This is a genomic window from Nocardia glycosmidis, from assembly GCF_052545115.1.
In genome coordinates this window covers 173,015-229,625 of the sequence record NZ_JBQWRH010000006.1, presented here as the reverse complement: position 1 = coordinate 229,625, position 56,611 = coordinate 173,015, and the positions used below count along the sequence as shown (strand labels likewise).

Genomic DNA, 56,611 nt, shown 5'->3' with positions numbered 1-56,611 from the left:
GTTCACCTCCGCGCCCATGTCGGACCTGTTCCTGACCTTGGCGCAGGCGCCGAGCGGCCTGTCCTGTTTCCTGCTGCCCCGGGTGCTGCCGGACGGCACCCGCAACCCGATCCGCCTCCAGCGGCTCAAGGACAAACTGGGCAACAAGTCCAACGCCTCTTGCGAGATCGAGTACGAAAACGCGAGCGGCTGGCTGGTCGGCGCGGAAGGCGCGGGCGTCAAAACCATCATCGAGATGGTGAACATGACCAGGCTGGACTGCGTCATCGGCTCGGCGACGGGCATGCGCGCGGGTACGGTCTACGCGGTGCACCACGCCCGCCACCGGGCGGCGTTCGGCGCCGACCTGATCGACCAGCCCGCCATGCGCAATGTGCTGGCCGATCTGGTGATCGAGTCCGACGCCGCGACCACGGTGATGCTGCGGTTGGCCGGGGCCACCGATCGGGCCACGCGGGACCCGGCCGAGGCGGCGCTGCGGCGCATCGCGTTGGCCATCACCAAATACTGGGTGTGCAAGCGGGCGCCGTCGCACGCGGCGGAGGCACTGGAATGCCTGGGCGGCAATGGATATACCGAGGAATCCGGCATGCCGCGGCTGTATCGCGAGGCGCCGCTGATGTCGATCTGGGAGGGCTCGGGCAACGTCGCGGCGCTGGATGCGCTGCGCGCCATGGGCCGTCAGCCGGAGACCGTCGAGGCGTACGTCAACGAGGTGTCGCTGGCGAAGGGCGCGCACCCCCGGCTGGACGACGCGATCGCCCGCGTCGGCAAGGAACTGTCGGACTTCGACGACATCGAATACCGCGCGCGCCGCGTCGTGGAGTTGATGGCGCTGGTGCTGCAAGGGGCGCAACTGGTCCGCCACGGCCACGCCGCTATCGCTGACGCTTTCTGCGCCACCCGGCTGGGCGACGACTGGGGCATCGCGTTCGGCACGCTGCCTACCGGGGTCGACACCGGCGCGATCATCGAGCGCGCGTTCGCCTGAACCGGCTGCGTCCGCGGCATCGCGGCGACCGAGACGGCGATCAGACCGGCGCTACCGGTCACGGGGTCAGCGGTTCGCGCGGTACCAGCGGATCAGCGAGTCGGTGGACGAATCACCCTGTGGCTCAGGGTCTTCTGCGGCGGTGAGCAGCGGGGCGAGCGCGAGCGCCTGCTGTTTGCCGAGTTCGACGCCCCACTGGTCGAAGCTGTCGATGCCCCAGATGGCGCCTTCCACGAAGACCTGATGCTCATAGAGTGCGATGAGCTGGCCGACGACCGACGGGGTGAGCTGCGGCGCGAGGATGGTGGTCGATGGACGGTTGCCCGGCATCACCTTGTGCGGCACCAGCTTCGGATCGGTTCCCTCGGCGGCGATCTCCTCGGCGGTCTTGCCGAAAGCGAGCACCTTCGTCTGCGCGAACAGATTGCTCATCAGCACATCGTGCATGCTGCCGGTGCCGTCGATGGTCGGCAGATCGCTGGTGGGCCGGGCGAACCCGATGAAGTCGGCCGGAACGAGCCAGGTGCCCTGGTGCAGCAGTTGATAGAAGGCGTGCTGACCGTTGGTTCCCGGCTCGCCCCAGAAGATCTCGCCCGTGGAGGTGGTCACCGGGGTGCCGTCGGCGCGCACCGACTTGCCGTTGGACTCCATGGTCAGCTGTTGCAGATAGGCAGGGAAGCGAGCCAGATCGTTCGCGTACGGCAGCACCGCGTGCGACTGCGCCCCGAAGAAATTCGAGTACCAGACGCCGAGCAGACCGAGCAGCACTGGTGCGTTCGCCGCCAGCGGCGCGGTGCCGAAATGCCGGTCCACGGTGTGCATTCCGGCGAGAAACTGCGCGAACCGCTCCTTGCCGACGGTCGCCATCACCGAAAGGCCGATCGCGGAGGCCACCGAGTAGCGGCCGCCGATCCAATTCCAGAAGCCGAACATGTTGTCGGTGTCGATGCCGAATCGCGACACCCGCTCGGCGTTGGTCGAGACCGCGACGAAATGCTTGGCGACCGCGTCCTCGCCGAGCGCGGCGACCAGCCAGCGCCGTGCCGCGGTCGCGTTGGTCAGCGTCTCCAGAGTGGTGAACGTCTTGGACGCGACGATGAACAATGTGGTGGCCGGATCCAGCCCGTCGAGTGTCGCGACCAGATCCGCGGGGTCGACGTTCGAGACGAACCGCGCGCCGATGCCCGCGTCGGCGTAGTGGCGCAGCGCCTGATGCACCATCACCGGCCCGAGATCCGACCCGCCGATACCGATGTTCACCACCGTCTTGATGCGCTCGCCGGTCGCGCCGCGCCAGCTGCCGCAGCGCAGGGCGTCGGTGAACTCGCCCATCCGTCGCAGCACCTCGTGCACCTCGCCGCCCGCGTTATCGCCGCCCGTGGCGGTGTCCTCGCCGCTCAGGCTCTCGCCCTTCGGCAGCCGCAGCGCGATGTGGCCGACCGCGCGATCCTCGGACGTGTTGATGTGCTCGCCGCGGTACATCGCGTCCCGGCGCTCGGGCACGCCCGCCTCCCGCGCCAATTCCACGAGCAGGTGCAGGGTTTCCCGGTTCACCCGGTGCTTGCTGTAGTCGATGTGCAGGTCGCCCACCTGGACGGTCAACTCGCGGCCCCGGGCCGGATCGTCGGCGAAGAACTCCCTGAGGTGTCGCCCGGCGATCCCACCGTGGTGATCGTGCAGTTTCCGCCATGCCGCCGTGGCGGTGATGTCGCTGCTCACGTTCGCCGAGAGTACAAGCACGCACGGCGGTGCGCACGGCGTGTCCGCGGCGAGCCGGTTGGTCCAGCAGTGGCGTCGAGGTGATTTCGCAGACCGGCTCCGGGAACCCGGCACGGGCATAGGCTGGCGGCATGGTGTCCGAACGCGAACTTCTCGAATCTGTCCCCACGCGGCTGTGGATCGGCGGACCGGTCGACGCCACCGGCGCAGGCACCTTTCCGGTGCACAATCCGGCCACGGGTGAGGTGTTGACGCAGGTCGCGGACGCGACGCCGGAGGATGCGCTGCGCGCGCTCGACGCCGCCGTCGCGGTGCAGGACGAATGGGCGGCCACATCGGGGCGTGAGCGGGGCGAGATCCTGCGGAAAGTGTTCGAACAGATCACCGTCCGGGCCGAGGAATTCGCGCTGCTGATGACCCTGGAGATGGGCAAGGCCCTGCCGGAGAGCCGCAACGAGGTGCGCTACGGCGCCGAATTCTTCCGCTGGTTCAGCGAGGAGGCCGTCCGGGTGCATGGGCGCTACTTGCACGCGCCGTCCGGCACCGGGCGGATCATGGTGCACAAACAACCGGTCGGCCCCTGTCTGGCGATCACGCCGTGGAACTTCCCGCTGGCCATGGGCACCCGCAAGATCGGTCCCGCGCTGGCCGCCGGCTGCACGATGATCGTGAAGCCCGCTTCGGCGACGCCGCTGACGATGCTGTTGCTGGCTCAGCTGTGCAGGGCGGCCGGCCTGCCCGACGGCGTGCTGTCGGTGCTCACCACCAGCCGCTCCAGCGCGGTGACCCAGCCGCTGCTGGACGATCCGCGGCTGCGCAAGCTGACCTTCACCGGGTCCACCGAGGTCGGCAAGAAATTGGTCGAGAAGTCCGCGAACCGGCTCCTGCGCACCTCGATGGAACTCGGCGGAAACGCGCCATTCGTGGTGTTCGACGACGCCGATGTCGACGCGGCCGTGCAGGGCGCGATGCTGGCCAAGCTGCGCAACGGCGGTGAGGCGTGCACCGCCGCGAACCGCTTTCACGTGCAGAACGGCGTCCGCGCCGAATTCACCGCCAAGCTGGTCGAGGCGATGACGGGCTCGGTGCGGCTCGGTCCGGGCACTGACCCTGACACGACCCTCGGTCCGCTGATCAGCGAAGACCAACTCCAGAAGGTCGGCGAATTGGTGGACGACGCCGTCGCGGCGGGTGCACAGGTACTGATCGGCGGCAAGGCCTCCGGCGGCCCCGGCTGGTTCTACCCGGCCACCATCCTCACCGACGTGCCCGCGCAAGCCAGGATTCTGCGGGAGGAAGTCTTCGGCCCGGTCGCACCGATTATCGGTTTCGAGACCGAGCAGGAGGGGCTCGCAGCCGCCAACGACACCGAATTCGGTTTGGTCAGCTACGTCTACACCCGCGACCTCGATCGTGCCCTCCGGATCGCCGAGGGCCTGGAATCCGGCATGGTGGGCGTCAACCGCGGCGTCATTTCCGACCCCGCCGCCCCCTTCGGCGGCGTCAAGTCGTCGGGTTTCGGCCGGGAAGGTGGCACCGAGGGCATCGAGGAGTACCTGTCCACCAAATACATCGCCCTCACCTGAGCGGTGCTGGGCACGACCGATTTTCGAGTCCGGCTTTCGAGTTCGGGATCGCCTGACCGGCACGCCGGATCCCGGACATGAAACGACCGCCCCGGGGTATGCGCACCCGGGGCGGCCTTGTGGAATGCGACGGTCTCGCGAACGCGCCGCACCAGCTGTCAGTGCCCGAGGCGACCGCGGCCGAGGCGAAGCAGCAGCATGGCGAGGGTGTGGCCCTCCTGACCGAGTTCGCTGAAGCGCTCCAAGACCTTCATTTCCCGACTGTGCACCAGGCGCGGCCCGCCCGACGCCATCCGCGTCCGGCCGATGATCCGGGAGATCTCCGTCCGCCGCTTGATCGCGGCCAGGATCTCGGCGTCCAGATGGTCGATCTCCTTGCGGAGCTTGTCGATCTCGGCCTCGGTCTGCGGCAGCGCGGAATCGGACCCGGTCGCCGTAGCAGGGGTGCTCATCATTCATCTCCTCGTGTCAGAACGTGGATCGGAGCGTGCGCTCGGCTCGTTACCGATCGGTTCTTTCACCGTGAAACAGACCTGGTAGGGCCCTTGGATTGTCCCCCCAGGAAGGTACTCAGGTACAGGCTCCGCGATCCCGACATCCGGCAAATGACCGAAGCGGACGTGTCGCGAGAGCGCTGGGCATTCCGCCAGTCTGCCACGGGCTGGAGGGTATGCAAAACGACTACACGTGTGAATCGCCCGAGAAGCCGAGGTCGTTTCGCCGCGGCTGGTCGGTTGCCGAGCAGTGCCGAACGGATGCCGGAGCCCAGGGCTTCAGGTCTGTCGGTGCCCGCCGGTAGCGTGGATGGACAATGGACATCACGGTGGCTACCAAGACGCAGACCGATCGGGTCGCGCATCCGGATCCGGCAGCGAAACCGCTCGTCGCCGAGAACGACGCCGAGCGGCCGCGGCATGCCGCCGGGCCGCAGGCGCCGCTATCGGACGTCGAGCGCGAACAGCGGCGCGTCGAACACGAGCAGCGGCGCGTCGAGCAGGCGCAACAGCTGCTCGACGGCCTCAACCCGCAGCAGCGTGCGGCGGTTGTGCACGCCGGATCTCCCCTGCTGATCGTGGCGGGCGCGGGGTCGGGCAAGACGGCTGTGCTCACCCGGCGCATCGCCTACCTGCTCGCCGCCCGCGGCGTGACCCCCGGCCAGGTGCTCGCCATCACTTTCACCAACAAGGCCGCCGCGGAGATGCGTGAGCGGGTGAGCGGGCTGGTCGGCCCGCGCGCGAACGCCATGTGGGTGTCCACGTTCCACTCCAGCTGCGTCCGGATCCTGCGTACCCAGGCGGCGCTGCTGCCGGGCTTGAATTCGAATTTCTCGATCTACGATGCCGATGATTCCCGGCGCCTGCTCACCATGATCAGCCGCGATCTGGAGATCGACACCAAGAAGTACTCGGCGCGTCTGCTGGCGACCGCGATCTCGAATCTGAAGAACGAGCTCATCGATCCGGCCCGCGCCACCGCGGACGCCGAATCCGACGATGCCGAATTGCCCGGCCTGGTAGCCCGGGTCTACACCGAATACCAGCGCAGATTGCGTTCGGCGAACGCCATGGACTTCGACGACCTGATCGGTGAGACGGTGGCACTGCTGCAGAACCACCCGCAGGTCGCCGAGTACTACCGTCGCCGTTTCCGGCATGTCCTGGTGGACGAGTATCAGGACACCAACCATGCCCAGTACGTTCTGGTGCGCGAGCTGGTCGGGCACCACGGGGACCACGAAGCGGACCGGCCGCAGGACCGTGTCCCGCCGAGCGAACTGTGCGTCGTCGGCGACGCCGATCAGTCCATCTACGCCTTCCGCGGCGCGACCATCCGCAATATCGAGGAGTTCGAGCGCGATTTCCCCGACGCGGAATCCATCCTCCTGGAGCAGAACTACCGCTCCACGCAGCGCATCCTCTCGGCCGCCAACTCGGTGATCGCCCGCAACGAGAACCGGCGCGAGAAGAAGCTGTGGACCGATTCCGGCGAGGGCGAGCTGATCACCGGCTACGTCGCCGACAACGAGCACGACGAGGCGTCGTTCGTCGCGCGTGAGATCGACCGGCTGGTCGACCAAGGTGAGGCCAACTACGGCGACGTCGCGGTGTTCTATCGGACCAACAACAACTCTCGCGCGCTGGAAGAGATCTTCATCCGGATGGGACTGCCCTACAAGGTGGTCGGCGGTGTCCGATTCTACGAGCGCAAAGAGGTGCGCGACATCGTCGCCTATCTGCGCGTGCTGGAGAACCCGGACGACACGGTGAGTATGCGCCGCATCCTGAACACGCCCCGCCGCGGTATCGGCGACCGCGCCGAGGCGTGTGTGGCGGTGCACGCCGAACGGCGCGGGATCGGTTTCGCCGCCGCGCTGCGCGACGCCGCCGAGGGCAAGGTGGCGCTGCTGAACACCCGCTCGCAGCGAGCCATCGCGGGCTTCCTCGACCTGCTCGACGAGATCCGGGCGGCGGGCGAACGCGCGGAGTCCGACTTCCCTGATGTGGGCAATGTCGTCGAGGCGGTGCTCGAGCGCACCGGCTATCGCGGCGAACTGGAGGCCTCCGACGATCCACAAGACGGTGCACGACTCGATAATCTCAACGAATTGGTCAGCGTCGCACGGGAATTCAGTTCCGAGGCGTCCAACAACGCCGAGGCGGCCCGGCAGGAAGGGCTGGTGCCCGAAGTGGGCGAAGGCGAGCCCGACCCCGGTTCGCTCGCCGCTTTCCTGGAGCGGGTCTCCCTGGTGGCCGACACCGATCAGATTCCGGACGAGGGCTCCGGCGTCGTCACGATGATGACGTTGCACACCGCGAAGGGCTTGGAGTTTCCGGTGGTATTCGTGACCGGTTGGGAGGACGGCCAGTTCCCGCACATGCGGTCGCTCGGCGATCCGACCGAACTGGCCGAGGAACGTCGCCTGGCCTACGTCGGCATCACCAGAGCCAGGCGGCGCCTGTATGTGACCCGCGCGGTGGTTCGTTCGGGCTGGGGACAGCCGGTCTCCAATCCGGAATCGCGCTTCCTGCAAGAGATCCCGGGTCATCTCATCGATTGGCGCCGCCTCGAGCCGGCCGGATCGCCTGCGGCCAGGGGTCCGCGGCGGCGCGGCGGTGACGACGACGGGCTGGAGCGGGACTGGACGCGGGGAGATGGCTGGTCGGAGCCGAGGCCGGGCGTGCGGGACCGGGGCACACGGAGACCGGCGCCCGGCGGCGCGACGCGCAACAACACGAACTTGGTGCTCGCCGTGGGCGATCGGGTCAGCGACGACAAATACGGTCTCGGCCGCGTGATCGCCGCCGAGGGCTTCGGGCCGCTGGCCACCGTGACGATCGATTTCGGTACCGCCGGCAAGATCCGACTGATCCCGCAATACAGTCGAACACTGGTCAAACTCTGAGCGCTCGCTCGGTGCACAGAGCGGGCCGACCGGTGCGACATGGCCTTTCGGCCCTGCCCGCGGTCCGGCCACGCCGGTAGGGTCCGCTCATGGACACAGTCGTGCAGCACATCCTGTGGTTTCTACCCGCGTTGTGGCTCGGCATGGTGCTGGCCATCTCATTCCTGGAGGCGCCGTTGAAGTTTCGCGCGCCGGGAGTGACGCTTGCGCTCGGGCTCGGCATCGGTCGCTTGGTGTTTCGCGCCTTGAACGCCGCCGAGGTCGGGCTCGCCGCGCTGCTGCTGCTCGCCGCGCTGATCGTGTCGCCCGGCTCGGCAACCTGGTCATGGCTGGGCGTGACCGTGGTGCTGCTGGCCATCCAGGTCGTGGTGGTGCGCCCGCCGCTGACCCGCCGCGCCGACCGGGTTCTGGCAGGCGAAAACCTGGCCCGTTCGCATGCCCACTACTGGTACATCGGCTTGGAGATCACCAAAGTGGTTGCCTTGGTCGGGCTCGCGATCGCCGCCGCACCGTAGGGCTTGCGTCCCAGGTGCTCGGGCCGCGCCTGCACCCCTGGGGGCCTGTAGCGAGTGGATACCGGCGCGGTCGCTCAGTCGCGCTGTTGGCCGAGGCTGATACCGCGGGTGGCCAGCCAAGGCAGCGGGTCGACCTTGTCGACGCCGTTCAACCAGACCTCGAAGTGGCAGTGCGGTCCGGTGGAGAACCCGCGGTTGCCGACCGTGGCGATCTGGTCGCCGGCCAGCACGCGCTGGCCCTGCGACACCGTGGCGGTGTCGACGTGGCCGTAGATGGTGATGGTGCCATCGTCGTGCAGCAGACGGACCCACATGCCGAATCCGGCGGCGGGACCGGCCTCGATGACGGTGCCATCGGCAACGGCGTAGATCGGGGTGCCGATCGGGGCCGCGATGTCGACGCCGAGGTGCTGCACGCCCCACCGGGCGCCGAAGCCGGAGGTGAAGGTGCCCGCCGCGGTGAACTTGGTGAACAGCGGGCGGAGTTTTGCGGCCTCCTGAGTAGCGAGGCCCTCGGCGTACTTCTGGCCCTTTTGCAGGATGTCGTTGAACTGCTGCACGTTGGCGGGTGTCGAAACGTTCAGCACCTGAGGAGAGTCCGGCGAGATGTTCGGATCGGCCACATTCATCGATTGGGCGGCGATCTCGTGGATCTGCCCGGCCGCTTCGTAATCGACGGCCTGTGACGGCTGCTCGGGGGCGGCGAAGGCGGCCTGCCCGGCGGCGACCACCGCACCGGCGGCGACGGCGGCGACCGCGGCGCGGCCCTTGAGGGCGGCCGGCGGTGCGGGCAGCCGGTGCGCGCCCCCACGCTTGTTCGCGGCACGGCGGCCAGGGATCACGGTGGGCGTGGCGGGCCGGTCGGTGCCGGTCTCGGTCGCCTCGGGGTCGGCGGTCTCCGACGCCCAGGCTTCTTCGGGAGCCCAGCAGCCGGTGTCGTCGGCCGTCCATTGCTGCTGTTGCGGTGTCCAGGGTTCCGGCTCGGCCCACGCGTCGCCCGAACTCCAGGCGCCACCGTCGGTCCAGGAACTCTGCTGCGACCAATCCTGTTGGGCCCACGCGTTGTTTCCGGCCCAGGAGTCGTCGGAGCCGACGTGCTGGTAGTCCGGGCGGTGATATGCCGGGTGCGCGTAGCTCGCGTCGTGCATCTGTGGCTCGACTGCGGCGTGATCGGATGCGAAGGCGGGACCATCTGTCGCGCCCGCGGGGTAGTACTGCGAGTCGGCGCTGTAGGAAAGGTCTGCGTATCCGTCGACCCGGGGCTCTGCGTGCGGGCCCGCACCGAAGGGCTCGTCGTCCGGGCGGTAACGATGCCGGGACAGCAGGCGATCATCGGGGGCGAAGGTAGAGCGATGGTTCATCGGCGGTGCCACATCGTGTGGGAGACGATCGTGTCGGAGACGATCGTGTAGCGGGGGAGAACTGCATATCTGCTGTTCAGCGGAGTCGAACGGTCGTACGTCGGTCGCTTGTACGTGGAGCGGCTCTCCGGCTGCGAAGCGCTGTGCTGCGTCAAAGCTTGCCGTCCTCCTGGTCGTGACCGTGTTGTGACATCGACCGAATGACGGTAACGAAACGATTGCACCCCCACAAGCGGAGCGGATGATCCGCCCCGGACATGTGAGATTCATCACTCTTATCTGCGTGGAATTCCGCACTGCGGGGTGAGTGTGCCGGAGGGGTCGCGTCGGCGGCGAAACCGCGCACTTTCGGGATCGAAGGCTTCGCGTGGACCGCCTTTCGGCAATCTACTCGCGGGTAGCGTAGCCAGCGGTTTCGTCGACCCATAGCGCTGGTCCGTGACCTGCGCCACTTAGGATGTACGTGGCCGTTTGGCTCTCCCTGTGACTGGTTAGAGTCCGACCCGACCCGCTTCCGACGTCGGGCCGCCAACAAAGACGTTGTCATCACAACGCAGACGAGACGGTGAGTACATGGATCTCTTCGAATATCAGGCGAAGGAGCTCTTCGTAAAGCACGGAGTGCCCTCGTCCGAGGGCCGCGTCACGGACACGGCCGAGGACGCCCGCGCGATCGCGGCGGAAATCGGCAAGCCGGTGATGATCAAGGCCCAGGTGAAGGCCGGTGGCCGCGGCAAGGCGGGTGGCGTCAAGTACGCCGCCACCCCGGACGACGCATTCACGCACGCGCAGAACATCATCGGCCTGGATATCAAGGGCCACATCACCAAGAAGATCCTCGTCGCCGAAGCCAAGGACATCGCGGAGGAGTACTACATCTCCTTCCTGCTGGACCGGGCCAACCGGACCTACCTGGCCATGTGCTCGGTCGAAGGCGGCATGGAGATCGAAGAGGTCGCCGCGACCAAGCCGGAGCGACTGGCGAAGGTTGCCGTCGACGCGGTCAAGGGCGTCGACCTGGCGTTCGCGCGCTCGATCGCCGAGCAGGGCCATCTGCCCGCCGACGTGCTGGACGCCGCGGCCGTCACCATCCAGAAGCTGTGGGAGGTGTTCGTCGCCGAGGACGCCACCCTGGTCGAGGTGAACCCGCTGGTGCGCACCCCGCAGAACGAGATCCTCGCGCTGGACGGCAAGGTCACCCTGGACGAGAACGCCGGATTCCGCCACCCGGAGCACGAGGCGTTCGCCGACAAGGACGCGACCGACCCGCTCGAGCTCAAGGCCAAGGAGAACGACCTCAACTACGTCAAGCTCGACGGTGAGGTCGGCATCATCGGCAACGGCGCGGGTCTGGTCATGTCGACCCTGGACGTCGTCGCCTACGCGGGCGAGGGCCACGGCGGCGTGAAGCCGGCCAACTTCCTGGACATCGGTGGCGGCGCCTCGGCCGAGGTGATGGCCGCCGGCCTGGACGTCATCCTGAACGACAGCCAGGTCAAGAGCGTGTTCGTGAACGTGTTCGGTGGCATCACCGCGTGTGACGCGGTCGCCAACGGCATCGTGAAGGCACTGGAAATCCTCGGTGACGAGGCCAACAAGCCGCTGGTCGTCCGCCTGGACGGCAACCGCGTCGACGAGGGTCGCAAGATTCTGGCCGACGCCAACCACCCGCTGGTGACGCTGGCGCAGACAATGGACGAAGGCGCCGACAAGGCCGCCGAACTGGCAGCCGCCCGATAACGGCCGAGTAAGGACGAAAACAATGTCTATCTTCCTGAACAAGGACTCCAAGGTCATCGTCCAGGGCATCACCGGCGGCGAAGGCACCAAGCACACCGCGCTGATGCTGAAGGCGGGCACCCAGATCGTGGGCGGTGTGAACGCGCGCAAGGCGGGCACCACCGTCGCGCACACCGACAAGGATGGCAACGCGGTCGAGCTGCCGGTCTTCGGCTCTGTCGCCGAGGCGATGAAGGAGACCGGCGCCGACGTGTCCATCGCGTTCGTGCCGCCGAAGTTCGCCAAGGACGCCATCATCGAGGCCGTCGACGCGGAGATCCCGCTGCTGGTGGTCATCACCGAGGGCATCCCGGTGCAGGACACCGCGTACGCGTGGGCCTACAACCTCGAAAAAGGGGGAGCGAAGGGTCCGAAAACCCGGATCATCGGCCCGAACTGTCCCGGCATCATCACCCCGGGCGAGTCGCTGGTCGGCATCACCCCGGCCAACATCACCGGCAAGGGCCCGATCGGCCTGGTGTCGAAGTCCGGCACGCTGACCTACCAGATGATGTACGAGCTGCGTGATTTCGGCTTCTCGACCTCCATCGGCATCGGCGGCGACCCGGTCATCGGTACCACCCACATCGACGCCATCGAGGCGTTCGAGCAGGACCCGGAGACCAAGCTGATCGTCATGATCGGCGAGATCGGCGGCGACGCCGAGGAGCGGGCCGCGGCCTACATCAAGGCCAACGTCACCAAGCCGGTCGTCGGCTACGTCGCCGGCTTCACCGCCCCCGAGGGCAAGACGATGGGCCACGCGGGCGCGATCGTATCCGGCTCGCTGGGCACCGCCCAGGCGAAGAAGGACGCGCTGGAGGCCGCGGGCGTGAAGGTCGGCAAGACGCCGTCCGAGACCGCCGCGCTGGCCCGCGAGATCTTGGAGAAGGCCAGCATCAGCGCCTGATCCGCACCGCGTCGCGCACGAAGGCCGCCTCCGAATTCGGGGGGCGGCCTTCGTCATGTGTGGCGGTGGGCTCTGGCTTGGGCAGCAGCTGAGCGTCCTGACCGGCCACGCGTGGCACCGGTGGTCTCTGGCGAACTTGTCCTGCTCTCGCTCCAGTTGACACGAGTCAGCCGGACGAACGGTTCACCGGCATCGCGCGATGTCATCTCCGGCGCTCCCCGTTGCTACGCACCCGGGCGGTGTGCAGCCGGCCGGCGTGAATCCTGGGCGGTCTGAATCCCGGGCGGTGTGAAAACAGCCATCGCGGGGCAACAGTTATAGGCGGTCGGTGTCTCGTTCGAGGCTGCGGGTCTGCGGGTCGCCGCACCTGTCTCGGCGGGTGCGGCAACCTGCCGGGACGTGGGCGGATCCGCTCGTCCCGGCGATCGGTGCAGGGTGACCTGGGCCGGGCGGTGCAGTAGCGTCAGCAGTGATCCAGCCGTGAAACACCATGAACGACTCGATTTAGGAGACGACGACATGTCCTACCCGACCGGGGGCTCCGGGTACAACACACCCGCGCCCTCCGCGCCATCCACTCCGAGCCCGGTCGCGGGTGGTGGTGCCAGTTCAGGTTCGAGCGCTACCGGTTCCGATGCCAAAGGTCTGCCGTTCTTCCTGGTGGTCGGCGCAGCGGCGCTCGGCGTGATCAACTTCCTACTCGGCTTCCTGCCGTTCCTGGGCAGCAAGCCGATCGATGTGGGCGGACGTCGGGTCGGCGGCGCGGAGACGGCCAACTTGTTCGAGGTGGCGTCCGGTTCGCCGCTGCTCGGACTGCTCCTGCTCGGTGGCCTGCTCGCCGTGCTGTCGCTGCTGCCGAAGCAGAACTGGATCGGTGCGGCCGCCGCGGCCTCGACCGCGGGTTTCGCCGCGCTGCTGTTCCAGACGTTCAACTTCGGTGACGGCAGCGAGTTGAAGGTGGGTGCGTACGTCCTGCTCGTCCTCGCGTTCGTGCAGGCCGTGGTCGCGATCGCGGCGGCGCTGTTCGACGCGGGCATCCTGAAGGCGCCCGCGCCGCGTCCGGCCGCGGCGGCGAGCGGTTTCGGTCAGTTCGGCTACGGCCAGCAGCAGCAGCCGCCGTCGTTCGGGCAGGCGCAGCAGCCCTTCGGACCGGGGCAGGCGGGTCAGCCCGGCTACGGACCGAGCGCCGCTTACGGGCAATCCGGCTACGGCAGCCAGGCCGCGCCGCCGCAGTTCCCGTCCCAGCAGCCGTCGCCCTACGGCCAGGGCCAGCCGAGCTACGCCCAGCCGGCGCAGCCTTATGGCCAGCCGCAGTCGCCCTACGGCCAGGGCCAGCCGACCACCGCCTACGGCGCGTCCCAGCAGCCGGGTTCGCCCTACGGTGCGCAGCCCCGCCCCGACGAGAGCGTGACCCAGCATTTCGGCGGGCAGCCGTCCGGCCAGCAGTCGCCCTACGGTTCGCCTGGCTTCGGGCAGCAACCGGGCCAGCAGAGTCAGCCGTTCGGCGGCGAGCAGGGTGGTGATCCGTCCGCCGACGCCACCCAGGCATTCCGCCCCTCGGACGACAACAAGTAAGACCGCCGCCTCCCTGGCGCGGCGGCCGCGTGGCGGGTGCTTTCCCGGCGCGCCTGAGCCGCTCGCGCCGGGGAAGCTGCCACGCTGAAAAGCCATGAACCCCAGAACCTCCTCGACGCGCCGAGCCGGTGCGTCGCGCGCGCCGCAACCAGCTACCGACGCGGACGAGGCCGGGTTCCTGTCGCTGACTCCGGAGCGATCCAGAGTTCTCATCGCGGTCGCGGCCCGTCCCGCGGCGTTCGGGCTCACCACGTTCGCCGTTCTCGTGCTGGGGACGTTGCTCACCTCGGGCAGTGATCTCGCAGGCGCCTCCGGCGCGGTCGCCGCCAGCTGGCTGGGCGCGCACCAGGTTCCGCTGGTGATCGGCAAGACTTCACTCGGCCTGCTTCCGCTGCTGCCGACCGCGCTGGTGCTGTGGTTGGCGGCGCGCGAATGCGCACGGGCCGTGGAACCGGACTGCACCAAGGCCGATCTCGGATGGATCGTCGGTGCCGCGCTGGGCGGTCCGCTGCTGGTCACCTCGGTCTGCCTGGCTGTCACCGAAGACGCTTCGGGTGTCATCGCGCTGCGCCCGCCGAACACCCTCAGCGCGTTCACGTGGGTCGCGGCGCTGCACCTGCTCGCCGCCGCCACCGGCATCGCGACGCGGATCCGACGGCTGCTTTTCGTGCTGTTGCGCCTGCCCGACTGGGCCGTCTCCGGGCTCTACGGCGCGGGCCGTTCGGTGTTACGCCTGCTCGGCTGCGCCACCGTCGTGGTGGTGGTATCGATTGGCGCGCACATCGCACGGATCGGCGACACCTATCAGTCCGCGAGTGACGCGGTGGGCGTATTCGGACTGACCCTGCTGTCGCTGCTGTATCTGCCGAACCTGGTCGTCCACGCGGTCGGTGTACTCGTCGGTTCCAGCGCGCATATCGGCGCCGCCTCGTTCGGCGTGTTCTCGGTGGTCGGCGGCCCGATTCCGGCCTTCCCGCTGCTCGCGGCGATACCCACGGGGCCGGCGCAGGGATGGTGGATGGTGCTGTTGCTCGTCCCCGCGGGGGTCGGCGTGCTCGGTGGGCTGGATTGCGCCCGCACCTCGACCGATCGGATCACCGCGCCGTGGGCGACACTGAGCTCCGCCGCGCTGGCGGCGCTCGCCTTGACGGTGGCAGGCGCGGTGGCGGGCGGTGAACTCGGCACGTTCGGCCGGATGGGGCTGGATCCGGCGATCTTCGCGGTGATCACCTTCGCCTGGCTCGCGATTCCCGGTTACGCGAGCCTGCTGTTCGCGCGCTGGTTCCTCGTGCCGGTCGGCGTCCCGCCGGCCGACTACACCGATCCGTACGACGACTACGACCGGGACTACGACGACCCGGCCTCCGACTACGACGCGGGGAACGACTACGACGCGGAGGACGACTACGACGACGACCGCGACGACCGCGTTCTCGACTACGACCGCCCGGCGCTGGAAGGTGCCCTCGACGCCGAGCTCCTCGACGAGCCGACCACGGTCGGGACCGGCCACGCGCGCCGCGGCGCCCTGACGGCTGAGATCGTCGACGCCGAGGTGGTGGAGACGGACCTGCCGGATGGTGACCGGGTGGACGGTCGTTAGGCTCTAACCCGGCGGTGCCGCATCAGCCCGCCATCCGATCGATCGCAGGAGTAGAGCGCTGACGTCCTCGCACGCCCCGTGGAAGCCCGCAGCGGCGCCGGCCACCGTCGTCGTGCTGGCCTCGGGCACCGGCTCGTTGCTGCGCGCGCTGTTCGACGCGGCGTCCGCTCCCGGCTATCCGGCGAAGATCGTCGCCGTGGGCGTCGACCGCGACTGTGCCGCCACCGACCACGCGGATGCCGTGGGCGTGCCGCATTTCCGGGTGGCGCTGAAGGACTTTCCGGACCGCGCCGAGTGGGATGTCGCGCTCACCGCCACGGTCGCAACCTACGACCCGGACCTCGTGGTGTCGGCGGGCTTCATGAAGCTGCTCGGCCCCGCCTTCCTGGACCGGTTCGGCGGCCGGATCATCAACACCCACCCCGCGTTGCTGCCGGCGTTTCCCGGTGCGCACGGTGTGCGTGACGCGCTCGCCTACGGCGCCCGGGTCACCGGCTGCACGGTGCATCTGGTGGACGAAGGCGTGGACACCGGCCCGATCCTCGCGCAGGAGCCGGTAGCGGTGCTGCCCGGTGACGACGAGGCCACCCTGCATGAGCGCATCAAGATTGTCGAGCGACGGTTGCTGGCGGAGGTTGTCGCCGCTGTCGCCACGAGAGGCATTGTCTCCGACGGACGAAAGGCAGTTATCCCAGATGAGCGAGTTCTCCGGTGAGTGAACGCAAGCCGATCAGCAGGGCGCTGGTGAGCGTCTACGATAAAACGGGTCTCGTCGAGCTCGCGACCGGCCTGCACGCAGCGGGCGTGGAGCTGGTCTCGACCGGATCCACCGCGGGCAAGATCGCCGACGCGGGCATTCCGGTGACCAAGGTGGAGGACCTGACCGGGTTCCCGGAGACCCTCGATGGCCGGGTCAAGACGCTGCATCCGCGGGTGCACGCGGGCATTCTGGCCGACTTGCGCAAGCCGGAGCACGTCGATCAGCTGGTCGAGCTCGGCGTGCAGGCGTTCGAGCTGGTCGTGGTGAACCTCTACCCGTTCACGCAGACCGTGGCGAGCGGGGCTGGGCCCGACGAATGCGTGGAGCAGATCGATATCGGCGGGCCGTCCATGGTGCGTGCGGCGGCGAAGAACCATCCCTCGGTGGCGGTCGTCGTCAACAGCGGCGACTACGACAGCGTGCTCACCGCGGTGAAATCCGGTGGCTTTACGCTGGCCGAGCGGACTGCCTTGGCGGCCAAGGCTTTCCAACACACCGCCAGCTATGACGTCGCGGTCGCCAGTTGGCTGACCAATGTGCTGGCCGCAGACGGCGAGGCCGACGCGACGACCCGATTCCCCGAATGGCTCGGCGGCACCTGGGAACGCTCGGCGGTGCTGCGCTACGGCGAGAACCCCCATCAGGCCGCCGCGCTGTACACCAGCGCCGACGGCGGTCCCGGGCTGGCGCAGGCGCGCCAGTTGCACGGCAAGGAGATGTCGTACAACAACTACATCGACTCCGACGCCGCCTGGCGGGCGGCTTTCGACCACGATGGCCCGGCCGTCGCGATCATCAAGCATGCGAACCCGTGTGGTATCGCGCTCGGCGCCGATATCGCCGACGCCCACCGCAAGGCGCACGCGTGCGATCCGGTCAGCGCGTTCGGCGGAGTGATTGCGGCGAACCGCGAGGTCACCATGGAGTTGGCCGAGCAGGTCGCGGAGATCTTCACCGAGGTGATCATCGCGCCCTCCTACGCCGACGGCGCCGTGGAAGTGTTGCAGCGTAAGAAGAACGTGCGCATTCTGGTCGCCGAGCCGCCGCGGCGGGCGGGGGCCGAACTGCGGCCGATCAGTGGCGGTGTGCTGCTGCAGCAGCGCGACGTGCTCGACGCCGCGGGCGACGACCCGGCCGGCTGGACCCTGGCCGCCGGTGAGCCTGCCGACCCGCAGACCCTGGCCGACCTGGTATTCGCCTGGCGTGCCTGCCGTGCCGTGAAGTCCAACGCGATCCTGCTCGCACACGACGGCGCGTCGGTCGGCGTCGGGATGGGGCAGGTCAATCGGGTGGACGCGGTCGGTCTCGCGGTGCAGCGCGCCGGTGACCGGGTCAAAGGATCGGTGGCCGCCTCGGACGCCTACTTCCCGTTCCCGGACGGCCCGCAGGCCCTGATCCAGGCCGGTGTCCGCGCCATCGTCCAACCCGGCGGCTCGGTGCGCGACCAGGAAACCATCGACCTCGCCCGCGAGGCCGGTGTCATCCTGTACCTCACCGGGGCGCGGCACTTCGCCCACTGAGACAGGGCCGGAGCAAGAAAGAAGCCGCGCCGGGCCAGTGGTCCGGCGCGGCTTCAGCCGTCCGCGATGCTGAGCTCGAGCTAGACCGCGCTGAGTACCGTACGGTCGGCCAGCGGCGCTTTCAGCGGGACCTCCAGCGTGCCGAACACCGCGATCATCGCGCACATCCGGCCCACCGCGTCGGCGCGGCTACCGGAGCGCAGCTCGACCGTCACCGTCGAACCGGTTTCGGTAGCCGTAGCATCCACGCCGTAGCACTCGGGCGTCCCGGTTTGGAAGTTCACGGCTATCTTGTTGTCCGCCAACCTGGTCCACGATTGGAAGGTGATCGGACGCGCGCCGACGATGGTCGGGTCGGCGGTGAACACAGTGCCCTGGGCGCCCTTGGGCGCCTCGACGGGTGTACTCGGCGCCGCGGTCTGCGTCGTGCTCGGGTTCGGTTGTGTCCCGGTGTCCTTCGATTGGCCGCAGCCGGTGGCTGTGAGGCAGGCGAGCGCTACTGCGACGGCGGCGACAGAGCGTCCGGCCGGTTTCCGATCCATACCGCAACCCTAGTCCCACGTGCGTTCGCCCGCGTCGACGGCAAACCCCGATGCCGCGCGGGGTCTCTCGTCTCGAAGTCGGCCTACCGGCTGGTGAACGGCAGCAACGCCATCTCGCGGGCGTTCTTCACCGCGACAGCGACCTGGCGCTGCTGCTGCGGGGTGAGGCCGGTGACCCGGCGGCTGCGAATCTTGCCGCGATCGGAGATGAACGTGCGCAGCAGGTTCACGTCTTTGTAGTCGACCGTCTCGATCCCCGCGGCGATGAGCGGGTTCTTCTTCGGACGACGGGCCTGTTCGGCGCGAACCTTCTTCGACGGTACTCGCTTGACTGCCATATGACGGGTTCCTTCTCACGAGATCAGTGGTTATCTACCAGCTCGATTTGTGCACACCGGGCAATTCGCCCCGGTGGGCCATCTCGCGCACACGCACACGGGAGAGTCCGAACTTTCCGGAGGGATGACCCCGCGGTCGTCCGTCAGTGACGTCCCGATCGCGCAATCGTACCGGACCGGCGTCTCTCGGCTCCGTTTCAGTTCGGCCTGGCCGGCCGGCCGATCGGCGTCCGAGGTACCCGGCTTCCGGATGATTTCCGCCAATTCGGCGCGGCGCTCGGCCAGCGCGCCACGATCACCCTGTGCTGCTGACACTGTAGCTGCCCGCGGGAGTAAATGGAAATCATTATCGAAAATGTCCTTGTGGTTGGTCGCGCGCGCCCGAGCGGGAGGACTCGTTCGGGGAACGGCGGGCCGATCCGGGCGCGGATGGCGAAAACCGCGGCCCGCGCAGTCGACGCCGGGCGAGCCCCAGGGGGGGAGGCGAGATGGTTTCTGTGGCGATCGACAGTCGTGTGCACTTCGATGAAGCCGGGTGTGCGGCGCTGGCCGAACATGCTTGCCCGATGAAGATCGCTAGATATTTGCTATATGTGGCGGCGGGTGCCTCGATACTGGGTTAAGCCGTCCGAATTCTTCTGTTGGCAGGATTGGTGGGCAAGTCGAAATGGCAAGATAGCAATTATCTAGCTAACTAAAGTGGCTCGAACGTGTCGCATTATTGCGCCCAGCCCGGTTGCGATCGGGTAGCCATGGAGTGAAATACGTACTGAGGGTTCGTTTTTGGCGGCGTAAAAGTCCGCTGAATATGATGCGCCGACGGCCGGATGCAGGTACTCTCGTGGTCGAGGGCGGGTTCTCCTGGTTTCCGGGAGAACCCGCTCATCGCCACTCTGACTGCCCTTCGCCGATCCCGGTTTCTCAATTCTGTTCTCCCGCCGCCGATCTGCGCGCAGCTGTCGGCTGTGGCGGTGTGCGACTGGAGTTTTTCGAGGTCAGCTCCGCGGGTCCGGTGTTCCCACCGGCTCCGGCCGCTCGCTGCCGTCCGGTCCGCGTAACCCTGGGAAGTCTGCCAAGAGTGCCTCCAGCCGCGCGAGTTGTTCACCGACCAGCGCGGCGGGGCCTTGGATCAAGGAGAGCGGCCATGGCCAATGCGGCCCGTCCAACCGCTGTACTTGCTCGGTCAGCTCCGCCGTCGTCGCCTCCAGTTCGCTGATCTCGATCCGCAATTCGCCTATTTGCGTTCGCAACTCGGTGGATTGGTGCTCCAGTTCGCCGATCCGCGCCAACGCGAGGGCCAGTCCGTCCACCAGCGTCCGGTGCGCGCCGTTCGCGTCGATGCCCAACTGCGGCCAACCGGACAGGCCGGGCCCGCGCAGCTGAATCTGGATGTCGCGCAGCACTGCCTCTTGTTCCGGCGTCACGTCGAGGTCCTCCCGTTCAACGAATCCACTGGCCGAAATCGACGGTCTCGGCCTCAACATCGCAGCGAACGCCGCCACGGGCCCGTGTCCGACGCGGCACGCGTCCGACGAATCGGCGGGAACGAGCAGCTTGCCGCCGGGCTCGCCCGCCATCGACCACCGCGACGACGAACCCGCCGCGAACCTGGACGCCCAGCGACCTAGCCCAGACCGAAACGCACGGCTCCCACTGTAAGTCGAATGGGCGGCTGATTGCCCCGCATCGCTGAAACGACCGACCGCTCAGCGAGAATCGCGGCAGGTGGGCCGACCGGCATTGCCGCGGACACAGATCCGCCGCGGCGCGATGCGCCGCGGCGAGCGATACCGGGTCAGCGCGCGGGCTCCAGCTTCGGCCGGCGCTGTTTCGGCGGTGCGGCGAACTCTCGGCGGTCCGGAGCGATCAGCACCGCGGAGATCGGTACGGTCAGCGACAGCAAGCCGATGACGAACATCGGGAATACGAAGTCGAACAACTCCATACCCTGCGGCACCTTGGCCGATCGGTTCACCTCGAAATGCAGTGCGGCGAGCGCCGTGTAGTACGTCGCGACCACACCGACGCTGAACAGCAGCACCGTCGCGGCGCGGGCCAGCGGGAGACGCACCGACTGGAACAACCAGAGCGTCGCCGTCGCGGTGATCACCCCGATCGCCGTGGAAACGACGGCCAGCCAGCTCGTCACCTGGACCGAGCCCTGAATTTTGATCGAGCCGATGCCCAGATAGTTCGACAGACTGTAGCCGAGGCCGAGTACCAGCCCACCGGGCAGCAGGAGGATCAGGCGCGGTGTGCGGCCGATGATCAGCAGCGCGGCCAGGACCGTCACGATCGAGACCGCCAGGGCCGCGATCAAGCGGCCCGAGTCGAAACGGATCGCGCTGCCCGGCACGCGCAAGCCGAGCGCGGCTACCGAAATGGCCAGCCACGACCCGATACCGCCGAGCGAGATCGCCGCGGAAACAATCCATACGAGCCGGAACTGGACCGAACGGGCGCTGTGCAAGAGACATGCGAGGCCGACCACCGCGCCGAGCAGCGCGATACCCAAGGTGAGTCCGGCCAGCCAGTAGCCGAGTGCGAACTGATCGACGGACGCCCTGGCTCCGTCGCCCGCGGCCAGCGTCGCGACCTCACGCATGCTGGGAGGTTCCTTCCAGTTCGCTCGCCTTCAGCTGTGCGATCGCGTACTCGGTCACCGCGGCCAGCGCCTGACGCACCTCGATGGCGCTGCGGGCGTCGATATCGACGATCGGCACGCCCTCGCGGACCGACAGCGCCTCGCGCAGCTCCGCGATCGGGAAGCGCGGCGCGTCGGGAAAGCGGTTCACCGCGATCAGGAACGGCAGCTTACGCGCCTCGAAGAAGTCGACCGCGGCGAAGCTGTCCTCCAACCGCCTGGTGTCGATCAGCACCACTGCGCCGATCGCGCCGCGGATCAGGTCGTCCCACATGAACCAGAAACGTCGCTGGCCCGGTGTGCCGAACAGATAGAGCACCAGGTTGCCCGGCAGGATGATCCGGCCGAAATCCATGGCGACCGTGGTGGTTTCCTTCTCCGGCGTCTCGGCGAGATCGTCGATGCCATCGGAGTAACGGGTCACCATCGCCTCGGTGCGCAGCGGAACGATCTCCGACACGGCACCGACGAACGTGGTCTTGCCCGCACCGAAGCCGCCCGCGACGACAATCTTCGTCGAGGCGACCCGGCTCTCGAAGCCGTCCGGCCCAGGGGCGTTCCCTGTTCCGGTATTCCCACTTGGCCCGGGAATTCCACTGGGCCCCTGATTCCTATAGGGCGCGGAGTCCACGCAATGTCCTCTCCATCAGCGAACGTCGCTCGTCATAGCTCGCCTCTTCGGTCAGGGTCGAATGCACGCGCATGGTGCCGTCGACAACCAGGTCGCCGATCACCACCCGGACCATGCCGAGCGGCCGGTCCAGATGCGCCGCGATCTCCGCGACCGACAACTGATGCGTACCGAGTCGCAGTATCTCGGTGCGGATGTCGCCGGTCGGCCAGTCGGAATGTGCAGTGTACGACAAGGTTTCGACGACTGCCTCGAGTGGCAGGTCGATCGCCGGCTCGGTACGCCCGGAGGTCAGGGCATATGGCCGGACGCGGGTAGCTGGTCGTGGTCCGGGGCCGTATGGGTTGGACATCTCCACACTCAGACGGCGGTACGGGCGGTGGCGGTGACCACCGAGCCCACCCGGTCGACCAGCAGCGCCATCTCGTAGCCGATGCGACCGATGTCGTGTGACTTGTTCGCCAGCACAGCCAGGTGCGAGCCATTGCCCACGCTCATCACCAGCAAGTAGCCGCGCTGCATCTCCACGATGGACTGCATCACCTTGCCACCGTCGAACAGGGAGGCCGCACCCATGGAGAGGCTGGCGAGTCCGGCGGTGACGGCCGACAGCTGCTCGGCGCGGTCGCTGGGCAGATGCGGGCTGGTGGCCTGCAACAGACCGTCCGCCGATACCAGTACCGCGTGGGACACGCCGGGCACATCTCGGGTGAAGCGGGCGACCAGCCAGTTCAGATTCTCGTCCGTGGTGCTGTTGTTCGCGTTGGTCATGCGAGCCCTCCGTCGTTGTACTGCGCATTGGCCCGCCCGCTGCGGACCCCACTGAGATGCCTGGTCAAGTTGTTGCGAATTTCTCCCGGATCCCGCGCTGCGGCGTCCTCCGCCGGCGCAAGGCCGCCGGGCACCAGCTGGGCGCCCGGCCGGCGAATCGGCAGTCCGCCGACGGTGCGCGCGGTGGTCGTCGGATGACTGGCATCCTCGGCGGCCAGCCATCCCGCGTCGCCGGGCGAGGACCACGCGCTGTCCGGCGATTGCGAGGTCGAGGGCTCGACCAGCCATTCCGAGACCATGCGTTGATAGATCGGGGTGGGCGAGGCGCCGGCGACCGGCTGCAGCCGGGACGAGGTGATCGTCGCGGGTTCGGGTGCCACCTCCTGTGGTGCGTCGACGGGGGCGGTGGACGGCTTGCGGATCGGCAGGCCGGACCGTGCGGTGGTCTGTGGTTCGACGGGTTCCCGCGGCACAGTCGGGTTCGGGCCGGTGATCGGCTCGTCGTCCTGGATTTCGGTCCACAGATCGGTGCGCGTCTGGTGCTGATCGACCTCACCGGAGCGCTCCCGCCCGGTGAGCGTCGGTGGACCGAATGGACCGGCCGGGGTGCGGTTGGTCTCCCCTGCGGAGCTGAGCACCGGCCACGGTTGGGTGGACGGCTGGTCTGCGGGATCGACCGTGCGGCCGACCGGCGTCGAGACCGCGGGCTGGTCGGGGGCGTCGGCGATGCGGATGGCCGGACGACGCTGCGGCAGGCCCGAACTCGTCACGCCGAAGCGTGCGGTGTCGCGCTGCGGCAGACTCGGCACCGGTACCAGATTGCGCGGCTGCGCACCGGTGGGCGGTGCGGCGAGCGCGGGCAGTTGATGCTCGGCGGTGATATCGAGGAGCTTGCCCGACGGGTCGGTGGCGTCCAGCGGCGGCGCGACCAGAGCGCCGGGCAGGTGCACGCTGGCGGTGATGCCCGGCTGCTGCGCCAGCGTCGAGGTACGGCGCAGACTGACCGTCATGGTGTGGCGTTTGGCCAGCCTGCCGACGACGAACAGACCCATCCGGCGCGCCGTCTCGACGGTGACCTCGCCACCCGAGGCGAGGCGGTCGTTGGTCGTCTGCAGGTCTTCCAGGGACATGCCGAGGCCGCGGTCGGTGATCTCGATCAGGTAGCCGCCGTCCACCGCGCGCGACACCGTCACCGTCACCGGCGTGGTCGGTGGGGAGTAGCGCAGGGCGTTGTCGATCAGCTCGGCGAGCAGGTGTTCGATGTCGACCGCGGGCTCGCCCGCGACGACGCCGTCGGGCACCGCGCCGATTTCGACTCGCTGATAGTCCTCCACCTGGGAGACCGCGCTCCAGAGCATGTCCGACAGGTGCACCGGGTGCAGCTGGCCGCGGCGCAGCGCGGTGCCCGCGAGCACGAGCAGATTGTCGCCGTTGCGGCGCATGCGGGTGGCGAGGTGGTCGAGGCGGAACAGGCTTTGTAGTCGGTCGGTGTCGTCCTCGTCGTGTTCGAGGTCCTCGATCAGCGCCAGCTGCTGCTCGACCAGCGATTGGCTGCGGCGGGAGAGGGTTTCGAACATGTTGCCGATCTGCAGGCGCAGACGGGCCTGGTCGGCCGCGAGGTTGAGGGCCTGCTCGTGGATCTCGTCGACAGCGCGGGCCAGCTGGCCGATCTCGTCGGTGGTGTGCACCGCGACCGGGGTGATTTCCGGTGTGGTGCCGCCCGCGCGCACCACGGCGAGCTCGTCGGGCAGCTTGATGTGCGCGACCTCGAGCGCGTCGCGCCGCAGGCGGCGGACCGGGACGACCAGGGTGCGCGCCACCGACAGGGCCAGCGCCAAACCCGCGAGCAGCATGCCGATGACGATCGTCGTTTCCCGAAGAGCGCCGTTCTGCGCGGCGCTGGTGCGATCGGCGAGGGCGCTGTCGATCATGTCGATCAGTTGCGCGGTGGTCTTCTCGTAGGTGTCCGCACTGACGTCGAGCGAATTCAGCACGGCGGGATTGGTCGCCGGGTCCGCGATGTTCTGGCTGAATGTGGCGAGCCGGGCTTGCACCGCGTCCAGCAGTGGGCGCATATTGCCCGCGGAATCGGGCAGGATCTGCCCGTACTGGTAGATCATGGTGATCTCGGCGCCCGCGGCGACCAGCACCCGGGGCCGCACACTCGCGTTGCGGCTCGCGTCCGGCGCGCCGATCACCATGTGCTGCTGGGTGAGCACGCGCCGTGCGGTCTGTACCGAGGCCAGCTGCAGGAAGTACCGCTGGATCACCAGGTCGTCCACGGAGGGCGACAGCGCGAGCGCGTTGCCGATGCGCACCATGATCTCGTCGGACTGCTCGAAGATCATCGCGGGCGAGCCGTTGCGCAGGCTGTTGCGCATTGTGGTGCCGGTCGCGATGGCCGAAGCCAGCTCGGAGGTCACCCGCGGGCTCGCGGCGGTGGTCTGCAGTGCGGCTTCCAGCTCGGCCAGCGCCTGGTCGAACTTCGTGAGCGCCGCATCGGTCTGCGGGTCGGCGGTGTTGCCCGCGCTGGCTGTCGCGATGACGCCGAGTTGCTCGGTGGCCGAGCCGAACTTGACGATCGGGCGGATGATGATGGCTTGTTCGCTTGCCGCGTCCAACTGCGTCATGGTACGCAGTTCATTGCTGATTCGGAGCACGGCGAAGACGGCTGCCAGCAGCACCGGAAGCACCAGCACCACACCGACCTTGCGGGTGACCGACCAGTTCGACAGGCTGAATTGCCAGGACTGCGGTGCAGCTTCCATCCGCTTCTGTCGCCTCCGCTTCACCAGTGACCTCGGTTGCGCGTGGCTGTTGGAGTATTGATTCAACGCGCAAAGAACCGACTAGAGGTCTTCTTTTTTACCGCACGGAACATACCGTGCAGAGTGGTCATCGGCAATCCGGGGGAGTCGGTACCCATATTGCCGAATATGGCTATAGAGAACAAGTTTCGCAGCCTAATGTATTAGGGACGGGGCAACTGGTCGGCACTGCCCCGGGAACACCTGGTCATCCGGGGTCGGCGCGGTGGCGCGGCGAGGGCTGCGCGCGCGGACTCGCCGCGGCGTGTCGGGGGTGGCCTCTCAGTTACCTCTCAGTCGCTGCGGTCAAACTGGTGGCATGCGCATTCTGGTAGTCGACGACGATCGGGCCGTCCGGGAATCGCTGCGCCGATCGCTCACGTTCAATGGCTACTCCGTCGATCTCGCGGTGGACGGGGTGGACGCGCTGGAGAAGGCAACTGTCCAGCGACCGGATGCGCTCGTACTCGACGTCATGATGCCCCGGCTGGACGGGCTCGAGGTCTGCCGCCGGTTGCGCAGTACGGGTGATGATTTGCCGATTCTGGTTCTCACGGCGCGAGATTCGGTCTCCGAGCGGGTCGCTGGGCTCGATGCCGGAGCGGATGATTATCTGCCGAAGCCCTTCGCGCTGGAGGAGCTGCTGGCGCGGCTGCGGGCCCTGCTGCGGCGCACGGCCGCCGATCCGGGCGAGGCATCCGAGGCGATGAAGTTCGCCGATCTGTCGCTGGACCCGGTGACCCGCGAAGTGTCCCGCGGTGCACGGCCGATCAGTCTCACCCGCACCGAGTTCTCCCTGCTGGAGATGCTGATGGCGAATCCGCGCCGGGTATTGACCCGCAGTCGCATTCTCGAGGAAGTCTGGGGCTACGACTTCCCGACCTCGGGAAACGCGCTCGAGGTGTACATCGGTTATCTGCGCCGCAAGACCGAGGCCGAGAGCGAGCCGCGACTGATCCACACCGTGCGTGGCGTGGGCTACGTGCTCCGCGAAACACCACCGTAGGCCGGTTTCATGGCACGGACAGCTCCTAGGCGACCGGTAGTCGCAGCGCTGGGCCAGCGGCCGACCGAGTCCGCGGACATGCGGCCGCCGATGCCGCTGACCCGCTCGGTCTCGCTGCGGTGGCGGGTGACCCTGCTGGCTGCGTCCGTGGTGGCGATCGCGGTGGCCGTCACCTCGATCGCGGCCTACGCGCTCGTGGCGCGCGCGCTGTACGCCGACGTGGACGCCCAGCTGCGCAGCCGCGCCAGCGCCGTGATCGCCAGCAATCCGTACGGATTCAACATCCAGAACCTGATGATCGCCTCCGCCTTCTACGACGACACCGGCATCGCATTGATCTATCCCGGCCTCGAGCGCTATTCGCCACCGCAATCGACCGATCCGCCGGTCGGCGTCCAGGAGATGGACGTCGCGGAGGGCGAGCAGAGCTCCTCGCTGCGCACGGTCGGCAGTCAGCGAGTGCTGGCCGTGCACACGAATTCGGGTGCCACGCTGGTGATCTCGCAGCGACTCGACCGGACCAGGGAGGTGCTCGACCGGCTCGCGTGGCTGCTGTTCGTGGTCGGCGGCTGCGGTGTCGTGCTGGCCGCCGCCGCGGGCACGGCGGTCGGGCGGACCGGACTTCGGCCCATCGCGCGGCTCACGGCCGCCACCGAACGCATCGCCCGCACCGATGATCTGACCCCGATCCCGGTGACCGGCGACGACGAACTGGCGAGGCTGACGGAGAGTTTCAACACGATGCTGCGCGCCTTGGCCGAGTCACGCGATCGGCAGCGCAGGCTGGTCGCCGACGCCGGGCACGAATTGCGCACGCCGCTGACGTCCTTGCGAACCAATATGGAGCTGCTCATCGCGTCGAGCCGTCCGGGCGCACCCCAGCTACCCGACGAGGACATGGCAGGGCTGCGCGCGGACGTCATGGCCCAGATCGAAGAATTGTCGACGCTGGTGGGCGACCTGGTGGATCTCGCGCGCGAAGACGCGCCGGAAACCGTCTACGAACGCGTGGATCTGGGCGAAGTGGTGGAACGTGCGCTCGAGCGCGCGCGCCGCCGCCGCACCGGCATCGAGTTCGTCGCGGACCTGCGGCCCTGGTTCGTCTACGGGCACGACGCGGGTCTGGAGCGCGCCGTGCTCAACGTTCTGGACAACGCGGCCAAGTGGAGCCCGGCCGGCGCGCAGGTCCGCATCGTCATGCGGGAGAGCGGTCCAGGGCTGCTGGAACTATCCATCGACGACGCGGGTCCCGGAATTCCCGCAGCCGAGCGCGAGCTGGTGTTCGAGCGGTTCTATCGGATCACCTCGTCCCGCTCGATGCCGGGTTCCGGCCTCGGCTTGGCGATCGTGAAGCAGGTGGTGACAAAACATGGCGGCACCATCGCCGTCGATACCTCGGAACGCGGTGGCACCGTCGTTCGTGTCGTGCTGCCGGGTGAGGCCGGAACCCCCGCGTCCGATTGAACGTAATACCGCCCGGGCGGCATCCCTTTCCACCACAATGGGCCGGTTCGGTGCGAAATATTCACCGGCATTCTGCGCTTTGCGACGATCGTTTTGCTGCATCATTTGAGACATCGAGTTACCAATGGTTCTAACGTTGGTTTCGCCGGACAGATCTCGGAAAACTGAAAGCGCGATCTCAGTCCGCTCTCAGTCGCGGTGATCAACCTGGTCGGGTGAGCGTGCGCGAGCGAACCGATTACGGCGCGCAGCCGCTTACGACGGCGTGCAGCGGCAGCGAGGTGACGTCAGCACGCCGGCGTGCCGGCGACTGGCACAGCGTGTCATGTGCCCGGGCGCGCCGAGCGCAGGCGAGGTGACGACGTGAGCAGAAACGAGGAGTCGATGACCGAGGATTCGAAGGATCGACCGGAACCGGGCAGCGGTGCCGGATCGGACCGCCAGCCGACCGGGCAGATCCATGACGCGCCGTCCGACCCGCGGTCGGCGGGCGCGCCGCGCGGCGGCAGTTTCGGACCGGGGGAGGCGCACACGTACGGTTACGGCCCGCAGGGGCCGCGGCATTCGACGGCGCAATACCCGCCACAGCACAATCCGACCAACCCGTTTCCGGGATACGCCGCGCCCTACGGTAATCCGCACGACGGCGGTCACGTGGCTGCACCGCCGCGGCGTCCGGTCCGCACCGGCCTTGTCGTGGGCGCGGTCGCGCTCGCCCTGGTCAGCGGCGGCGTCGGCGGCGCGGTCGGCGCGCTGGTCACCCGCCCCGACAGCAGTCGCCCGCCGGTCACCAATGCCTTGGAGGCTCCGAAGCCGAACATCAGCAACGCCTCCACCGCCCCGGCTGGTTCCACCCAGGCGGTCGCGCAGAAGGTGCTGCCCAGCGTGGTCATGATCAAGGTCGCCAGCAGCAGGGCCGAGGGCGAGGGGTCCGGCGTGATCCTGTCGTCCGACGGGCTGATCCTGACCAACAACCACGTGGCCTCCGGCGGCGGCCAGAACGCCAAGATGGAGGTCGTCTTCGCGGACGGCAGCACCGCGCCGGCAACGCTGGTCGGGGCCGATCCGGTCTCCGACCTCGCCGTCATCAAGGCCTCCGGCAGGAGCGGTCTCGCGCCGATCGAGCTCGGTACGTCGGCGGACCTGCAGGTCGGCCAGTCGGTTGTCGCGATCGGCTCGCCGCTGGGGTTGGCGGGCACGGTCACCACGGGCATCGTGTCGGCGCTGAACCGGCCGGTCGTGACGTCCGGTGAGGGCAGCGACGCGAGTCCGGCAGTCAGCCCGGTGATCGATGCGATCCAAACCGACGCCGCGATCAACCCGGGCAACTCGGGTGGCGCCCTGGTGGACGGCAACGGCAAGCTCATCGGCATCAACACCGCCATCGCGACACTCGGGCCCGCCGACGTCGTCGGTGGCCAGACCGGATCGATCGGACTCGGTTTCGCGATCCCGGTCGATCAGGCGCGCCGGGTAGCCGACGAACTCAGCAAGACCGGACGAGCCACCTACGCCCAGATCGGGATCACCGTTTCGCGCCAGCAGGACCCGGCCCAGCAGGCTTCCGGCGCGAAGGTTCGCGACGTCACGCCGGACGGCCCCGCCGCTCGCGCAGGCATTCCGCCGGGTGTGGTCGTGACGAGGATCGACGATCGCCCGATCGATTCCGGAAACGCGCTCGTCGCCGCGGTCCGGTCCCACCAACCAGGAGACAAGGTGAAAGTCACCTACACCGATGAGCGAGGCGGCAACAGCAGAACCGTCGAGGTGACCCTCTCCGGCGCGCCCGCGGAAGGTGGCCGATGATGCGCGCGTCGCGCGGTGGACACACGCCGCTGGTCGACATCGACGCGAACGTGGTCGGCGCGGCCGCCGAGTTGCTCGACGCAGGCGCTACGGTGAGCAGCATGGAAATCGATGCTCCTGTGGCGGGGCGTGCTCTGGTGGTGGTCGTCGACGATCGAACGGCGCATGGAGGTGTTGACTCGCTCGGCCCGCTGGTCACCGAGCTGCTCACCGAGGCGGGTTTCCTCGTCGACGCGTCGGTGTCGGTACAGGCCGATGAGGTCGAGATCCGCAACGCGCTCAATACCGCGGTGATCGGCGGGGTCGATCTGGTGATCTCCGTCGGTGGTACCGGGATGTCCCCGCGTGACGTCACGCCGGAGGCCACCACTCAGGTGCTCGACCGTGAATTGCCGGGAATCAGCGAAGCATTGCGTTCCTCGGGCCGGGTGGCCGGTTCCTTGGACGCGGGTCTGTCCCGCGGGGTGGCCGGCGTATCCGGAAGCACCCTGGTGGTCAACCTGCCGGGTACCAGGTCAGCGGTCAGAGATGGCATGGCGACCCTCGGGCCGCTCGCCAGCCGGGTGATCGGCGAACTGTCCGGATTGGTCGAGTAAATCACCGCCCATACTCCCGCCGAGATCCCTCGCCCAGCGGTGCGCCGGGTGAGGGATTCGGCGCGTCTGGCGAAGTTCTTCGGCGACACTTTGCCCGAGACCACCAGCGACGAGCGCGGTGCCGAGGGCGGTGCCGAGGACTACGACGACTGGCTGCGCGCTCAGGTTCCCCCGCATCACGGCTGAGTCCGTTACCTACGTAGCTGCTACGTATTTTGGGTCTGTTTCTTGTGATCTTTCGGTGACATTCCCCGCTCGAAGCTGACGCAAACGAATTCTTTACGGTCCTGTCGCGTATGTGGCATTGGCTTCTCCTCTCGCTTTCGTGACTCGATCGGCTGTCGCCGTATCGCATTTATGCACGTCAAGTGATATTCAAATGTTCGCACCTGTGATCTACATCACTCTTGCCTTTATGAACCCTCCGTTGCGGCTGCCGTTATCCAACGTTTAATGTCCCCATCGAGCCATGCAACATTTGGACCACGCAGGGCCCGGGAATCGGCACGTATGAGGCCGCTCGGCGGAACTTGGCTCGTTCCGTACCAGCTGGTACGTTGCGCCGAAATAACGGCCGGTTACACATCGGCAACAGAGGAGCGACAAACTGAGCTGGGCCTGAGAGGACCACGTCCAGCCTCGATGGTCGAGGTTGACTGTTTGAACCTGATGAGGGGAAGTATGAGCGAGAACCGCACCCTGCGCCGCGGTGCCCGCGTCGCAGGCATCGGCGCTGCCGCGGCCGTTGCTGTGGGCCTGCTATCGACCGGTGCTGCCAACGCCGACACCTTCGTGCCGTTGCCGGACGGCCAGAAGGTTGGTCCTGGCGTGACTATCACCAGAAACGGTGAACGCGCCCTGATTTCGCCATCGCTCGCTGCCAACGGCGCCGGTCGCGTGGTCTGGGTTTCGGGTAATGCCATTGCCGATGTCGCTGTGACGCCAGAGGGCGAGGTCGGTCCGACCAATGGTCCGACGGGTAATCCTGGGACCAACAACTCTTCGACGCATGGTGCTTCGCAGTTGAGCACCGGCTACATCGTGGGCTGCCAGATCAGCATTGCCGACGACGCGATTTCGGCGGGTGTGTCGGGCAGCGTGAATCTGAGTGGGGCCAGTGCCGGTGGTTCGATCGGTATCAACCTCGGGCCCGGCGAGGTGAAGTTCGTTCAGATCGATTACAAGGACATTCTGAAGCCGGGTGTGTACTCGGTGGAATATCAGGATGCCGAGATTCAGATCCAGGGCTGCGCGGGCTATGCCCAGGCGCGTTCGTACACGGTTGTCGAGATCATCGGCGATCACTACTCGAAGACCACCCTCTACGGGATGCCGTTCAGCATCGGCTGACGTCTGTCGAATCCAACGAACCATCCTCCCGCTGAAGCGGACTCAATCCTCGAGGGATATCAACCATGATCAACCGTAAGAACCTGGCACGGATGGCCGGCATCGGCGCCGCTGCCACTATCGCTATGGGCCTATTCTCCACCGGTGCCGCGAACGCCGACACTTTCGTGCCGTTGCCGGGTGGGGAGCTCACCAAGACGTTGTCGGATGGCACTGTTGTGACCGTCCGTCTGGTCGGTGAGTCGGCGAATATCAATCCGTCACTGGGCTCGACGCCGGTGCACCGCAATGCGTGGGTGTCCGGTAGCGCGCAGGTCGAGCTGTCCGGCGCCGCGGGCGGCAGGATTTTCCCCGGTTACACCGTTGGCTGCCAGGTGAATATCGCTGGTGGCGGTGCGACCGGTGGTGTGGACGGCAATGTGGACTGGAGCGGCCCCCAGCTGACCGGCGGTGTCGGTGCCAACAGCGGTGGCAATCTGTCGCTGGGTCCGGGTCAGGCGAAGTCGTTCTATGTGCTCGATCTGGAGAAGGCTGATGACTTCGGTGGCGAGTCGCACAAGACCTCCAATACGTTCAAAGGCACCAGCGGTTCGGTGACGTGGTCGGACGAGACCATCGGTTTGAACGGCTGCGGTGGCTACGCGCAGGCGCGGGCTTTCGTCAGCGTTGAGGTCGACACCGAGAACGTGGTCACCTGGGTGACCCTGTGGGGCCAGCCCTTCAGCCTCGGCTGAGCGCGGAACACCCACCGCACAATCCGAAACGGGCCCGTCGTCATCACGACGGGCCCGTTTCGTGGCCGCCGCAGGCGAGTTCAGCTCTCGTGCCGCCCACCCGCGCTGGTCCGGCCTTCGGCGAGCAGATCTCGGATCTGGATCAGCACCTCCGAATCGGTGAGCGTGGCGTCATCGGGCCGGAAACGCTTTTTCAGCTGCGTGGCGGGCAGCACCAGCACGAAGAACAGCACGCCGGCGATGATCAGGAAATTGATCGCGGCGGTGATGATCGGACCGACCTGAACGAACGTGGCCGGTTTGTCGGCAATCAATCGGAAACCGAGCCCGAGGTTGTCGGTGCCGCCGAAGACGGCGAGGATCGGATTGATGAGCCCGTTGGTGAACGCGGTGACGATCGCGACGAATGCCGTACCGATTACTACGGCAACTGCCAGGTCGACGACATTTCCGCGAAATAGAAAATCTCTGAAATCCTTGAGCATGGCTGATGTCTCCTCTTCGTGTGGAGCTGAGCAGTCGACGCTCTGTGGTCTTTCGCCCGCCAGTGGCCCGATGCTAATTGACCCGACGGCGAATTCTCGGCGAACCTTGTCGCTCGGTATGTCCGCCCGCATGGCAGGTCGTCGCTCGGTATGAACGAAAGACAGTCAATGAAAGACAACGGTGAGGGCGGTGCGCAGGGACGCCCCGGCAACGGTGGTGGCGTGCTCGGCGTCCATCGCGACCAAGACGACGCGTTCGCTCGTGTCCCGTCCGCCGGCCGGGGACGAGACCAGGATGACTGCGGCGTCGGTGACCAGAGTGCGGAACGGCCGCGTGGCGGGCCCATTCGAGTCTTCGGCGCCGATCACGTCGACGCGATCACCCGCGCGGAGGATGTCCGCGACCGCCGTGTCGGCGAGGCGGATCGGCACGATCCTGCCGTCGCGAGCTCCGGTAGCCGCCACGGCCAACCGTGGACCGATGACGCGCAGATCGGTGAAGACCTCGCCCGCACGCATCGCGCCGGTCAGCGTCGCGCCGACGAGGGTGGCCGGATCGGCGACCGCGCCCGCGGGCAGCGTACCCGCTTCGCGTGGCGCCGAGCGCAGGTCGCCTGCCTCGAGCAGTCGTCCGGGCGCTAGATCTCGAGCCGCGACGACGATCGGCATGCGCTCGGTGCCGGGGTCACCACGTATCAAGAGGACGGCCGCGAGTGCAGCGAGGACGGCGGCGAGCAACCGTCGTGCGAGGACGGCGTCGGCCCAGGGCGGGCGCTGCCACCCGGAGGGGTTCCAGCCGCCGCGGCCGAGGTCGGCGAGTGCGCGAGTCATGGCCGGATCCTATGGCCGAGCTCATACTCGCCGGCCCGGCATCACCGCGGGCTGTGGATAACGAGGATGCTGTGGAAAACGCAGACTCAGCTGGCCACGGCCGTGCTGGTGGCCGTGTTCGATCCGCTGGAGGCCGACCCGCTAGAGGCCGACGCACTAGAGGCCGGCGCACTGGAGTCGGCGGACGAACTCGAACCGCTGTCGGACTTGGCGGGCTCGCTCGCGGTGGACGCGCCGCCGCGGCTGTCGGTGCGGTAGAAGCCGCTGCCCTTGAAGACGATGCCGACCGAGTTGAACAGCTTGCGCAGCTTTCCCGAGCACTCCGCGCAGACGCTCAGAGCTTCGTCGGTGAACGACTGAACGATGTCGAAGCGGTTGTCACACTGGGTACACGCGTACGAGTAAGTTGGCACAGGATCCTCCGGGTATTCGTCAACCTGGCACTCTACAGGCGACAGTGCCAACACTGCCAATCGGCCTTTCATTCCCGGGTGCTATCGCCGCTCATTCCCAGGCGCTATCGCCGCCGAGTCGGCGCAGGCCACCGCGCGGTGTCAGGGCCCAGCCCATGCGCAGATCGTGCGGTTCCTCAGGCAGTCGTTCGACCAATTCGTCGTCCCGCACCACCGCGACCAATCGCGCGTCCGGGCGTGCGGCCGCCAGCGTGCGGTCGTAGTAGCCGGCGCCGCGGCCGAGCCGGACCCCGCGCCGATCCACCGCGAGCGCGGGGACCAGGATCGTCTCGGCCCTTGCCACGGTGTCCGGAGGCAGCACCGTGCCGATCGGCTCCAGCAGCCCGTAGCGAGCGCGCCGCATCTCGTCCGCTCCCGTGTACTCGGCCCAGCTCAGCGGTCCGGGCGGACCGGTGACCGGCAGCAGCACCCGCGCGCCACCGGCCCGCAGCGCGTCCAGCATCGCCGTCGATCCAGGCTCCCGGTCGACCGGCACATACGCGCAGACCCACTCCCGCACGCCGAGCGTCGTGACCGCCGCCGCCAAGGCCAGTGCTTCGTCCTCCTGGACAGTGGCGCTGAGCACGGCTCGTCGGTCCGTCAGTTCGGTGCGCCATGCTTGTTTATCGCGCTCGCCGGGCATATCCACGGTGATCACCATAGGCTCACCCCGGCACCCGGTAGGCGCGACGCCGACCCCGATGGCGTGATGGATGGATAGGGTATGTGCATGACAGCAAAGGCTGGACCGCCCGGTGACAGCACGGTGGTGTCGTGCTTCCGCACGGCTGTGGTGCCCGCGGCAGGTCTGGGGACACGGTTCCTGCCTGCGACCAAGACAGTGCCCAAGGAACTTCTTCCGGTGGTGGACACCCCCGGCATCGAACTGGTTGCCAGCGAGGCGGCCGACTGCGGCGCCGAGCGCTTGGTGATCGTCACATCGCCGGGCAAAGACGGCGTCGTCGCCCACTTCGTCGAGGACCTGGTGCTGGAGAGCACGCTCGCCGAGCGCGGCAAGTACACGTTGCTGGAGAAAGTGCGCAAAGCGCCGGCGCTGCTCGACGTCACCTCGGTGGTGCAGGAGGAGCCGCTCGGCCTCGGCCACGCGGTCGCCCAGGCCGAGCGGGCGCTCGACGACGACGAGGACGCCATCGCGGTGCTGCTGCCCGACGACCTGGTGCTGCCCTGCGGTGTGCTCGACGTGATGAGCCGCGTGCGCCGCAAACGCGGCGGGACCGTGCTGTGCGCCATCGACGTGCCGAAGGACGAGGTCAGCGCGTACGGCGTGTTCGACGTGGCGCCGGTCCCGGACGCCGTGAACCCGAATGTGCTGCGCGTCAAGGGCATGGTGGAGAAGCCCGCACTCGCCGACGCGCCCTCGACGTTCGCCGCCGCGGGCCGGTATCTCCTGGACCGCGCCATCTTCGACGCGCTGCGCCGCATCGAGCCCGGCGCGGGCGGGGAGCTGCAACTCACCGATGCCATCGCACTGCTGATCGCCGAAGGACATCCGGTTCATGTGGTGGTGCACCGTGGGTCGCGCCACGATTTGGGCAACCCCGGCGGTTATCTTCGTGCTGCGGTCGATTTCGCACTGGAACGAGAGGAATACGGCCCCGCCCTGCGCGAGTGGCTGCAGCACCGCCTCGGCCCGGATTGGGATCCGCAGCTGACCACCGACGACTGACGGGCCCATCCGGGGTTTCGCCGAGAGTGAGCTGTCGGGTACGAATGGTGGTTCACCGCGGTGCGCGCGAACGTGCTTGCGCCGCGGTGCGATCCCGTCCGCCCGCGTAGGCGGATCGGAATGGAGTGCGGAGAGGATCAGGAAGGGCTGGATGCGCTCGGTTGAGGATCAGCAGATCAAGGTGACCGCCGCGGCGGTCGCGCCCCGGCCGGTTCGGGTCGCGATTTCCGAGGCCCAGGGCCTGCTGTGCGCCGAGGACGTCGTCACCGAGCGTCCGTTGCCCGGCTTCGACCAGGCCGCGATCGACGGTTACGCGGTGCGCAGCGTCGACGTCGCCTCCGCGGGTGCCGACATCCGCGACGAAGCGGGCGATCTCGTCGACCTGACCCTTCCGGTGGTCGGCGAGGTGGTCGCCGGATCGCGGCAGCCGATCCGATTGCAGCCGCGACAGACCGTCCGGGTGGACACCGGTGCGCCGATGCCGACCCTCGCCGACGCCGTTCTCCCGCTCGATTACACCGACGGCGGGCGAGCCAGGATCAAGGTGTACGAGTCGGTGCGCTCCGGGGATTTCGTCCGGCGTGTCGGCGACGACGTCCAGCCGGGCGATGTCGCGGTGCGCGCGGGAACCATCATCGGCGCCGCGCAAGTCGGTCTGCTCGCCGCGGTCGGGCAGGACAAGGTACTGGTGCACCCGCGACCGCGATTATCGGTGATCTCGGTGGGCGCAGAGCTGATCGACATCGATCGCACCCCGGGCCCCGGCCAGGTCTACGACGTGAACTCCTATGCCCTGGCGGCGGCCGCGCGCGACGCGGGCGCGGATGTGAACAGGGTCGGTATCGTGAGTTCCGATCCGCGCCGGTTGCGTGACGTGGTCGAAGGGCAGCTGGTGCGCTCCGAAGTCGTCATCATCGCGGGAGCGGTCGGCGGCTGGGCCTCCGAGCAGGTCCGGGAGGCGCTGGAGGGGCTCGGCGAGCTCGAAATCACCCGGGTGGCCATGCATCCCGGCTCGGTGCAGGGTTTCGGCAAGCTCGGCCGTGACGAGGTACCGACCTTTCTGCTGCCGTCCAACCCGGTCGGCGCGCTCGTCGTGTTCGAAGTGATGGTGCGGCCGCTGATCCGGATCGCGTTGGGGCGCAGGCATCCCATGCGCCGGATCATCCGCGCCCGCACGATCATGCCGATCAGCTCCATGAGCGGGCGCAAAGGGTATCTGCGCGCGCAACTCATGCGGGACGAGGCGACCGGCGAGTATCTGGTGCAGCCACTGGGCAGCGCGAACTCGTCCTCGTACCTGCTCGCCACGCTCGCCGAGGCGAATAGTCTGATCGTGATCGACCCGGACGACACCGAGATTCGCACCGGCGACGAGGTCCAGGTCGCCTTTCTCGCACAGCGTGGTTGAGACGTGGAATCGATGAATGTCTTCCGGGCTACTCAGCATCCAGGTTGGCCCATTCGACTAGGTCCGGTCCGGGTGGCGGCGGGGCAGGTGACTTTGCGTCCGGTGCGACTGCGCGACGCGGCGGCCTGGAGCCGGATTCGGTTGCGGGACAGAGAGCATCTCGAGCCGTGGGAGCCGACCGGCCGGGGGACATGGGATGCGCGCAACCACACGTCCAATTGGCCTCCGCTGTGGTCGAGCTTGAAGGCGGAGGCGCGCCGCGGTGCGATGATCCCCCTGGTGATCGAGGTGGACGGGTTGTTCGGCGGGCAGCTGACCATCGGCAATATCGTGCGTGGCGCGCTGCGCTCGGCCTGGATCGGTTACTGGGTGAGCAAGGATCTCAGCGGGCAGGGTGTCGCGACCGCGGCACTGGCGCTCGGGCTCGACCATTGCTTCGGTCCGGTGGGCCTGCATCGGGTCGAGGCGACCGTGCGACCGGAGAATCTGGCCAGTCAAGCGGTGCTGCGCAACGTCGGCTTCCGGGAGGAAGGGCTGCTACGGAACTACCTCGACGTGGACGGCGCCTGGCGCGATCACCTACTGGTCGGCATCACCGTCGAAGATGTCGCCGGAACAGTTCTGGACCGCCTGGTGCGAGAGGGGCGCGTCGCCCGGTAGTAGCGCGGGCCACCGAGCGTGGGTGGTATTGGTGGAAATGTGACAGGTGTGGCGGATGTGCACGGCGCGCCTGCCGGAACTTGGTGCTACCCGGAATTAGCCTACGGACGTCGATGGTGCGTCCTGTGTCATCGGCAGGGAGCCTGCGGGCGTTCGGCGTCGGCGCGACTGCGTCGGACGCCGGAGCCGGACGAGCGCGGCGTATCACGCGCCACTCGCGGGCCGAGCCGGACGGAATCCAGGCGGGGACGGAGGTGCTGACGCGATGCCGAATTCGATCCTGTGGATCGGTCTTGTCGTGCTCTGGGTCTTCGTCCTGTTCCCGATGCTCGCCGACCGCCACCCGAGGATCCGCCGGACCACCGACGCCGCGCTGGCCACCCGGGTCCTGCACCGCGGCGGTGGCAAGCGACGGCTCAGAAAGGGCCCGGCTGCCGGGCACGAAACCGATCCGAACTGGCGGCCCCGCCGCGTACCGAGAGAGTTTGCCTACAGTGATGATGCGGAGGACCGGATGACGACACCGGCCGACGAGCCAGTCACCGATACCGACGAGGAGTACCTGCCCGCGCCCTACGACGCCCCGGCGTCCGGCATCGCTGACGCCGAACTCGATGATGTCGAACTCGATGATGTCGAACTCGATGACGTCGAACTCGATGACGTCGAACTGGATGATGTCGAACTCGATGAGGCGGAATCGGACGACGCCGACTTCGCGACCGCGGAACCCTACGACGACGAGCCGGAAAGTGATGCGGAAGCCGCCGAAGCCGCTGCGGAGATCGACGCGACGGCCGATGATGACGGCGTGGGCGCACACCACCCCGACCAGGTCGCGGCCAGAATCCCGCCGGCGCGTTCCGCCGCGCCCGCCCGCGTGGCCTATGACGACTACGACGAAGCCGACTACGACGAAACCGACTACGACGAAACCGACTCGGACGAACCGGACTTCGTTCCCACTCGCCGCGGACGCGGCGGCTTCGACCCCGAAGCCGACGCGATCGCCCGCGCCGCCCGCTACACCTTCCGTCAGCGTGCCGTGCTCGGGTTGGTGCTCACCGCCATCCTGTGCGGCGCGCTCGCGTTCGTGCTCACACCCCTGCTGTGGTGGGCCAGCGGACTGTCCGCCGTCGTCCTCGTGACGTATCTGGGCTACCTGCGCAAGCAGGTGCGGATGGAAGAGGAGATCCGCCGCAAGCGCGCCTCCCGCCTCAGCCGCGGCCAGGGCGGAGCCGACCCCCGCGTGAGCCGAGGCAGCGCCCCGCAGGTCGCTATGGACCGCGACACCGCCCGAGCTCTGCGCCGCCGCTCCGAACTCGTCGACCCCGACGACGAAGACCCCCTCTTCGACCACCTCGACCCCTTCGACCCGGCCACCGCCCGCGCGCTGCGCGGCCGAACCACCGGCGACACTCGCCGCGCGGAGGGCGCGTAATCCCCACAATCCGGGCAGGTCAGCCCACCGATTCGGAGTCTCGGGGCCGGGCCTGATACAGTGTCACAGCGCGGTTCCCCGGAGCCGCACGGGGCTATAGCGCAGTTGGTAGCGCGTCTCGTTCGCATCGAGAAGGTCAGGGGTTCGATTCCCCTTAGCTCCACTTCATAGGAACCCGCAGGTCAACGACCTGCGGGTTTTCTGTTTCTGGTGACTAGATCGAGTCGTGTGGTCGACGATGCCTGTATCTGTGGATTTGCGCGGACCGCGATTCGATTCCCAGCATGTCTTTGCACCGGCGGGATTCGCGCCCGCGCACCCGTTTGCCGGGTATGTATTCCAGGATGTCGTTGCTGCCTCACGAGCCGGGCTGCCTCGAACCAGTGGGTTTGGCTACAGTCTGAGGTACAGCCGCACGGCGCGTTCCAGGCGCTGCATGTCTTCTTGGGACAGGTACCCGACCATGTCCCGGACATATTGGGTATCCAAGGAACGGATCTGGTCCACCAGCAGAAGCGTTGAGCTGCCGAGCAATTCAACCCGCGGACGAAACGGTGAATCTCGAGCCGAGGTCGAGGTGGGTACCACCGTGACCATGGACCAATCGATTTCGGATAGGACTACTCCATAGCGTTTGCCGCGTTGCTCGCGGCCGCGGCTGACCTGACCGAGATCTACCTGATGGACGGCTGCGCGGATCACCAGGCGTCTGGCTCCTGGTTGAGGTCTTCACCGGAGGCATCGATTCGTTCGGCTTCCTGTTGGGCGGCAATAACCCATTCCCGGCGTTCCAGCTCGTGTAAGGCACGACGGATTACATCCGCCTTGGTTTCCCCCGGTTTGGTGAGCTTGTCGACGAGGGTCTTGTCGGCTTGGGTGAACCGGATGCCGGTGGTGGCGCTCTTGGTGGCCTTAGGAGTGCTGGTACTCGGCGTATTCTTCCTCGTCTCGGTGTTCATGACTTCCAGTGTAGACGGCATGTGCAGCATCTGTGCAACGCTGATGTGCCGACGGGGTGGATGCGATCGGCTTGGATGCCGGCGGTGGTAGAAGCCGCTGGTCGACCAACACCGATCCCAGCGCCCGGGGTGTCATTGTGGATATCTCCGAAGCATGCTCTGCGCTGCAGGTAGGAAACTTGCCGAAGACCGGGGCGGGTGTCTCGACGTGGTCAATGGAGATTGGAGAACTTGCCTGGAAGAATTGTGTCGATTTTAGGTCTTCGGCGGCACTGACAGCCTCGGGAACCACTCGCATAACCTCGCGACCGTGAGATGACCCAGGATCGATCGGGGGACCCAGCACAGGAGGGAGGGCATGACGCGATCGACTGGACCGGGCGACCCTCATCCGGCAGCAAGGCGGGATCATCGGACGAACCGGGCCGGGGCGATCGCTCATGCCGTCTGGTCATATATTCGGCGCGCACCAGGTACGTTCATCTGGCTCGCCATCCTGCTGGTCACGACCGCGGTGTTGAACCACCTGTCGCCGGAGGCCGCCCGCGTTGTGCTCGGTGATCGTTCGACGAATTTGCATCACCTGCAGGAGGACCCGGTTCGGGTTCTGATCGCCAGCGCGCTCTGGCTCCCCGGCGGGGGGCGGATCTGGTATTGGTCGTGGATCTGGTATCTGGTGTTGTTCAACATCTTCCATGTTCCTGCCGAGCGATGGCTGGGCACCCTGCGTTGGCTCGGTGTCGTGGTGACAGCGCATGTGGGCGCCACCTACCTCAGCGAGGGAGTCCTGTACTGGGCAATTCGGCACGGGTACGCGCCGGCAGAAGAGGTGTACACCCTGGACGTCGGAGTCAGCTATGCGCTGGCGGGCGTGGTCGCGGTGCTGGTCTACCGGATCGCGCGACCGTGGCGTTTCGCCTACGCGGCGGGCGTCGTGGTCTGCTACGCGATCCCGCTGTTCGAGGGCCGGACATTCACCGACATCGGGCACTTCACCGCGATGCTGATCGGGTTCATGTGTTACCCGCTGTCTTTTGGACGGTCCGTACGGCCGAATTTCGATTCAGCCTTGGAATATCCGCCTCGATAGGCTAGCGACCATGGAAAGTACGGACCCGAGCTCTCCGCCGACCTACGACGAAGCGCTGCGAATCGCGCGCGAGGTGGCACAGGATCCCGGCACTCTGATCCCCTACCACCACCAGGGGCTCGAGAATGCCCGCTACGGGCGAGGTTTCGCCTTCTTGCAGACGCTCTACGGTGACATGGACGGCTATGTCCTGGTGACCACGACTGGTTACGGCAGTGGGGTACTGTCGGCAGACGGACGCACCATCGAAACGGTGATCGCCGAACACCTGGCCCGAAGCGAACACGCCAACAGGCAAATCCCCGACAGCGAACTCTCGGTGGCGCACAGAGTGGCACTCGATGCTTACGATACCGGCCTAACTCGCATCGACGAGCTACCCGGGCGCGCAGCGATCGACGCCGAGACGGCCGACTACGCCGAGTTCATTCTGCTCATCCTGCGGCGCGACCACAACCAGGCAGACTCCGGTCGTAAAATACTCGCCCGCAACGATTTCCTCTTGCAAAGCCCGGCCCCTGGGCGTCGATACACCCAGCCCTGCCCGCACTGCGAGCGGCCGACGATCTACGAGGAACGCTACCCCCGCGCGGTCTGCGATCACTGCTTGCACCGCACTACCGACCACGCCGGGCGCCGGGTCACCGGTTTCAACACCGATTTCAGTGGCGGGATGATCGCCTACTACACCGACACGCTCGAGCACTCGGACAGCTCCGGCTCTCGATATGAGGAATGCGTCGAGGTCACCCGAACCGGTGTGTGTTTTATCGATGCACGCCCAGCGACCATGCAGGAGGCACGCTTCGGTGGGATCGTCGTCCAAATGGCATCCGCCGACGGAGACGGCTTAAACAGGCCGAACGGCACCGTCAGTCGCATACGTCGCGTTTTCCGCTGGTAGCGACGACGGTAGGGCGTCGCGCGAGTATTCAGCCGCCGACCTTTGGCGTGTGACGAGCATCGATCATCGATCGGTTTGCCGCACCTCACCCTCGGCATCGTTCCGCAGGATGCGGAGCTCATCGACACGCCGAGCAGATGCTGAACCTGACGGCGGCGGACCAGGAAAGCGCGGCCGAGGAATGCCTCGCCGGCTGGTTCGGCCCGCGGCCTTTGCTCAGTGTTTCCTTGATGCTCTGATATCGACGGGTGGTACCCTATATGGCATGGTGAAGACCACGGTTTATCTTCCCGACGAGCTCGAGACGCGGCTCGACGCGGAAGCCGCCGCGACGGGTGTGAGCAAGGCGGAACTCATTCGCCGGGGAATCGCCATGCTGCTCGACGCGTCCGACCGCCCGAAACACGACGCGCCGCTGCCGGTGTTCCATAGCGGCCGTTCACGCACCGCACAAGAGATGAACGATGAGATCTACGATCACATCAAGCAACGGTCGCGGCGGCGATGATCATCGTCGCCGACACCTCGGCACTGTTCGCGGCGTTCGACGGTGATCAGGCCGAGCATCAGCAAGCGCTCGCGGTGATGGAGCAGGAGACGTTGGTGATCTCGCCACTGGTTCTGACCGAACTGGATCACCTCGTTCATCGCGATCTCGGGTTCCCCGCCGCCATGCAGGTCACCGACGCCCTCATGGGGCGAATGATCGAAGGGCGCTACCGCCTGGCCGAGTTGAAGCATGTCGATCTGGCGGCGGCCCAGGAGGTCCGCGGCAAGTACGAGGGGCTTCGTCTCGACCTCGCGGACGCCGTGGGCGTTGTCCTGGCGGATCGATACCGGACGGACACGATATTCACACTGGACCAACGCGACTTCCGGACGATCGCCCCCCTCACCCGCGGCTTCGACAACTTCAGGATTCTGCCCGCCGACCTGTAGCCCGCCATCCGCTCCGCAGTCGCGCCACTCCATCGGAGCCGTTCCCGGGATGTGCGTAACGTGGGCGTGGAGATAGACAGCACCGAGATGCCCTATAGGTCAGGACATCCCGTATTGGCGAATTTCAATTCAGCCCCGAAATATCCGGCTCGATAGGCTGGTGGCCATGGTGTTGTCGATTCATCGACGGAATTTCCATGTTGCTGCCTTCCTGGGCTGAACGGCACAGATCGACAGGGGCGAGTTCTCGTGGCAGCCAGTGGGTTTCGATGGAAGACGGTGGTGGCCGCGCTGGTCGTCTCAGCAGCATCGGTTCTGACCGGTCACGCCGCAGTGCGGGAGGCCGTGCAGGCTTGCCCGTGCGGGGCACTCGCGGTAGTCGGGTCCTGAGGCCGGGCGGCTGCCGGGCAGTCCGGGCGCGGTGACCGCCTGCGCTCGTCCGCGTCGGTTTTATGTGCTCGCCGATGGGTACCGCGACTCCCGACGAGCTGTCCATTCGACTCGAGAGGACCGGTGAATCTCATGGCCACCTGCATCACCTGTGGGAACGAGTACGACAAGACGTTCACCATCACCCGTGACGGCGAATCCGCCATCTTCGACAGCTTCGAGTGCGCGATCAATGCGATGGCCCCGACCTGTACGCACTGTTCCTGCCGAATCCTCGGTCATGGTGTCGAGGCGGGTGGGGATTACTTCTGCTGCGCGCACTGCGCTCACGAGGCAGGACACCCGGCCCTGGTCGACCACGTGTGAACCGCTGCTCATTCGCGCGCGGCGCGCACCCGCCGCACACCGATCCCCGCGGCCGCCGCGGCATCGCTGAGCACGGCTTCGAGCATGGCCGGAGTGAGTCGTCCGGTGAAGGTGTTCTGCTGGCTCACGTGATAGCAGCCGAACAGGTGCAGCGGCGTCCGTCCGGTGTCGGTCGCGGGAATTTCGACGTGCGCTCCGTGGCCGAATTTCGGTCGCGGCCGCGGCACGACCCAGCCGGCGCGCGCCAGCACCGGGAACAGCGCCTGCCATCCGAACGCGCCGAGCACCACCACCGAGCGCAAGGTCGGTGTCAGCAGGCGCAGTTCGGTGTCCAGCCAGTGGCTGCACCGGTCTCGTTCGGCCGGGGTTGGTTTGTTGTCCGGTGGCGCGCAGTGCACCGGCGCGGTGATCCGTACGCCGGTCAGCCGCAGGCCGTCATCGATGCTCGTCGACGTCGGCTGGTTGGCCATGCCCACGGCGTGCAGCGCCGCGTAGAGCACGTCACCGCTGCGGTCGCCGGTGAACATACGCCCCGTCCGATTGCCGCCGTGCGCAGCGGGCGCGAGCCCGACGATGAGCATCCGGGCGTCATCCGGCCCGAAGCCGGGAACCGCTCGGCCCCAGTAGGTTTGGTCGCGATAAGCGGGGCGTTTCTGCTGGGCCGCCAGCTCGCGCCAGGCGACCAGGCGTGGGCAGGCGAAGCAGTCGGCGACCGCGGCGTCGAGTGCGGCGATGCTGTGGCACATGTCAGCGCGGGGTTCGGACAGCGTGGTCGGCCCGCGCGGGCAGGCGTCTGTGCCAGGGCGCTGCGGCCATGACGGCCCGGTGGTGCGTGCGGCCGGAGATCGAGCTGTTGTTCATCAGAACTCCGTTCGGTGGTGCTACGGTTCGGCGAAACCGGACGATCACGCCCACTATGCATCGAATCGCTTGTTCATCGCCGCAATGCGAGACCGGCAGCCTCGGACATCGGTCCAGTTCAGCCCCATGGCCAGACCGAAATCGAGCCGGACATGTGATCGGAACCACCCGGTCGAGGTTGGTAGCATGGCGGTTCGACCGACCGGATGCGGGTAGCTCACCCCCGGCTTCCATTGAAAGAGTCTTCCATGCAGTTTGAGATCGTCGAGCGGGACGAGATATGGGTTGCCGGACTGCCGGTGCGCAGCCCAAAGCGTGCGCTCGGGGAACTGCGTGACCGCGATCTGGAGGCCGCCTGGGCAGCCGTGCTGCACCAGGAACTCGGCGGGCCGTTGGCCAGTGCCTACACCGATTACAGCGGTGAGCTGGGCACCTACAACACTCAGATCGTCGGCTATCAGTGTGCGTCCTTCGATGACGTGACCCGTGGGCATCTGGTCGCACGGCTGCCGCGTGGTGCCTACGCGCGGTTCTCGTCGGTCGGTAATTTCCCGCGGGTGATGACCGACCTGTGGACGCAGATCGCGTACGCCGAGGAGCACAACCAGATCAAGCGGACCTATACCGGCGACTTCGAGTGCTATCCGCATGCCTACAAGATCGATCTCTACCTGGCGGTCGACGCGCGATGAGTTATGCGATCGTGGTGCGTGCCGAGTCGGTCTACGGCGGGTTGGTCGTCCCGCGGGTGCGCCCGAGCTTCAAGGTCAGCAATAGTGACCTGATCGAGTTTCTCAAGGACCGGCTGCGCGACCGCGCGGGCGAGAACCGTCCGATGTACACGGTGTACGTGCCGGATCCGGCGGGGAATTACAACGCCGTGGTGTGTTTCGATTACCCCGCGGCGGACGCAGTGCCGGTGGGCGACGTCCTGGTGCGGGTGCCGAAGGGTGTCTACGCGCGTTTCGCGCCTAATGGCGACTACCACGATCCGGTGGAGGACGTGTGGGCGCAGGTCGACGACGCGACGGCGTCGGCCGAGATCACTCGTGCCTATCGTGAAGAGATCGAGATCTGGCACGGGCCGGAGTCTGTTGAACTATTCATCTCCATCCTGGTTTAGTTTGCATAAAATTAGCTGAACCAGAACCGACTGGTCTCCTCGTTAATTCCCATATCGCTTACGGTGCCGCTGGCCTGCTAAAACATCAGCTGTCCCGCAGGCTTTTCGGAAGATTTGCGGGCCGGCTGGTCAATTCATGGCGGATGACGGATACTGCCCTGGGCAACTTCATCTCGGCTCATGAGCCGTGGGGGTGCTGCATGAGGCTGGACTATCGCGCAGAGCAGCGCGGCGATGGAGTAGGAACAACATGACTGTGGATCTGACTGCAGTCGTGCCGGAGAACTCCCGTGGGCGGGGAGTGTTTCGGTATTACGACGCGGCCGACTGTGCTTTCTTTGTTGCCGAACCGAGTATTCAGCCGGAGCTCTGGCACCGGTACCTCAACGGTGCGCGGGAGGTTTACCAGCGCTTCGGAGTCGAACACGCGCTCGAATACGAGTCGGTCGTCGACGGCCGGTCGACGTCGCTGTTCTTCGTGGCGCTCGACGCGGGCGGTGACATCGTCGCCGGCGTGCGGATACAGGGGCCGTACGCCGCGGCGCAGCAGGCGCATGCGCTGGTCGAATGGGCGGGTCATCCCGGAGCGGACAAGCTGACCCGGATGATCGATGACCGAATTCCGGAGGGCGTGGTCGAAGCCAAAGGGGCGTGGGTTGCCCGTGACGCGCCCAACCGCGCCGATCTGAGCGCGGCCATATCACGCACGGCTTTGCACGCGGCGCGCATACGCGGCGCGCGCTATGGTTTCGCCACGGTGGCGTCGTTCACCGCAGGCCGGCACCAGTCGTGCGGCGCGGTGCCCGCTGAGGGGATCGCGGCGGTTCCGTATCCCGATGAGCGCTACCAGACCGTTCCGCTGTGGTGGGATACCCGGTCCTATCCCGCATTTGCCGACGAATCGCAGCGGTCACTGATTCAGGCCGAACAGCAGGCGCTCGGCCTCCCTGCGCCCCGGCCGCTCGGCAACCCGTGCGCGAGCCTTCGCACAGCGGAGGATCGGCGCGGATATGGACGGTGACCGCACTCGGGTGACATCGCACCGGCCCGTGCTCCTGGACCCCGCTGATCCGGGCGACGCTCGAACGCTCGCCGCGCTGCGCGATGATCCGCGCGTCGAATTCACCGATCTGCGCGATTTGCTGCGCGCCGAGCTCGGCAAAATGGTGGCCGCGCCGAATATCTCGGAGGGCCCCGAAGCGGATCGGTGGGTCCACTATCCGTGGCGCGCGACCGTGCTCGGATTGCCGGGCCCGCGCACTTTCCGCGCGATTCGGCTGGATCGCAATCGGAACAAACTCACCAGGACGGAACAGGATCGTCTGGCCGAAAGCGCGATCGGGATAATCGGGCAGAGCGCCGGACACGCGATCGCGCATCTGCTCGCACTGGAAGGTGTTTGCGGCGGCCTGCGTCTGGCCGATCTGGACGAAATCGAATTGTCGAATCTCAACCGGGTTCCCGGAACACTGTTCGACGTCGGCGTCAACAAAGCGGTCGTGACCGCGCGGCGCATTGCCGAACTGGACCCGTATCTGCCTGTCGATATCTTCGCCGCGGGAGTTGACGAGAATTCGGTGGACGCATTTCTGGACGGTTTGGCCGTCGTCGTCGAAGAATGTGATTCCCTCGATATGAAGCTCTTGGTCCGAGAGGCGGCGGCTCGGCACGCCGTTCCGCTGCTGATGGAGACGAGCGATCGTGGTTTGCTGGATGTCGAACGTTTCGATCTCGAACCTGACCGGCCGGCATTTCACGGTTTGCTCGGCGAGATTCGTGCCGCGGATCTGCGCGGCCTGACGCCGCGGGAGAAGGCGCCGTTCGTGGTGAAGTTGCTCGGCGCCGCCGGGCTGTCACCGCGACTGGGGGCGAGCATGGTCGAAGTCGGGGAGACGGTGACCAGCTGGCCGCAGTTGGGTGGCGATGTCACCGTCGGGGCCGCGAGTGTGGTCGCCGCCGTGCGGCGCATCGGCCTGGGCATGACGCTGAATTCCGGTCGCGTCCGGGTGGATGTGGAACGGCATCTCGACGAGTTGGCCGACCCACCGCGGGCCGACCGGCAGGTATGGGCGGAGGTGGCGCCCGAGCCGGTCGGTGGACCCGTCGACAGGGTGCTGGCCTGCGCGCAGCGGGCGCCGTCCGGGGGAAATATGCAGCCATGGTCGCTGCGGGCGGGGCCGAGCGACATCCACATCGCGTTGGCGCCGGAGTTCACCTCGGCGCTGGATATCGGCTATCGCGGCAGCGCCGTCGCACTGGGCGTGGCCTTGTACAACGCGCGGGTCGCCGCGGCCGCGCACGGCATCCTCGGCCCGCACGAGTTCCGCGAGGGCGCCGCGGGGGGCGGCGAGCTGGTCGCGCGGCTGCGGCTGAGCGGTGAGCGGAATCCGGAGCTCGCCGCCGACTACCCCGCCGTGCTGCACCGCGCGACCAATCGCCGGATCGGTACCGGCGCCCGGCTGGCCGACGGGGTACTCGATTCCCTGACGACGGTCGCCGAATCGGCCGGTGGGCAGGTGCGCGCCGTGGTGAATCGGCTGGAAATCGAAGAAGCTGCTCGTTTGCTGGGCGATTCCGACCGAATCCGTTATCTCACCCCCCGGTTATACGAGGAAATGCTTGCCGAAGTCCGGTGGCCGGACGATGACCCGGACACCGGGATCGATGCCCGCAGCCTCGAACTCAGCGATGACGAGTGGGCCGCGTTCGAGATCACGACGCGCGCCGATGTCATGGCGCAGCTGCGAGCCTGGTCCGGCGGGGCGGCTCTGGGGAAATACACCGGTGACCGCGTGCGGTCCAGCTCCGCCATTCTGGCCGTGACATTCGATGGGCCCGACCCCGGGCTGCGTGACTATGCGGAGGCCGGCGCCGCGGTCGCGCGAGTTTGGGTGCAGGCCGAGCGCCTCGGATTGAGTGTGCAGCCGATTTCGCCGGTATACCTGTACGCCCGACGCCCGGGCGAACTTACCGCGATTTCTCCCGACTTCGCGGATACACTGGCGTCGCTTCAAGGTCGTTTCCTGAACCTGCTGGAAGTGCCAGAGCATGAGACCATGGCGTTGGTGCTTCGCCTGAGCTACGCCTGCGCCGCCACCGTACGCAGTAGGCGGCGTCCGGTGCTCGGCGTGGACGCCCGTAGTTAGCGCGATCGGAGACAATGTGCCACGGCGGACGCTCGACTCATTGGTGACTCAGGTCGCCTCTGAGCTCATGGGTGTCGACGCCACGACGATGGTGGCCGCGACCGAGCGTGTCCTCGCACAATTGGTCGAGTATTTCGACGTGGACTTCAGTTATGTGCGACACACCGACCGCGAACGCCGAGCAACCGTGCTCGTCGCGGAGTGGCCGCGCCGGCAGAGCGTGCCGGACCCGGACCCGCTCGGCGTGATCTACTTCGAGAGCGCCGACCCCGTATTCCGAGCGCTGGAAAACGCGACCGAGCCCATGGTCGTACGTCCGACCCCGCAATTCGCGGATTACCAGGAGACCGTCCGCCGGGCCTCCGGCATCGCGGGGGTCACCTCGGCCGCGGTGCCGCTGCTGTCCCGGGGCGAGCCGACGGGCGCGCTCGGGTTCGTCAAAGCGGGTGATCGCGAATGGAGCAATCGTGAACTGAACGTGCTGAAGGCCATCGCGGCGCTCTTCGCGCAATTGCAGGCGCGGGTGGTCGCGGAAGAGCGGCTCCGGTATATCGCGCTGCACGACGATTTGACCGGTTTGGCCAATCGGCGTGCGCTGCTCGAACATATGGAAGAAAGACTACGCGCGGGCAGTCCCGGGCTGGTGGCCGCGTTTTTTCTCGACCTGGATCGGTTGAAAGCGCTCAACGATTTTCTCGGTCACACCGCAGGGGACAACTTCATTCGCACGCTGTCGACGCGGTTGCAGGAGAACCTGGACCCGGCGGATATGATCGCCAGACTCGGCGGCGACGAATTCGTGATCGTTCCGGCCAAACCGATGGACGCCGCGGCGGCGGAGTGCGAGGCCAACCGCATCCAGCAGTTGATCGCCCGGCGGGTCACTGTCGGTGGCGAGTCCGTCAGCCGGGGAGCCAGCGTCGGAGTCGCGCTCGGCCTTCCCGGTGAAACCACTGTCGCCGATCTGCTGCGTCGCGCCGATCATGCGCTGCTTTCGGCGAAGTCGGGCGGTGGTAACGGAGTCGCGGTCTTCACCGACGCCATGCGCGCTCAATTCGAGCTCCAGGACGATGTGGAGCTCAATTTGCGCGGCGCGGTGTCGGACGGTTCGCTGCTGCTGCACTATCAGCCCGAGGTCGACCTGCGCACCGGCCGCATCGTCGCGCTGGAGGCGCTGGTGCGCTGGTTGCATCCGACCAGGGGGTTATTGCCGCCGGGCGCGTTCGTCACCGTCGCCGAAGCCACCAACTTGGCGGGGGAGCTGGGGCGCTGGGTGATCCGGTCGGCCTGTGCGCAGCTCGCCGAGTGGCGCCGCCGCGGCATCGCGGGGAATATCGTGATGCGGATCAATGTCTCGCCGGTGCAACTGGTCAGCCTCGATTTCGTCGAGCGCATCGAAGACGTCCTGCGGCTTTTCGGCATCGACGGAAGCTCGGTGTGTCTCGAGATCACCGAGCACGTCGTGGTCCAGGATCTGGCCCGGACTCAGGTCACGTTACGGGGGCTGAAGCGGATGGGTGTGCAGATCGCCATCGACGATTTCGGCACCGGGTACAGCTCGCTGTCGCATCTCAAAGCGCTGCCGGTGGACGCGGTGAAAATCGATCGCGGCTTCGTCCAGCGCCTCGGCGCCAGCACCGACGATCTGGCCATTGTGAAGTCCATCATCGGTCTGGCCGGTTCGTTCGGCCTGGGCGTCGTCGGCGAGGGCGTCGAGACGGCAGTGGCCGCACGTACGCTGGTCGGCCTCGGGTGCTATCGCGCACAGGGTTTTCTGATCGCCCGACCGATGCCCGCCGAACAGGTCGAATCCCATCTCGCGGTCGGCCGGATTCCGCTCGACCTCGATCTGCCCCGAGCCGGTCGAGAGCTGCCCGCGCACTGAGCCCGGGGTCGAGAGCGGGGCCGCGGTAGGCGGTGATAGTTCGGGTCGAATCTGCTGGTTCTCCTGTTCTTTTACGGCTGTTCACGCGTCATTCGGCGCAGGGAACCCGATCCGCTGCACGATCGGCGACGTGCGCATAGTTCAGCTGGCGAACTTCTACGGCCCGCGTTCGGGCGGGCTGCGCACCGCGCTGCACCATCTGGGCGACGGGTATGCCACCGCCGGGCACGAGGTGGTGCTGATCGTGCCGGGTCCGCGACGGTCGGAGGAGATCCTGCCCACCGGCGTCGTGCGGATCACACTGCCCGCCTTGGCCATTCCATGGACCGGCGGATACCGGGCCGCGGACCCGCGCCGGGTGGCCGACGTGCTGGCCGGTTTGCGCCCCGACGTGCTGGAGGTGTCGGATCGGCTGACGCTGCGCGGATTCGGCCGCTGGGCGCGGCGGCGCGACGTGGCCAGCGTGATGATCTCGCACGAGCGGCTCGACCGGCTGCTCGGCCAGGTACTGCCCGGACCGCTGGCTCGGCGCGGCGCCGACGTGGCCAACCGGCACACCGCCGGCGAGTACGACATCGTTGTGTGCACCACCCGATTCGCCCGGGAGGAATTCCTGCGAATCGGCGCTTCGAATGTGGAGCTGGTCCCGTTAGGGGTGGATCTGGACTTGTTCAGCCCGCGGCGGCGCGACCGCAGGCTGCGCGCGGACCTCGGCGTGCCCGGTCATCCGCTGCTGGTGCACTGCGGCCGGTTGTCGGTGGAGAAGCGAGTGGATCGCAGCATCGAGGCGGTCGGTGCGTTGCGTGAGGCGGGTATCGAGGCCAGGTTGGTGGTCGCGGGGGACGGCCCGCGGCGGGACGCGTTGCAGCGGCGGGCGCGGGCGCTGCCCACGTTGCCGGGCGGGGTGCCCGCCGTCCATTTCACCGGCTTCATCTCCGACCGGGCGATGGTCGCGAAACTGCTTGCCACCGCGGATGTCTCGCTGGCACCGGGGCCACACGAGACGTTCGGGCTGGCCGCGCTGGAGGCACTCGCGGCGGGCACGCCGGTGGTGGCGAGCCGGTCCTCGGCGCTGGCCGATATCGTCACCGCCGACTGCGGTGCGGTCGCCGCCGACGATCCGTCCGCGTTCGCGCGGGCGGTCACCGACGTGCTGGCCATGCCGCAGGCCGGACGGCGCCGGGCCGCGCGCAGCCGCGCCGAGCAGTTCACCTGGCCGCAAGCTGTGGCCGGCATGCTCGCGGTGCTCGGCCGCTAGCCGCACGGCGTCCCGGGATGCCACCCTCCGCTGGACTACCCTTCGGAGAACCGATTCAGCGATTCGAGATGGGATGCGCAGTGCTGAGTAGAGGTCGCGGGCGAATGGGTCGTAAGACACTGCGCGATGCGAAGGTTCTGGTGACGGGCGCGGCGAGCGGGATCGGCCGGGCCACCGCACTGGCCGCCGCCGCGGCCGCCGCCGAATTGGTGCTCACCGACATCGATGCCGTTGGCCTGGACACGACAGTGGCCGACATCCGAGCCGCTGGGGGCCGCGTCGCGGTGGCCGAGGCGCTGGACATCACCGACTACGAGGCGGTGCGCCGCTTCGCCGAGCGCGTGCATACCGAGCTGGACAGCCTGGACGTGGTCATGAACGTCGCGGGCACGTCGGTATGGGGGACCGTGGAGAACCTGGAGCACAAGCACTGGCGGCGCATGGTCGAAGTCAACTTGATGGGCCCGATCCACGTCATCGAGAGCTTCGTGCCGCGGATGGTGCGCGCGGGCAAAGGCGGTGCGCTGGTGAACGTGTCGTCGGCAGCAGGCCTGCTCGCGCTGCCCTGGCACGCGGCATACAGCGCGGCCAAGTTCGGCATCCGCGGTGTGTCGGAAGTGCTGCGCTTCGATCTGGCGCAGCACGGTATCACGGTGCATCTGGTGGTCCCGGGCGCCGTCGATACGCCGCTGGTGCGCAGCGTCGAGATCGTCGGCGTGGACCGTGCGGACCCGAAGATCGAGCGGCTCACCACGGCCTTCACCCAGCATGCGGTGGCGCCGGAGCAGGTGGCGTCGGCGATTCTGCGCGGGATCGAGCACAACAGATTCCTGGTCTACAGCTCGTTCGACATTCGCTTCGGCTATTGGTGGGCACGGAAATTCGCTTTCCCCTACGAATTCGTCATGCGCCGCAGCAGCGCGCGGTTCAGCAGACTGCTCGCGACAACACACAGCTGAGGCGGATATCGCGCACCGGATTCGGGAGCATCGGCGGCAACCGGTGTGGTTCAGCAGGTTGTCGGTTTCGACGGGCAGTTGAGCTGCACGTCGAGCACGCGGGCGCCGGGGCCCTCGGAGCCGAGCCGGTCGTGCTCGTTGACCAGGCGGCAGCTGCCCAATGACAGGCAGCCGCAGCCGATGCAACCGGTGAGGTTGTCGCGCAGTCGGGTCAGCTGGGTGATCCGGTCGTCGAGGTCGGCACGCCACACGGTCGAGAGGGTCTCCCAGTCGCGCCGGGTGGGTGTGCGGCTCTCGGGCAGCTCGTCGAGGGCCGCCCGGATTTCGCTCAGCGGTATGCCGACCCGCTGGGAGATGCGGATGAAGGCAACCCGGCGCAGCGTCTCGCGAGTGTATCTCCGTTGGTTCCCGCTGGTGCGTCTGCTGCTGATCAGCCCTTCGCGTTCGTAGAAGTGCAGTGCGGAAACCGCTACTCCACTACGCTCGGAGAGCTGGCCGGGGGTCAGCTCTTTCGCCCGCCAATCGGCTGTCGACATGCACGCTCCTCCCAATCACCTCAACAATACTTCAGGTTGTGCGAGCTGGGAGCGGATTCGGCAGCACGGCTGATCGGCACACGCAACGGCTGATCTCGCACGTACATGGGTAACTCATCGGGAACGCCCAGAACTCGCGTGAGATCCGACGTAGGACCTGAACGCACATCACGCGTCACCTGACTTGTACGGCCTGAATTCCCGGGGAGGCGGTACGGCTTGTACGGCCTGAATTCCGGAGCCGCGGTACCGAATGCCGTGCCCTCCGGGCCGCGGCGAACTACGGTCTGATCATGGGAGCAGATGCTGTGTCCGCGCGACGGGAAGGCCTGGACCCGCACGGGGCCGGGCAGGACGATGTGCGCCTGGCGGTGACCTCCGAAGTCGGCTCGTTGCGTACGGTGCTGCTGCATCGGCCCGGCAACGAGCTGCGCAGGTTGACGCCGCGCAACAACGATCAGTTGCTGTTCGACGGCATTCCCTGGGTGGAACGCGCGCAGCAGGAGCACGACACCTTCGCCGGCGTCCTGCGCGAACGCGGCACCGAGGTGTTGTTGCTGTCGGACCTGCTCGCCGAGACGCTCGAGGTCAGCGGCGCCGCCCGCATCCAGGGCATCTCGGCCGCGGTCGACGCGCGCAGGCTCGGGCACGCGCTGGCCGACGAGCTGGCGGCCTTCCTGCGCGGGGTCCCGGCCAGGGAACTGGCCGAGGTCCTGATGGCGGGGATGACGTTCGACGAATTGCCGTTCGGACCGGACGCCACCTCGCTGGTCCGCCGCATGCACCACGGCGCGGACTTCGTCATCGATCCATTGCCGAATCTGCTGTTCACCAGGGATTCCTCGTTCTGGGTCGGTCCGCGCGTCGCGATCACCTCGCTCGCCCTGCCCGCCCGGCATCGCGAGACCTCGCTGACCGATCTCATCTACGCCTTCCACCCCCGCTTCCTGGGGGTGCGGCGCGCCTACGAATCGCACACTGCTCCGATCGAGGGCGGTGATGTGCTGTTGCTGTCCGAGGGCGTCGTCGCGGTGGGCGTCGGGGAGCGCACCTCTCCCGCGGGAGCGGAAGCGCTGGCCCGCAGTCTGTTCGACGACAACCTCGCCCACACCGTGCTGGTGGTGCCGATCGCGCAGACCCGCGCGACCATGCACCTGGACACGGTGTGCACCATGGTCGACGCCGACGCCGTGGTGATGTACCCGGCGGTGCGGGACTCACTGTGCGCGTTCACGATTCACAAAGACGACGACTACGGCGGGCGGAATGGGGGCGGCCGGGTCACCATGCGCGGGCCCGACCCGTTCCTGCCCGCGGCCGCCGACGCGATGGGCATCGGCAAGCTGCGGGTGATCGACACCGGGCTGGACGGTGTCACTGCCGAACGCGAGCAATGGGACGACGGGAACAACACCCTCGCTCTCGCTCCCGGCGTGGTGGTGGCGTACGAGCGCAACGAGATGACCAACGCCAGACTGGAGGACGCGGGCATCGAGGTGCTGCGCATCCCCGGTTCCGAATTGGGTTCCGGCCGAGGCGGACCCCGCTGCCTATCCTGTCCGCTGTCGCGAGACCACGTGTGAGTAAGCCATGTTCACCTTCACTGTGTCGCACGAGTCGGCGGTGCCACCTTATGAACAGCTGCGCCTCGGCATCGTCGCCCAGGTGCGATCGGGCGAGCTGACCGCCGGAACGAAGATCCCGACCGTCCGAGCGCTGGCCGCCCAGCTCGGTCTCGCCCCGAACACGGTGGCGCGTGCCTACCGCGAACTGGAGGCCGACGGCGTAGTCGAGACCCGGGGCCGGCAAGGGTCGTTCATCGCCTCATCGGGCGACCCGACGCAGGACATAGCGGGGCGGGCCGCCACCGAGTACGTCGCGACGGTGCGCAGATTGGGTTTGGACGACGACGCAGCCCTGCGATACGTGCGTGCGGCCCTGGAAGGCTGAGCAATCACGCGATCGAGCACACGGCACGACTACTGCCAGCTGGGCAGCCAGAGGTGGTCGTGCCAGTTGCCCGGTGTGATCGGCAGCGCGGTCAGGATCGGCCAGAGCCAGATGAAGTTGGCGATCACGAGCCCGAGGTACAGGCACACCGCCAGCAGGCCGAGACTGCGCCGCTCGCTCGGCGGTGCGGACAGGTAGGTTCCGGCGGCGCTGCGCGGTATCGGGCTCGGTTGCGCCGGGCCGAGGATGTCGCCGAGCACCAGCGCGACCCCCATCACGAGGAACGGAGCCATCGGGACGGCGTAGAAGTAATACATTTGCCGATCGAGCGTGGCGAACCAGGGCAGCAGTCCCGCGCCGTAACCGACCAGCACCGCGCCATGGCGCCAGTCGCGGCGGACCATGCTGCGCCATAGCATCCAGGCCAGCGCCGGAAGCGCGATCCACCAGATGGCGGGCGTCCCGATCAGCATCACGGCCTTCACGCATTGGGTTTCACCACAGCCGGTTACGGTGCCGTCGGCGTAGTAGTACAGCATCGGGCGCAGACCCATCGGCCAGGTCCAGGGCTTGGACTCCCACGGGTGGTGGTTGCCCGCCGAGTTGGTCAGCTCGGTGTGGAACTCCAGCGATCTCGCGTTGAAATACCACAGTGAACGCACGGCACCCGGCACCACCTGCGACCAGAATCCGCCGGTACCGATCGGGTCCTTCGGAGCCGACGGGTTGCCGGGCATGTACCGGTACACCCCGGTCTCACTGGCGAACCAGGCCCAGTAGCTGGCCAGATAGACCCCGAGCGGCACCAGGACCAGCGCGTACAGCGCTGGGCCGATATCGCGTACCGCGACGCCGAGCCAGGGCCGCCGG

55 protein-coding genes, 1 tRNA gene and 1 pseudogene (2 of these 57 cut by a window edge) are annotated in these 56,611 nt (G+C 67.3%); 36 read left to right on the top strand and 21 right to left on the bottom strand.

What is annotated here, in order from left to right; translation table 11 throughout:
- Positions 1-991, top strand: partial view of an acyl-CoA dehydrogenase family protein gene (locus tag ACT86A_RS10430; protein ID WP_445091825.1) — the 3' portion only. 629 nt of this gene lie to the left of the window's left edge; only the last 991 of its 1,620 coding nucleotides appear in the window; its start codon lies off the left edge, out of view; the stop codon is at positions 989-991.
- Between the two features lie 66 nt (positions 992-1,057).
- Here the strand turns inward: ACT86A_RS10430 and pgi are convergent, their stop codons facing one another.
- A complete protein-coding gene (pgi, locus tag ACT86A_RS10425; RefSeq protein WP_445091824.1) occupies positions 1,058-2,710 on the bottom strand; it encodes a glucose-6-phosphate isomerase in 1,653 nt (550 codons plus the stop codon).
- 131 nt (positions 2,711-2,841) lie between these two features.
- On the opposite strand from pgi, the gene ACT86A_RS10420 reads away from it, so the two are divergent.
- Positions 2,842-4,296: an NAD-dependent succinate-semialdehyde dehydrogenase gene (locus tag ACT86A_RS10420; protein ID WP_445091823.1), complete on the top strand. Its 1,455-nt coding sequence runs from the start codon at positions 2,842-2,844 to the stop codon at positions 4,294-4,296.
- 158 nt (positions 4,297-4,454) lie between these two features.
- On the opposite strand, the gene ACT86A_RS10415 is transcribed toward ACT86A_RS10420, so the two are convergent.
- Complete coding sequence (locus tag ACT86A_RS10415) at positions 4,455-4,748, bottom strand: chorismate mutase (protein ID WP_445091822.1); 294 nt, start codon at positions 4,746-4,748, stop codon at positions 4,455-4,457.
- A 359-nt stretch (positions 4,749-5,107) separates the two neighbouring features.
- Between ACT86A_RS10415 and pcrA the strand changes: the two genes are divergently transcribed.
- Entirely contained in the window at positions 5,108-7,699 is a 2,592-nt protein-coding gene (gene pcrA, locus ACT86A_RS10410) for a DNA helicase PcrA (protein ID WP_445091821.1), read from the top strand.
- Between the two features lie 89 nt (positions 7,700-7,788).
- Positions 7,789-8,214 (top strand): hypothetical protein, encoded by a 426-nt coding sequence (locus ACT86A_RS10405; protein WP_445091820.1) that lies wholly within the window; start codon positions 7,789-7,791, stop codon positions 8,212-8,214.
- A 74-nt stretch (positions 8,215-8,288) separates the two neighbouring features.
- On the opposite strand, the gene ACT86A_RS10400 is transcribed toward ACT86A_RS10405, so the two are convergent.
- Positions 8,289-9,362, bottom strand: coding sequence for a M23 family metallopeptidase (locus ACT86A_RS10400; protein ID WP_445091891.1), 1,074 nt, complete (start codon positions 9,360-9,362; stop codon positions 8,289-8,291).
- Between the two features lie 786 nt (positions 9,363-10,148).
- Here ACT86A_RS10400 and sucC point away from each other — a divergent pair.
- From sucC to purH, 6 genes are all read left to right on the top strand, one after another.
- Positions 10,149-11,315 (top strand): ADP-forming succinate--CoA ligase subunit beta, encoded by a 1,167-nt coding sequence (gene sucC / locus ACT86A_RS10395; protein WP_445091819.1) that lies wholly within the window; start codon positions 10,149-10,151, stop codon positions 11,313-11,315.
- A gap of 22 nt (positions 11,316-11,337) precedes the next feature.
- On the top strand, positions 11,338-12,264 hold the full coding sequence (gene sucD / locus ACT86A_RS10390; protein WP_445091818.1) for a succinate--CoA ligase subunit alpha: 927 nt from the start codon (positions 11,338-11,340) through the stop codon (positions 12,262-12,264).
- Between the two features lie 519 nt (positions 12,265-12,783).
- On the top strand, positions 12,784-13,839 hold the full coding sequence (locus ACT86A_RS10385; protein ID WP_445091817.1) for a DUF5336 domain-containing protein: 1,056 nt from the start codon (positions 12,784-12,786) through the stop codon (positions 13,837-13,839).
- 94 nt (positions 13,840-13,933) lie between these two features.
- Positions 13,934-15,442 (top strand): cell division protein PerM, encoded by a 1,509-nt coding sequence (locus ACT86A_RS10380; protein WP_445091816.1) that lies wholly within the window; start codon positions 13,934-13,936, stop codon positions 15,440-15,442.
- A gap of 58 nt (positions 15,443-15,500) precedes the next feature.
- A complete protein-coding gene (purN, locus tag ACT86A_RS10375; protein ID WP_445091890.1) occupies positions 15,501-16,157 on the top strand; it encodes a phosphoribosylglycinamide formyltransferase in 657 nt (218 codons plus the stop codon).
- A complete protein-coding gene (purH, locus tag ACT86A_RS10370; RefSeq protein WP_445091815.1) occupies positions 16,154-17,722 on the top strand; it encodes a bifunctional phosphoribosylaminoimidazolecarboxamide formyltransferase/IMP cyclohydrolase in 1,569 nt (522 codons plus the stop codon). The genes purN and purH overlap by 4 nt, the downstream gene beginning before the upstream one ends.
- An 80-nt stretch (positions 17,723-17,802) precedes the next feature.
- Here the strand turns inward: purH and ACT86A_RS10365 are convergent, their stop codons facing one another.
- The 9 genes and pseudogenes from ACT86A_RS10365 to ACT86A_RS10325 all read right to left on the bottom strand — a co-directional run bounded on the left by ACT86A_RS10365 (position 17,803) and on the right by ACT86A_RS10325 (position 25,416).
- Positions 17,803-18,264, bottom strand: coding sequence for a hypothetical protein (locus ACT86A_RS10365; protein ID WP_445091814.1), 462 nt, complete (start codon positions 18,262-18,264; stop codon positions 17,803-17,805).
- Between the two features lie 83 nt (positions 18,265-18,347).
- Positions 18,348-18,602, bottom strand: a complete 255-nt coding sequence (gene rpsR, locus ACT86A_RS10360; RefSeq protein WP_445091813.1) for a 30S ribosomal protein S18 — start codon at positions 18,600-18,602, stop codon at positions 18,348-18,350.
- 34 nt (positions 18,603-18,636) lie between these two features.
- Positions 18,637-18,949 (bottom strand): annotated as a pseudogene (gene rpsN, locus ACT86A_RS10355) (30S ribosomal protein S14).
- 648 nt (positions 18,950-19,597) lie between these two features.
- Positions 19,598-20,026, bottom strand: a complete 429-nt coding sequence (locus tag ACT86A_RS10350) for a hypothetical protein (RefSeq protein ID WP_445091812.1) — start codon at positions 20,024-20,026, stop codon at positions 19,598-19,600.
- Between the two features lie 371 nt (positions 20,027-20,397).
- On the bottom strand, positions 20,398-21,207 hold the full coding sequence (locus tag ACT86A_RS10345) for an MHYT domain-containing protein (RefSeq protein WP_445091811.1): 810 nt from the start codon (positions 21,205-21,207) through the stop codon (positions 20,398-20,400).
- Positions 21,200-21,757, bottom strand: coding sequence for a GTP-binding protein (locus ACT86A_RS10340; RefSeq protein WP_445091889.1), 558 nt, complete (start codon positions 21,755-21,757; stop codon positions 21,200-21,202). Before ACT86A_RS10340 ends, ACT86A_RS10345 begins: the two co-directional genes overlap by 8 nt.
- A 100-nt stretch (positions 21,758-21,857) precedes the next feature.
- A complete protein-coding gene (locus ACT86A_RS10335) occupies positions 21,858-22,229 on the bottom strand; it encodes a DUF742 domain-containing protein (RefSeq protein WP_445091810.1) in 372 nt (123 codons plus the stop codon).
- An 8-nt stretch (positions 22,230-22,237) separates the two neighbouring features.
- A complete protein-coding gene (locus tag ACT86A_RS10330; RefSeq protein WP_039801134.1) occupies positions 22,238-22,648 on the bottom strand; it encodes a roadblock/LC7 domain-containing protein in 411 nt (136 codons plus the stop codon).
- Positions 22,645-25,416: a sensor histidine kinase gene (locus ACT86A_RS10325; RefSeq protein WP_445091809.1), complete on the bottom strand. Its 2,772-nt coding sequence runs from the start codon at positions 25,414-25,416 to the stop codon at positions 22,645-22,647. The genes ACT86A_RS10330 and ACT86A_RS10325 overlap by 4 nt, the downstream gene beginning before the upstream one ends.
- Before the next feature lie 358 nt (positions 25,417-25,774).
- Here ACT86A_RS10325 and ACT86A_RS10320 point away from each other — a divergent pair, with 358 nt between their 5' ends.
- The 7 genes from ACT86A_RS10320 (at position 25,775) to ACT86A_RS10290 (ending at position 32,411) form a co-directional block, all read left to right on the top strand.
- Positions 25,775-26,461: a response regulator transcription factor gene (locus tag ACT86A_RS10320; RefSeq protein ID WP_445091808.1), complete on the top strand. Its 687-nt coding sequence runs from the start codon at positions 25,775-25,777 to the stop codon at positions 26,459-26,461.
- Positions 26,462-26,539: 78 nt separating this feature from the next.
- The gene (locus tag ACT86A_RS10315; RefSeq protein ID WP_445091888.1) at positions 26,540-27,925 is read left to right on the top strand and encodes a HAMP domain-containing sensor histidine kinase; all 1,386 of its coding nucleotides are present in this window, start codon (positions 26,540-26,542) and stop codon (positions 27,923-27,925) included.
- A gap of 384 nt (positions 27,926-28,309) precedes the next feature.
- Positions 28,310-29,731 (top strand): S1C family serine protease, encoded by a 1,422-nt coding sequence (locus ACT86A_RS10310; protein WP_445091807.1) that lies wholly within the window; start codon positions 28,310-28,312, stop codon positions 29,729-29,731.
- Between the two features lie 101 nt (positions 29,732-29,832).
- Positions 29,833-30,327: a MogA/MoaB family molybdenum cofactor biosynthesis protein gene (locus tag ACT86A_RS10305; RefSeq protein ID WP_445091887.1), complete on the top strand. Its 495-nt coding sequence runs from the start codon at positions 29,833-29,835 to the stop codon at positions 30,325-30,327.
- Between the two features lie 48 nt (positions 30,328-30,375).
- The gene (locus tag ACT86A_RS10300; protein WP_445091806.1) at positions 30,376-30,513 is read left to right on the top strand and encodes a hypothetical protein; all 138 of its coding nucleotides are present in this window, start codon (positions 30,376-30,378) and stop codon (positions 30,511-30,513) included.
- 495 nt (positions 30,514-31,008) lie between these two features.
- On the top strand, positions 31,009-31,677 hold the full coding sequence (locus tag ACT86A_RS10295; RefSeq protein ID WP_445091805.1) for an MspA family porin: 669 nt from the start codon (positions 31,009-31,011) through the stop codon (positions 31,675-31,677).
- A gap of 65 nt (positions 31,678-31,742) precedes the next feature.
- Positions 31,743-32,411: an MspA family porin gene (locus ACT86A_RS10290; protein WP_445091804.1), complete on the top strand. Its 669-nt coding sequence runs from the start codon at positions 31,743-31,745 to the stop codon at positions 32,409-32,411.
- An 80-nt stretch (positions 32,412-32,491) separates the two neighbouring features.
- Here ACT86A_RS10290 and mscL read toward each other — a convergent pair whose 3' ends face one another.
- From mscL to ACT86A_RS10270, 4 genes are all read right to left on the bottom strand, one after another.
- Entirely contained in the window at positions 32,492-32,896 is a 405-nt protein-coding gene (mscL, locus tag ACT86A_RS10285; RefSeq protein ID WP_445091803.1) for a large conductance mechanosensitive channel protein MscL, read from the bottom strand.
- A 165-nt stretch (positions 32,897-33,061) separates the two neighbouring features.
- Positions 33,062-33,727 carry an SAF domain-containing protein gene (locus ACT86A_RS10280; RefSeq protein ID WP_445091802.1) on the bottom strand — a complete coding sequence of 222 codons (666 nt, stop codon included), beginning with the start codon at positions 33,725-33,727 and terminating at the stop codon, positions 33,062-33,064.
- Between the two features lie 86 nt (positions 33,728-33,813).
- On the bottom strand, positions 33,814-34,140 hold the full coding sequence (locus ACT86A_RS10275) for an FmdB family zinc ribbon protein (protein ID WP_445091886.1): 327 nt from the start codon (positions 34,138-34,140) through the stop codon (positions 33,814-33,816).
- A gap of 91 nt (positions 34,141-34,231) precedes the next feature.
- Complete coding sequence (locus tag ACT86A_RS10270) at positions 34,232-34,840, bottom strand: 5-formyltetrahydrofolate cyclo-ligase (protein ID WP_445091801.1); 609 nt, start codon at positions 34,838-34,840, stop codon at positions 34,232-34,234.
- Between the two features lie 69 nt (positions 34,841-34,909).
- On the opposite strand from ACT86A_RS10270, the gene ACT86A_RS10265 reads away from it, so the two are divergent.
- The 5 genes from ACT86A_RS10265 to ACT86A_RS10245 all read left to right on the top strand — a co-directional run bounded on the left by ACT86A_RS10265 (position 34,910) and on the right by ACT86A_RS10245 (position 39,538).
- On the top strand, positions 34,910-35,866 hold the full coding sequence (locus ACT86A_RS10265; protein WP_445091800.1) for a UTP--glucose-1-phosphate uridylyltransferase: 957 nt from the start codon (positions 34,910-34,912) through the stop codon (positions 35,864-35,866).
- Positions 35,867-36,017: 151 nt separating this feature from the next.
- Entirely contained in the window at positions 36,018-37,274 is a 1,257-nt protein-coding gene (glp, locus tag ACT86A_RS10260) for a molybdotransferase-like divisome protein Glp (protein ID WP_445091799.1), read from the top strand.
- A gap of 12 nt (positions 37,275-37,286) precedes the next feature.
- Positions 37,287-37,934, top strand: a complete 648-nt coding sequence (locus ACT86A_RS10255; RefSeq protein ID WP_445091798.1) for a GNAT family N-acetyltransferase — start codon at positions 37,287-37,289, stop codon at positions 37,932-37,934.
- Between the two features lie 265 nt (positions 37,935-38,199).
- Positions 38,200-39,375: a divisome protein SepX/GlpR gene (sepX, locus tag ACT86A_RS10250; RefSeq protein WP_445091797.1), complete on the top strand. Its 1,176-nt coding sequence runs from the start codon at positions 38,200-38,202 to the stop codon at positions 39,373-39,375.
- 90 nt (positions 39,376-39,465) lie between these two features.
- A tRNA-Ala gene (locus ACT86A_RS10245) sits at positions 39,466-39,538 on the top strand.
- Between the two features lie 230 nt (positions 39,539-39,768).
- Here the strand turns inward: ACT86A_RS10245 and ACT86A_RS10240 are convergent.
- Complete coding sequence (locus tag ACT86A_RS10240) at positions 39,769-40,077, bottom strand: type II toxin-antitoxin system PemK/MazF family toxin (RefSeq protein WP_445091796.1); 309 nt, start codon at positions 40,075-40,077, stop codon at positions 39,769-39,771.
- Complete coding sequence (locus ACT86A_RS10235; protein WP_445091795.1) at positions 40,074-40,355, bottom strand: hypothetical protein; 282 nt, start codon at positions 40,353-40,355, stop codon at positions 40,074-40,076. Before ACT86A_RS10235 ends, ACT86A_RS10240 begins: the two co-directional genes overlap by 4 nt.
- 337 nt (positions 40,356-40,692) lie before the next feature.
- On the opposite strand from ACT86A_RS10235, the gene ACT86A_RS10230 reads away from it, so the two are divergent.
- From ACT86A_RS10230 to ACT86A_RS10210, 5 genes are all read left to right on the top strand, one after another.
- Entirely contained in the window at positions 40,693-41,424 is a 732-nt protein-coding gene (locus ACT86A_RS10230; RefSeq protein ID WP_445091794.1) for a rhomboid-like protein, read from the top strand.
- Between the two features lie 10 nt (positions 41,425-41,434).
- Complete coding sequence (locus tag ACT86A_RS10225) at positions 41,435-42,328, top strand: hypothetical protein (protein ID WP_445091793.1); 894 nt, start codon at positions 41,435-41,437, stop codon at positions 42,326-42,328.
- 265 nt (positions 42,329-42,593) lie between these two features.
- Positions 42,594-42,836, top strand: a complete 243-nt coding sequence (locus ACT86A_RS10220; RefSeq protein WP_445091792.1) for a ribbon-helix-helix protein, CopG family — start codon at positions 42,594-42,596, stop codon at positions 42,834-42,836.
- Positions 42,833-43,267 (top strand): type II toxin-antitoxin system VapC family toxin, encoded by a 435-nt coding sequence (locus ACT86A_RS10215; RefSeq protein WP_445091791.1) that lies wholly within the window; start codon positions 42,833-42,835, stop codon positions 43,265-43,267. The genes ACT86A_RS10220 and ACT86A_RS10215 overlap by 4 nt, the downstream gene beginning before the upstream one ends.
- A gap of 522 nt (positions 43,268-43,789) precedes the next feature.
- On the top strand, positions 43,790-44,023 hold the full coding sequence (locus ACT86A_RS10210) for a metallothionein (RefSeq protein ID WP_445091790.1): 234 nt from the start codon (positions 43,790-43,792) through the stop codon (positions 44,021-44,023).
- Between the two features lie 8 nt (positions 44,024-44,031).
- On the opposite strand, the gene ACT86A_RS10205 is transcribed toward ACT86A_RS10210, so the two are convergent.
- Positions 44,032-44,769, bottom strand: coding sequence for a uracil-DNA glycosylase (locus ACT86A_RS10205; RefSeq protein ID WP_445091789.1), 738 nt, complete (start codon positions 44,767-44,769; stop codon positions 44,032-44,034).
- A 363-nt stretch (positions 44,770-45,132) separates the two neighbouring features.
- On the opposite strand from ACT86A_RS10205, the gene ACT86A_RS10200 reads away from it, so the two are divergent.
- The 7 genes from ACT86A_RS10200 to ACT86A_RS10170 all read left to right on the top strand — a co-directional run bounded on the left by ACT86A_RS10200 (position 45,133) and on the right by ACT86A_RS10170 (position 53,255).
- A complete protein-coding gene (locus tag ACT86A_RS10200; protein WP_445091788.1) occupies positions 45,133-45,576 on the top strand; it encodes a GyrI-like domain-containing protein in 444 nt (147 codons plus the stop codon).
- Complete coding sequence (locus ACT86A_RS10195; protein ID WP_445091787.1) at positions 45,573-46,007, top strand: effector binding domain-containing protein; 435 nt, start codon at positions 45,573-45,575, stop codon at positions 46,005-46,007. Before ACT86A_RS10200 ends, ACT86A_RS10195 begins: the two co-directional genes overlap by 4 nt.
- Positions 46,008-46,257: 250 nt before the next feature.
- Positions 46,258-47,028, top strand: a complete 771-nt coding sequence (locus ACT86A_RS10190) for a hypothetical protein (protein ID WP_445091786.1) — start codon at positions 46,258-46,260, stop codon at positions 47,026-47,028.
- The gene (locus tag ACT86A_RS10185) at positions 47,018-49,153 is read left to right on the top strand and encodes an Rv1355c family protein (protein WP_445091785.1); all 2,136 of its coding nucleotides are present in this window, start codon (positions 47,018-47,020) and stop codon (positions 49,151-49,153) included. Before ACT86A_RS10190 ends, ACT86A_RS10185 begins: the two co-directional genes overlap by 11 nt.
- 43 nt (positions 49,154-49,196) lie before the next feature.
- On the top strand, positions 49,197-51,038 hold the full coding sequence (locus ACT86A_RS10180; RefSeq protein ID WP_445091885.1) for a putative bifunctional diguanylate cyclase/phosphodiesterase: 1,842 nt from the start codon (positions 49,197-49,199) through the stop codon (positions 51,036-51,038).
- A 130-nt stretch (positions 51,039-51,168) separates the two neighbouring features.
- The gene (locus ACT86A_RS10175) at positions 51,169-52,296 is read left to right on the top strand and encodes a glycosyltransferase (protein WP_445091784.1); all 1,128 of its coding nucleotides are present in this window, start codon (positions 51,169-51,171) and stop codon (positions 52,294-52,296) included.
- A gap of 104 nt (positions 52,297-52,400) precedes the next feature.
- Complete coding sequence (locus ACT86A_RS10170; RefSeq protein ID WP_445091783.1) at positions 52,401-53,255, top strand: SDR family oxidoreductase; 855 nt, start codon at positions 52,401-52,403, stop codon at positions 53,253-53,255.
- 50 nt (positions 53,256-53,305) lie between these two features.
- Here the strand turns inward: ACT86A_RS10170 and soxR are convergent, their stop codons facing one another.
- Positions 53,306-53,791, bottom strand: a complete 486-nt coding sequence (soxR, locus tag ACT86A_RS10165) for a redox-sensitive transcriptional activator SoxR (RefSeq protein WP_445091782.1) — start codon at positions 53,789-53,791, stop codon at positions 53,306-53,308.
- Positions 53,792-54,084: 293 nt separating this feature from the next.
- Here soxR and arcA point away from each other — a divergent pair, with 293 nt between their 5' ends.
- Together arcA and ACT86A_RS10155 are read left to right on the top strand one after the other, a co-directional pair.
- Positions 54,085-55,374 carry an arginine deiminase gene (arcA, locus tag ACT86A_RS10160; protein WP_445091781.1) on the top strand — a complete coding sequence of 430 codons (1,290 nt, stop codon included), beginning with the start codon at positions 54,085-54,087 and terminating at the stop codon, positions 55,372-55,374.
- A 7-nt stretch (positions 55,375-55,381) separates the two neighbouring features.
- Positions 55,382-55,741, top strand: a complete 360-nt coding sequence (locus ACT86A_RS10155) for a GntR family transcriptional regulator (protein WP_445091780.1) — start codon at positions 55,382-55,384, stop codon at positions 55,739-55,741.
- A 29-nt stretch (positions 55,742-55,770) separates the two neighbouring features.
- Here ACT86A_RS10155 and ACT86A_RS10150 read toward each other — a convergent pair whose 3' ends face one another.
- Positions 55,771-56,611 carry the 3' portion of a dolichyl-phosphate-mannose--protein mannosyltransferase gene (locus ACT86A_RS10150; RefSeq protein ID WP_445091779.1) on the bottom strand. 785 nt of this gene lie beyond the right edge of the window, so only the last 841 of its 1,626 coding nucleotides appear in the window; its start codon lies off the right edge, out of view; it ends in the stop codon at positions 55,771-55,773.

Coding starts and splice junctions, on each gene's coding strand:
- ACT86A_RS10420 (WP_445091823.1), top strand. CDS start 2,842: ATGGTGTCCGAACGCGAACTTCTCGAATCTGTCCCCACGCGGCTGTGG.
- ACT86A_RS10415 (WP_445091822.1), bottom strand. CDS start 4,748: ATGAGCACCCCTGCTACGGCGACCGGGTCCGATTCCGCGCTGCCGCAG.
- pcrA (WP_445091821.1), top strand. CDS start 5,108: ATGGACATCACGGTGGCTACCAAGACGCAGACCGATCGGGTCGCGCAT.
- ACT86A_RS10405 (WP_445091820.1), top strand. CDS start 7,789: ATGGACACAGTCGTGCAGCACATCCTGTGGTTTCTACCCGCGTTGTGG.
- ACT86A_RS10400 (WP_445091891.1), bottom strand. CDS start 9,362: ATGCACGACGCGAGCTACGCGCACCCGGCATATCACCGCCCGGACTAC.
- sucC (WP_445091819.1), top strand. CDS start 10,149: ATGGATCTCTTCGAATATCAGGCGAAGGAGCTCTTCGTAAAGCACGGA.
- sucD (WP_445091818.1), top strand. CDS start 11,338: ATGTCTATCTTCCTGAACAAGGACTCCAAGGTCATCGTCCAGGGCATC.
- ACT86A_RS10385 (WP_445091817.1), top strand. CDS start 12,784: ATGTCCTACCCGACCGGGGGCTCCGGGTACAACACACCCGCGCCCTCC.
- ACT86A_RS10380 (WP_445091816.1), top strand. CDS start 13,934: ATGAACCCCAGAACCTCCTCGACGCGCCGAGCCGGTGCGTCGCGCGCG.
- ACT86A_RS10365 (WP_445091814.1), bottom strand. CDS start 18,264: ATGGATCGGAAACCGGCCGGACGCTCTGTCGCCGCCGTCGCAGTAGCG.
- rpsR (WP_445091813.1), bottom strand. CDS start 18,602: ATGGCAGTCAAGCGAGTACCGTCGAAGAAGGTTCGCGCCGAACAGGCC.
- ACT86A_RS10345 (WP_445091811.1), bottom strand. CDS start 21,207: ATGCGTGAGGTCGCGACGCTGGCCGCGGGCGACGGAGCCAGGGCGTCC.
- ACT86A_RS10335 (WP_445091810.1), bottom strand. CDS start 22,229: ATGTCCAACCCATACGGCCCCGGACCACGACCAGCTACCCGCGTCCGG.
- ACT86A_RS10330 (WP_039801134.1), bottom strand. CDS start 22,648: ATGACCAACGCGAACAACAGCACCACGGACGAGAATCTGAACTGGCTG.
- ACT86A_RS10325 (WP_445091809.1), bottom strand. CDS start 25,416: ATGGAAGCTGCACCGCAGTCCTGGCAATTCAGCCTGTCGAACTGGTCG.
- ACT86A_RS10320 (WP_445091808.1), top strand. CDS start 25,775: ATGCGCATTCTGGTAGTCGACGACGATCGGGCCGTCCGGGAATCGCTG.
- ACT86A_RS10315 (WP_445091888.1), top strand. CDS start 26,540: ATGCGGCCGCCGATGCCGCTGACCCGCTCGGTCTCGCTGCGGTGGCGG.
- ACT86A_RS10310 (WP_445091807.1), top strand. CDS start 28,310: ATGACCGAGGATTCGAAGGATCGACCGGAACCGGGCAGCGGTGCCGGA.
- ACT86A_RS10305 (WP_445091887.1), top strand. CDS start 29,833: ATGGAAATCGATGCTCCTGTGGCGGGGCGTGCTCTGGTGGTGGTCGTC.
- ACT86A_RS10295 (WP_445091805.1), top strand. CDS start 31,009: ATGAGCGAGAACCGCACCCTGCGCCGCGGTGCCCGCGTCGCAGGCATC.
- ACT86A_RS10290 (WP_445091804.1), top strand. CDS start 31,743: ATGATCAACCGTAAGAACCTGGCACGGATGGCCGGCATCGGCGCCGCT.
- mscL (WP_445091803.1), bottom strand. CDS start 32,896: ATGCTCAAGGATTTCAGAGATTTTCTATTTCGCGGAAATGTCGTCGAC.
- ACT86A_RS10280 (WP_445091802.1), bottom strand. CDS start 33,727: ATGACTCGCGCACTCGCCGACCTCGGCCGCGGCGGCTGGAACCCCTCC.
- ACT86A_RS10270 (WP_445091801.1), bottom strand. CDS start 34,840: ATGGTGATCACCGTGGATATGCCCGGCGAGCGCGATAAACAAGCATGG.
- ACT86A_RS10265 (WP_445091800.1), top strand. CDS start 34,910: ATGACAGCAAAGGCTGGACCGCCCGGTGACAGCACGGTGGTGTCGTGC.
- glp (WP_445091799.1), top strand. CDS start 36,018: ATGCGCTCGGTTGAGGATCAGCAGATCAAGGTGACCGCCGCGGCGGTC.
- ACT86A_RS10255 (WP_445091798.1), top strand. CDS start 37,287: ATGAATGTCTTCCGGGCTACTCAGCATCCAGGTTGGCCCATTCGACTA.
- sepX (WP_445091797.1), top strand. CDS start 38,200: ATGCCGAATTCGATCCTGTGGATCGGTCTTGTCGTGCTCTGGGTCTTC.
- ACT86A_RS10235 (WP_445091795.1), bottom strand. CDS start 40,355: ATGCCGTCTACACTGGAAGTCATGAACACCGAGACGAGGAAGAATACG.
- ACT86A_RS10230 (WP_445091794.1), top strand. CDS start 40,693: ATGACGCGATCGACTGGACCGGGCGACCCTCATCCGGCAGCAAGGCGG.
- ACT86A_RS10225 (WP_445091793.1), top strand. CDS start 41,435: ATGGAAAGTACGGACCCGAGCTCTCCGCCGACCTACGACGAAGCGCTG.
- ACT86A_RS10220 (WP_445091792.1), top strand. CDS start 42,594: ATGGTGAAGACCACGGTTTATCTTCCCGACGAGCTCGAGACGCGGCTC.
- ACT86A_RS10215 (WP_445091791.1), top strand. CDS start 42,833: ATGATCATCGTCGCCGACACCTCGGCACTGTTCGCGGCGTTCGACGGT.
- ACT86A_RS10210 (WP_445091790.1), top strand. CDS start 43,790: ATGGCCACCTGCATCACCTGTGGGAACGAGTACGACAAGACGTTCACC.
- ACT86A_RS10205 (WP_445091789.1), bottom strand. CDS start 44,769: ATGTGCCACAGCATCGCCGCACTCGACGCCGCGGTCGCCGACTGCTTC.
- ACT86A_RS10200 (WP_445091788.1), top strand. CDS start 45,133: ATGCAGTTTGAGATCGTCGAGCGGGACGAGATATGGGTTGCCGGACTG.
- ACT86A_RS10195 (WP_445091787.1), top strand. CDS start 45,573: ATGAGTTATGCGATCGTGGTGCGTGCCGAGTCGGTCTACGGCGGGTTG.
- ACT86A_RS10190 (WP_445091786.1), top strand. CDS start 46,258: ATGACTGTGGATCTGACTGCAGTCGTGCCGGAGAACTCCCGTGGGCGG.
- ACT86A_RS10185 (WP_445091785.1), top strand. CDS start 47,018: ATGGACGGTGACCGCACTCGGGTGACATCGCACCGGCCCGTGCTCCTG.
- ACT86A_RS10170 (WP_445091783.1), top strand. CDS start 52,401: ATGGGTCGTAAGACACTGCGCGATGCGAAGGTTCTGGTGACGGGCGCG.
- soxR (WP_445091782.1), bottom strand. CDS start 53,791: ATGTCGACAGCCGATTGGCGGGCGAAAGAGCTGACCCCCGGCCAGCTC.
- arcA (WP_445091781.1), top strand. CDS start 54,085: ATGGGAGCAGATGCTGTGTCCGCGCGACGGGAAGGCCTGGACCCGCAC.
- ACT86A_RS10155 (WP_445091780.1), top strand. CDS start 55,382: ATGTTCACCTTCACTGTGTCGCACGAGTCGGCGGTGCCACCTTATGAA.